The organism is Pseudoalteromonas sp. C8 (genome assembly GCF_011378685.1).
In the GTDB taxonomy this organism is placed as follows: domain Bacteria; phylum Pseudomonadota; class Gammaproteobacteria; order Enterobacterales; family Alteromonadaceae; genus Pseudoalteromonas; species Pseudoalteromonas arctica.
This window is the reverse complement of the sequence record NZ_WTKT01000001.1, coordinates 57,672-115,342: the sequence shown is the minus strand read 5'-3', so window position 1 is coordinate 115,342 and position 57,671 is coordinate 57,672. Positions and strand designations below refer to the sequence as shown.

General features: G+C 38.6%; 56 protein-coding genes and 1 riboswitch (2 of these 57 cut by a window edge). Of the genes, 36 read left to right on the top strand and 20 right to left on the bottom strand.

Annotation, left to right across the window (positions count from 1 at the left end):
- Nucleotides 1-292: the 5' portion of an acetylornithine deacetylase gene (gene argE / locus GQR39_RS00505; RefSeq protein ID WP_165734551.1), read on the bottom strand. It extends 869 nt beyond the left edge of the window; the window shows 292 of its 1,161 coding nt (coding positions 1-292); the start codon lies at nucleotides 290-292; its stop codon lies beyond the left edge, outside the window.
- A 224-nt stretch (nucleotides 293-516) separates the two neighbouring features.
- Here argE and argC point away from each other — a divergent pair, with 224 nt between their 5' ends.
- The 9 genes from argC to GQR39_RS00455 all read left to right on the top strand — a co-directional run bounded on the left by argC (nucleotide 517) and on the right by GQR39_RS00455 (nucleotide 9,491).
- Entirely contained in the window at nucleotides 517-1,527 is a 1,011-nt protein-coding gene (gene argC / locus GQR39_RS00500) for an N-acetyl-gamma-glutamyl-phosphate reductase (protein ID WP_165734550.1), read from the top strand.
- The gene (gene argB / locus GQR39_RS00495; protein ID WP_024590035.1) at nucleotides 1,528-2,295 is read left to right on the top strand and encodes an acetylglutamate kinase; all 768 of its coding nucleotides are present in this window, start codon (nucleotides 1,528-1,530) and stop codon (nucleotides 2,293-2,295) included.
- 7 nt (nucleotides 2,296-2,302) lie between these two features.
- Nucleotides 2,303-3,235 (top strand): ornithine carbamoyltransferase, encoded by a 933-nt coding sequence (locus GQR39_RS00490; protein WP_024592295.1) that lies wholly within the window; start codon nucleotides 2,303-2,305, stop codon nucleotides 3,233-3,235.
- Complete coding sequence (locus GQR39_RS00485; RefSeq protein ID WP_007581653.1) at nucleotides 3,232-4,434, top strand: argininosuccinate synthase; 1,203 nt, start codon at nucleotides 3,232-3,234, stop codon at nucleotides 4,432-4,434. Before GQR39_RS00490 ends, GQR39_RS00485 begins: the two co-directional genes overlap by 4 nt.
- Before the next feature lie 49 nt (nucleotides 4,435-4,483).
- Complete coding sequence (gene argH / locus GQR39_RS00480; RefSeq protein ID WP_007581654.1) at nucleotides 4,484-6,349, top strand: argininosuccinate lyase; 1,866 nt, start codon at nucleotides 4,484-4,486, stop codon at nucleotides 6,347-6,349.
- Between the two features lie 265 nt (nucleotides 6,350-6,614).
- Nucleotides 6,615-6,821 carry a hypothetical protein gene (locus GQR39_RS00475; protein WP_010553179.1) on the top strand — a complete coding sequence of 69 codons (207 nt, stop codon included), beginning with the start codon at nucleotides 6,615-6,617 and terminating at the stop codon, nucleotides 6,819-6,821.
- Nucleotides 6,822-6,836: 15 nt separating this feature from the next.
- Nucleotides 6,837-7,370 carry a hypothetical protein gene (locus GQR39_RS20165; protein ID WP_010553180.1) on the top strand — a complete coding sequence of 178 codons (534 nt, stop codon included), beginning with the start codon at nucleotides 6,837-6,839 and terminating at the stop codon, nucleotides 7,368-7,370.
- A 997-nt stretch (nucleotides 7,371-8,367) separates the two neighbouring features.
- Complete coding sequence (locus GQR39_RS00460) at nucleotides 8,368-8,880, top strand: hypothetical protein (RefSeq protein ID WP_165734549.1); 513 nt, start codon at nucleotides 8,368-8,370, stop codon at nucleotides 8,878-8,880.
- A 104-nt stretch (nucleotides 8,881-8,984) separates the two neighbouring features.
- Complete coding sequence (locus GQR39_RS00455) at nucleotides 8,985-9,491, top strand: hypothetical protein (RefSeq protein ID WP_121954216.1); 507 nt, start codon at nucleotides 8,985-8,987, stop codon at nucleotides 9,489-9,491.
- 35 nt (nucleotides 9,492-9,526) lie between these two features.
- Here GQR39_RS00455 and coaD read toward each other — a convergent pair whose 3' ends face one another.
- Nucleotides 9,527-10,018: a pantetheine-phosphate adenylyltransferase gene (gene coaD, locus GQR39_RS00450; RefSeq protein ID WP_010553185.1), complete on the bottom strand. Its 492-nt coding sequence runs from the start codon at nucleotides 10,016-10,018 to the stop codon at nucleotides 9,527-9,529.
- 198 nt (nucleotides 10,019-10,216) lie between these two features.
- Between coaD and GQR39_RS00445 the strand changes: the two genes are divergently transcribed.
- Nucleotides 10,217-10,909 carry a TetR/AcrR family transcriptional regulator gene (locus tag GQR39_RS00445; RefSeq protein WP_024592300.1) on the top strand — a complete coding sequence of 231 codons (693 nt, stop codon included), beginning with the start codon at nucleotides 10,217-10,219 and terminating at the stop codon, nucleotides 10,907-10,909.
- Nucleotides 10,910-11,233: 324 nt separating this feature from the next.
- A complete protein-coding gene (gene thiI / locus GQR39_RS00440; protein ID WP_101164302.1) occupies nucleotides 11,234-12,691 on the top strand; it encodes a tRNA uracil 4-sulfurtransferase ThiI in 1,458 nt (485 codons plus the stop codon).
- A gap of 40 nt (nucleotides 12,692-12,731) precedes the next feature.
- On the opposite strand, the gene GQR39_RS00435 is transcribed toward thiI, so the two are convergent.
- Both GQR39_RS00435 and GQR39_RS00430 read right to left on the bottom strand, forming a co-directional pair.
- Nucleotides 12,732-13,634 (bottom strand): 2-dehydropantoate 2-reductase, encoded by a 903-nt coding sequence (locus GQR39_RS00435; protein WP_101164301.1) that lies wholly within the window; start codon nucleotides 13,632-13,634, stop codon nucleotides 12,732-12,734.
- Complete coding sequence (locus GQR39_RS00430) at nucleotides 13,627-13,980, bottom strand: VanZ family protein (protein WP_007581666.1); 354 nt, start codon at nucleotides 13,978-13,980, stop codon at nucleotides 13,627-13,629. The genes GQR39_RS00435 and GQR39_RS00430 overlap by 8 nt, the downstream gene beginning before the upstream one ends.
- Nucleotides 13,981-14,132: 152 nt before the next feature.
- On the opposite strand from GQR39_RS00430, the gene GQR39_RS00425 reads away from it, so the two are divergent.
- The 3 genes from GQR39_RS00425 (at nucleotide 14,133) to GQR39_RS00415 (ending at nucleotide 17,979) form a co-directional block, all read left to right on the top strand.
- A complete protein-coding gene (locus tag GQR39_RS00425; protein ID WP_007377833.1) occupies nucleotides 14,133-14,615 on the top strand; it encodes a YajQ family cyclic di-GMP-binding protein in 483 nt (160 codons plus the stop codon).
- Nucleotides 14,616-15,082: 467 nt separating this feature from the next.
- Nucleotides 15,083-15,868, top strand: a complete 786-nt coding sequence (locus tag GQR39_RS00420) for an ABC transporter substrate-binding protein (protein ID WP_165734548.1) — start codon at nucleotides 15,083-15,085, stop codon at nucleotides 15,866-15,868.
- Between the two features lie 63 nt (nucleotides 15,869-15,931).
- Nucleotides 15,932-16,116, top strand: a riboswitch (cobalamin riboswitch).
- A gap of 36 nt (nucleotides 16,117-16,152) precedes the next feature.
- Nucleotides 16,153-17,979, top strand: a complete 1,827-nt coding sequence (locus GQR39_RS00415; RefSeq protein WP_165734547.1) for a TonB-dependent receptor — start codon at nucleotides 16,153-16,155, stop codon at nucleotides 17,977-17,979.
- A gap of 90 nt (nucleotides 17,980-18,069) precedes the next feature.
- Here the strand turns inward: GQR39_RS00415 and msrA are convergent, their stop codons facing one another.
- From msrA to GQR39_RS00400, 3 genes are all read right to left on the bottom strand, one after another.
- The gene (msrA, locus tag GQR39_RS00410) at nucleotides 18,070-18,606 is read right to left on the bottom strand and encodes a peptide-methionine (S)-S-oxide reductase MsrA (RefSeq protein ID WP_165734546.1); all 537 of its coding nucleotides are present in this window, start codon (nucleotides 18,604-18,606) and stop codon (nucleotides 18,070-18,072) included.
- A gap of 85 nt (nucleotides 18,607-18,691) precedes the next feature.
- Nucleotides 18,692-21,790, bottom strand: coding sequence for an efflux RND transporter permease subunit (locus GQR39_RS00405; protein WP_010553194.1), 3,099 nt, complete (start codon nucleotides 21,788-21,790; stop codon nucleotides 18,692-18,694).
- Between the two features lie 3 nt (nucleotides 21,791-21,793).
- Nucleotides 21,794-22,846 (bottom strand): efflux RND transporter periplasmic adaptor subunit, encoded by a 1,053-nt coding sequence (locus GQR39_RS00400; protein ID WP_024590017.1) that lies wholly within the window; start codon nucleotides 22,844-22,846, stop codon nucleotides 21,794-21,796.
- Nucleotides 22,847-23,092: 246 nt separating this feature from the next.
- On the opposite strand from GQR39_RS00400, the gene GQR39_RS00395 reads away from it, so the two are divergent.
- The 6 genes from GQR39_RS00395 to GQR39_RS00370 all read left to right on the top strand — a co-directional run bounded on the left by GQR39_RS00395 (nucleotide 23,093) and on the right by GQR39_RS00370 (nucleotide 28,525).
- Nucleotides 23,093-23,797 carry a DUF2982 domain-containing protein gene (locus GQR39_RS00395; RefSeq protein ID WP_024609010.1) on the top strand — a complete coding sequence of 235 codons (705 nt, stop codon included), beginning with the start codon at nucleotides 23,093-23,095 and terminating at the stop codon, nucleotides 23,795-23,797.
- A gap of 22 nt (nucleotides 23,798-23,819) precedes the next feature.
- Nucleotides 23,820-24,152: a hypothetical protein gene (locus tag GQR39_RS00390; protein ID WP_007581673.1), complete on the top strand. Its 333-nt coding sequence runs from the start codon at nucleotides 23,820-23,822 to the stop codon at nucleotides 24,150-24,152.
- 69 nt (nucleotides 24,153-24,221) lie between these two features.
- Nucleotides 24,222-25,865: a DUF1566 domain-containing protein gene (locus GQR39_RS00385; protein WP_165734545.1), complete on the top strand. Its 1,644-nt coding sequence runs from the start codon at nucleotides 24,222-24,224 to the stop codon at nucleotides 25,863-25,865.
- Between the two features lie 9 nt (nucleotides 25,866-25,874).
- Entirely contained in the window at nucleotides 25,875-26,393 is a 519-nt protein-coding gene (locus GQR39_RS00380) for a DUF1566 domain-containing protein (protein WP_024590014.1), read from the top strand.
- A gap of 165 nt (nucleotides 26,394-26,558) precedes the next feature.
- The gene (locus GQR39_RS00375; RefSeq protein WP_165734544.1) at nucleotides 26,559-27,476 is read left to right on the top strand and encodes an AAA family ATPase; all 918 of its coding nucleotides are present in this window, start codon (nucleotides 26,559-26,561) and stop codon (nucleotides 27,474-27,476) included.
- Nucleotides 27,477-27,487: 11 nt separating this feature from the next.
- On the top strand, nucleotides 27,488-28,525 hold the full coding sequence (locus tag GQR39_RS00370; protein ID WP_165734543.1) for a general secretion pathway protein GspB: 1,038 nt from the start codon (nucleotides 27,488-27,490) through the stop codon (nucleotides 28,523-28,525).
- Nucleotides 28,526-28,578: 53 nt separating this feature from the next.
- Here the strand turns inward: GQR39_RS00370 and GQR39_RS00365 are convergent, their stop codons facing one another.
- Nucleotides 28,579-29,772: an HD-GYP domain-containing protein gene (locus tag GQR39_RS00365; RefSeq protein WP_165721045.1), complete on the bottom strand. Its 1,194-nt coding sequence runs from the start codon at nucleotides 29,770-29,772 to the stop codon at nucleotides 28,579-28,581.
- A gap of 117 nt (nucleotides 29,773-29,889) precedes the next feature.
- Nucleotides 29,890-33,693, bottom strand: coding sequence for a bifunctional proline dehydrogenase/L-glutamate gamma-semialdehyde dehydrogenase PutA (gene putA / locus GQR39_RS00360; protein WP_010553201.1), 3,804 nt, complete (start codon nucleotides 33,691-33,693; stop codon nucleotides 29,890-29,892).
- A gap of 169 nt (nucleotides 33,694-33,862) precedes the next feature.
- Between putA and GQR39_RS00355 the strand changes: the two genes are divergently transcribed.
- On the top strand, nucleotides 33,863-34,345 hold the full coding sequence (locus GQR39_RS00355; protein WP_024590009.1) for a winged helix-turn-helix transcriptional regulator: 483 nt from the start codon (nucleotides 33,863-33,865) through the stop codon (nucleotides 34,343-34,345).
- A gap of 78 nt (nucleotides 34,346-34,423) precedes the next feature.
- Here GQR39_RS00355 and GQR39_RS00350 read toward each other — a convergent pair whose 3' ends face one another.
- The 7 genes from GQR39_RS00350 to GQR39_RS00320 form a co-directional block, all read right to left on the bottom strand.
- Nucleotides 34,424-35,413: a sensor domain-containing diguanylate cyclase gene (locus tag GQR39_RS00350; protein WP_121954206.1), complete on the bottom strand. Its 990-nt coding sequence runs from the start codon at nucleotides 35,411-35,413 to the stop codon at nucleotides 34,424-34,426.
- A gap of 183 nt (nucleotides 35,414-35,596) precedes the next feature.
- Nucleotides 35,597-35,977, bottom strand: coding sequence for a DP-EP family protein (locus GQR39_RS00345; RefSeq protein WP_165734542.1), 381 nt, complete (start codon nucleotides 35,975-35,977; stop codon nucleotides 35,597-35,599).
- 20 nt (nucleotides 35,978-35,997) lie between these two features.
- On the bottom strand, nucleotides 35,998-39,252 hold the full coding sequence (locus GQR39_RS00340) for a winged helix-turn-helix domain-containing protein (RefSeq protein WP_121954204.1): 3,255 nt from the start codon (nucleotides 39,250-39,252) through the stop codon (nucleotides 35,998-36,000).
- Nucleotides 39,253-39,420: 168 nt separating this feature from the next.
- The gene (locus tag GQR39_RS00335; protein WP_008167991.1) at nucleotides 39,421-40,251 is read right to left on the bottom strand and encodes a mechanosensitive ion channel family protein; all 831 of its coding nucleotides are present in this window, start codon (nucleotides 40,249-40,251) and stop codon (nucleotides 39,421-39,423) included.
- A gap of 38 nt (nucleotides 40,252-40,289) precedes the next feature.
- Nucleotides 40,290-41,033 carry an LrgB family protein gene (locus tag GQR39_RS00330; RefSeq protein WP_165734541.1) on the bottom strand — a complete coding sequence of 248 codons (744 nt, stop codon included), beginning with the start codon at nucleotides 41,031-41,033 and terminating at the stop codon, nucleotides 40,290-40,292.
- A complete protein-coding gene (locus GQR39_RS00325) occupies nucleotides 41,026-41,379 on the bottom strand; it encodes a CidA/LrgA family protein (protein ID WP_002958731.1) in 354 nt (117 codons plus the stop codon). The genes GQR39_RS00330 and GQR39_RS00325 overlap by 8 nt, the downstream gene beginning before the upstream one ends.
- 71 nt (nucleotides 41,380-41,450) lie before the next feature.
- Nucleotides 41,451-42,242, bottom strand: a complete 792-nt coding sequence (locus GQR39_RS00320; RefSeq protein ID WP_165734540.1) for a crotonase/enoyl-CoA hydratase family protein — start codon at nucleotides 42,240-42,242, stop codon at nucleotides 41,451-41,453.
- Nucleotides 42,243-42,608: 366 nt separating this feature from the next.
- On the opposite strand from GQR39_RS00320, the gene GQR39_RS00315 reads away from it, so the two are divergent.
- From GQR39_RS00315 to GQR39_RS00305, 3 genes are read left to right on the top strand one after another with little or no spacing between them, the layout of a single operon-like run.
- Nucleotides 42,609-42,929, top strand: coding sequence for an HI1450 family dsDNA-mimic protein (locus GQR39_RS00315; RefSeq protein ID WP_007581697.1), 321 nt, complete (start codon nucleotides 42,609-42,611; stop codon nucleotides 42,927-42,929).
- A 42-nt stretch (nucleotides 42,930-42,971) separates the two neighbouring features.
- Nucleotides 42,972-43,784 (top strand): DUF481 domain-containing protein, encoded by an 813-nt coding sequence (locus GQR39_RS00310; protein ID WP_007581700.1) that lies wholly within the window; start codon nucleotides 42,972-42,974, stop codon nucleotides 43,782-43,784.
- A gap of 25 nt (nucleotides 43,785-43,809) precedes the next feature.
- On the top strand, nucleotides 43,810-44,292 hold the full coding sequence (locus GQR39_RS00305; protein ID WP_165734539.1) for a hypothetical protein: 483 nt from the start codon (nucleotides 43,810-43,812) through the stop codon (nucleotides 44,290-44,292).
- 41 nt (nucleotides 44,293-44,333) lie between these two features.
- Here GQR39_RS00305 and GQR39_RS00300 read toward each other — a convergent pair whose 3' ends face one another.
- Together GQR39_RS00300 and GQR39_RS00295 are read right to left on the bottom strand one after the other, a co-directional pair.
- The gene (locus GQR39_RS00300) at nucleotides 44,334-44,819 is read right to left on the bottom strand and encodes a peptidylprolyl isomerase (protein WP_007581704.1); all 486 of its coding nucleotides are present in this window, start codon (nucleotides 44,817-44,819) and stop codon (nucleotides 44,334-44,336) included.
- A gap of 12 nt (nucleotides 44,820-44,831) precedes the next feature.
- Nucleotides 44,832-45,743 carry a folate-binding protein YgfZ gene (locus GQR39_RS00295; RefSeq protein WP_165734538.1) on the bottom strand — a complete coding sequence of 304 codons (912 nt, stop codon included), beginning with the start codon at nucleotides 45,741-45,743 and terminating at the stop codon, nucleotides 44,832-44,834.
- Nucleotides 45,744-45,907: 164 nt separating this feature from the next.
- Between GQR39_RS00295 and GQR39_RS00290 the strand changes: the two genes are divergently transcribed.
- Entirely contained in the window at nucleotides 45,908-46,159 is a 252-nt protein-coding gene (locus tag GQR39_RS00290) for a succinate dehydrogenase assembly factor 2 (protein ID WP_007581709.1), read from the top strand.
- Between the two features lie 55 nt (nucleotides 46,160-46,214).
- The gene (locus GQR39_RS20185) at nucleotides 46,215-46,571 is read left to right on the top strand and encodes a hypothetical protein (RefSeq protein ID WP_240918159.1); all 357 of its coding nucleotides are present in this window, start codon (nucleotides 46,215-46,217) and stop codon (nucleotides 46,569-46,571) included.
- Here the strand turns inward: GQR39_RS20185 and nadB are convergent.
- The gene (gene nadB / locus GQR39_RS00285; protein WP_165734537.1) at nucleotides 46,546-48,156 is read right to left on the bottom strand and encodes an L-aspartate oxidase; all 1,611 of its coding nucleotides are present in this window, start codon (nucleotides 48,154-48,156) and stop codon (nucleotides 46,546-46,548) included. The genes GQR39_RS20185 and nadB overlap by 26 nt on opposite strands.
- Nucleotides 48,157-48,402: 246 nt before the next feature.
- Here nadB and rpoE point away from each other — a divergent pair, with 246 nt between their 5' ends.
- The 10 genes from rpoE (at nucleotide 48,403) to pdxJ (ending at nucleotide 57,111) form a co-directional block, all read left to right on the top strand.
- Nucleotides 48,403-48,984, top strand: a complete 582-nt coding sequence (rpoE, locus tag GQR39_RS00280; RefSeq protein WP_165734679.1) for an RNA polymerase sigma factor RpoE — start codon at nucleotides 48,403-48,405, stop codon at nucleotides 48,982-48,984.
- Between the two features lies 1 nt (nucleotide 48,985).
- Nucleotides 48,986-49,603, top strand: a complete 618-nt coding sequence (locus GQR39_RS00275; RefSeq protein WP_165734536.1) for an RseA family anti-sigma factor — start codon at nucleotides 48,986-48,988, stop codon at nucleotides 49,601-49,603.
- Nucleotides 49,604-49,607: 4 nt separating this feature from the next.
- Nucleotides 49,608-50,558 carry a MucB/RseB C-terminal domain-containing protein gene (locus tag GQR39_RS00270; RefSeq protein ID WP_007581719.1) on the top strand — a complete coding sequence of 317 codons (951 nt, stop codon included), beginning with the start codon at nucleotides 49,608-49,610 and terminating at the stop codon, nucleotides 50,556-50,558.
- A 19-nt stretch (nucleotides 50,559-50,577) separates the two neighbouring features.
- Nucleotides 50,578-51,027 (top strand): SoxR reducing system RseC family protein, encoded by a 450-nt coding sequence (locus tag GQR39_RS00265; RefSeq protein ID WP_165734535.1) that lies wholly within the window; start codon nucleotides 50,578-50,580, stop codon nucleotides 51,025-51,027.
- Nucleotides 51,028-51,302: 275 nt separating this feature from the next.
- Entirely contained in the window at nucleotides 51,303-53,090 is a 1,788-nt protein-coding gene (gene lepA / locus GQR39_RS00260) for a translation elongation factor 4 (protein ID WP_007581724.1), read from the top strand.
- 16 nt (nucleotides 53,091-53,106) lie between these two features.
- Nucleotides 53,107-54,042 carry a signal peptidase I gene (gene lepB, locus GQR39_RS00255; protein ID WP_007581726.1) on the top strand — a complete coding sequence of 312 codons (936 nt, stop codon included), beginning with the start codon at nucleotides 53,107-53,109 and terminating at the stop codon, nucleotides 54,040-54,042.
- A 2-nt stretch (nucleotides 54,043-54,044) separates the two neighbouring features.
- Nucleotides 54,045-54,722, top strand: a complete 678-nt coding sequence (rnc, locus tag GQR39_RS00250) for a ribonuclease III (protein ID WP_007581728.1) — start codon at nucleotides 54,045-54,047, stop codon at nucleotides 54,720-54,722.
- Nucleotides 54,712-55,644 carry a GTPase Era gene (era, locus tag GQR39_RS00245; RefSeq protein WP_007581730.1) on the top strand — a complete coding sequence of 311 codons (933 nt, stop codon included), beginning with the start codon at nucleotides 54,712-54,714 and terminating at the stop codon, nucleotides 55,642-55,644. The genes rnc and era overlap by 11 nt, the downstream gene beginning before the upstream one ends.
- Before the next feature lie 20 nt (nucleotides 55,645-55,664).
- Nucleotides 55,665-56,357 carry a DNA repair protein RecO gene (gene recO, locus GQR39_RS00240; RefSeq protein WP_007581733.1) on the top strand — a complete coding sequence of 231 codons (693 nt, stop codon included), beginning with the start codon at nucleotides 55,665-55,667 and terminating at the stop codon, nucleotides 56,355-56,357.
- Between the two features lie 22 nt (nucleotides 56,358-56,379).
- A complete protein-coding gene (gene pdxJ / locus GQR39_RS00235; protein ID WP_007581734.1) occupies nucleotides 56,380-57,111 on the top strand; it encodes a pyridoxine 5'-phosphate synthase in 732 nt (243 codons plus the stop codon).
- Nucleotides 57,112-57,193: 82 nt separating this feature from the next.
- Here pdxJ and barA read toward each other — a convergent pair whose 3' ends face one another.
- On the bottom strand, nucleotides 57,194-57,671 hold the final stretch of the coding sequence (gene barA / locus GQR39_RS00230) for a two-component sensor histidine kinase BarA (RefSeq protein WP_165734534.1). The gene runs 2,297 nt beyond the window's last position; 478 of the gene's 2,775 nt are visible here — the last part of the coding sequence; its start codon lies beyond the right edge, outside the window; it ends in the stop codon at nucleotides 57,194-57,196.

Genomic DNA, 57,671 nt, shown 5'->3' with positions numbered 1-57,671 from the left:
CAGTAAGTTTAAACGGATTGTGGTTCCAGCGGCTGTCATCAAAAGGCACTGTATCAGTGTGGCCCGCAAGCATTAACCCGCCATCACCTTTTCCACGCTTTGCTAATAAATTAAAGCGGCCTTTACCTCCTTCTAATTCAATAATTTCACACGTAAAACCGAGTGTTTCGCACCACCTCGCAAGGAGTTCAATTACGTTTTTATTGCTCATACACAAGCTGTCTTCAATTGCACTAATAGAAGGGGCTGCAATCAATTGTTGATACATAGAAATAAACGAAGGCAAAGGCATAAAAAAATCCAAAATTATTATTCAATTTAATTGCATAACAATATAAAAGTATTTATGATGAATATCAATTCACTTTTTAAGCATAAATATATTAAAGTAAAGCTATGGAAATAATGCGACGATAATCTACAAATTCATTAAATTAAGTCTTAATTTAGCGTCTTAGCTAGTTTAAGCGAACAACATATATATTTAGCAGTAAATTTTAAAATAACGAGTAATCAATGAATGTAGTTATTATTGGCGCAAGCGGTTATAGCGGCGCAGAGTTAGCAAGCTTAGTTGCTAATCATCCAAACCTTACCTTAACAGGCTGTTATGTATCTGAGGGTAGCTTAGATAAAAATAAATTACTAAGTGATTTATATCCAGAGCACCTTGGCTTACTAGATTGTCCTTTACTTCCTCTTAGTGCATCAGCTTTTGATGACATTCAAAATGATGCTGACTATGTATGTTTATGTACCGATCACAAAGTAAGTGTTGATTTAGCGCCTCAATTTTTAGCTATGGGTAAAAAAGTATTTGATTTGTCTGGTGGTTATCGCCTAGCAAGTAATGATGATTACGTTACTTACTATGGTTTTGAGCATCAACACCCAGAGCTTTTAAATGAAGCGGCTTACGGTTTAGCAGAGTGGAACCATGATGCTATCGCTAACGCAAAGCTAATTGCTGTTGCAGGCTGTTACCCAACAGCGGCGCTCAATGCACTTAAACCGCTTAAACAAGCAGGCTTATTGAGCGATCAAAGTATTATTATTAATGCCGTTTCGGGTGTTACGGGTGCCGGGCGTAAAGCGAGTGTAGGAACACATTTTTGTGAGGTATCGCTTGCACCTTATGGTTTGTTTAACCATCGCCACGGTCCTGAAATTGAACAACACCTTGGCCACAAAGTATTATTTACACCGCATTTAGGTAGCTTTGCGCGCGGTATTTTAGAAACTATTTATGTACAACTTAAGCCTGGCGTTACCAAGGAAAACGTTGCATCTGCTTATCAAGTGCTTGCTAACGAGCCATTAATTCGTTTGTTAGGCAATAAAATACCTTCAATTAAAGGTGTTGCTAAGCAACCATTTGTTGATATTGGCTGGCAGCAACAAGGCACGCAGTTAATTGTAATGTCTGCCATTGATAACTTATTAAAAGGCGCTGCTGGACAAGCTTTGCAGTGTATCAATATTTCTATGAATTTAGATCACACTACGGGCTTAAAAGGAGCGTTTTAAATGAGTAAAAAAACGTGGGTTATTAAACTCGGTGGTGCAGTACTTAATACAGAAAATGCAGCAAAAGCGTTATTTGACGTGCTAAGCGAGCAAAAAGATGATGAGTTTGTCATTGTTCATGGCGGTGGTTCTTTAGTAGATACATGGCTAAAGCAAGCGGGTTTTGCTAGTGCTAAACACCAAGGTTTACGTATTAGTCCAGCAGAGCAAATGCCTTATATAGTGGGTGCGCTTGCAGGCTGCGCTAATAAACAATTAATGACTCAAGCTATAAGCGCAGGGCATAAGCCTGTCGGCTTAAGTCTTTTTGAGGCGGGTGTTACTGCAACTCAAAAATTAAAAGCGCTTTGCTTAGTAGGTAAATGCACAAGTAACGACGATTCTATCATCAATGATTTACTTAGAATTTCTCGTTTACCTATTGTTAGCTCTATCGGCTTTGATGAACAAGGCTTGTGGTACAACGTAAATGCAGATGAAGCTGCAGCGGCTATTGCCAGTAATTTAAATGCAGAACTAATTTTTATGACGGATGTAGAAGCGGTACTTGACGCAAATAAACAACCGTTACATCAACTTGACACAAAACACATTGATACTTTAATTACAGATGGAGTAATTGTGGGCGGGATGGAGGTCAAAGTTAAGACCAGCCTTCACGCTGCCCAACATTTACGACGCGGTGTGTATATTTCCAGCTGGCAAAAGCCAGAAAATTTAACTGCTCTGCTGCAAGGCGAGCATGTCGGAACAAAGATTACACCATAGGTTTATTATGTTTGAGAATTTTTTAACGGGTTTAGAATTAGACCAAGAAGGCGCACTTAATTTATTAAAGTTAGCGCAAGATATAAAAGCAAAGCCAGAAAAATACAGCCAAGTATTATCGGGTAAATCAATCGTAACATTGTTTGAAAAGCAAAGTTTACGTACACGTTTATCGTTTGATATAGGTATTAATCGCCTTGGTGGTCATGCTGTTTATTTAGATCAGCAAAATGGCGCTATGGGTGCACGTGAATCAATTAAAGATTTTGCACTTAATATTTCTACTTGGGCCGACGGTATTGTGGCGCGTGTAAATCAGCACAGCACATTAACCACGTTAGGCGAATATTCATCGGTACCTGTGGTAAATAGCTTGTGTGACTTGTACCACCCTTGCCAAGCACTTGCTGATTTTTTAACACTTCAAGAGGTACATGGCGATGTGAGTCAGCTTAAAGTAGCTTACTTAGGTGAGGGCAATAACGTGACTCATTCATTGATGTTACTTGCCGCAACGCTAGGTACTGACTTTGTTGCTGTAACACCAAAAGGGTGTTCGCCAGATTCACAAATACTTAAAAAAGCAGAGCAAATTGCAGCAATGAATGGCGCATCAGTCATGGTGAGCGATAGAGTTGAAGCTGCGGTTGGTGCAAACGTTGTATACGCAGATACATGGGTATCAATGGGTGATACAACGCCGCTTGAGCAAGTAAAAGAAAAATACATGCCTTATCAATTAAACCAGGCATTGCTAGATCAAACAGGTGCGACTACGGTATTACATTGCCAACCGGCACACCGTGAATTTGAAATTACCTCTGAGGTAATGGATGGTCCAGCATCAAAAATCATTCAACAAGCAGAGAATCGCATGCATGCGCAAAATGCTCTGCTAGTTACATTACTAAATCCAAATTTTGTTAAGGAACACCTATGAGTTCAATTAAAAAAGTCGTTTTAGCCTATTCTGGTGGTCTTGATACGTCGGCTATCGTGCCATGGTTAAAAGAAAACTACGGCTGTGAAGTAATCGCGTTTGTTGCCGATGTAGGTCAAGGCGCTGAAGAACTTGAAGGCGTAGAAGCTAAAGCAATTGCCTCTGGTGCATCTGAATGTTACGTAGTTGACTTAAAAGATGAAATGGTAAGTGATTACATTTACCCAACGCTTAAAACGGGCTCAATTTACGAAGGTACTTATTTATTAGGTACTTCTATGGCGCGCCCAATTATTGCTAAAGCACAAGTTGAAATTGCACGTAAAGTAGGTGCTGATGCACTTTCTCATGGTTGTACTGGTAAAGGTAATGACCAAGTTCGTTTTGAATCATGTTTTGCAGCACTAGCCCCTGATTTAAAAGTAATTGCGCCATGGCGTGAGTGGGACTTATCGAGCCGTGAATCATTACTTGATTACTTAGCAGAGCGTGACATTCCGTGTTCAGCATCTGCTACAAAAATTTATAGCCGTGATGCTAACGCATGGCATATTTCGCACGAAGGTGGTGAGCTTGAAGACCCATGGTGTCAACCAACTGAGCAAGTATGGACTTGGACTAATTCTCCAGAGCAAGCTCCAGATAAATCAGAACTAGTAACATTAAAAGTTGTTGAAGGCGAAGTGGTTGCTGTAAATGGCGTAGAACTTAAACCTTACGATTGTTTAGTTAAATTAAACGATATTGCATCGCCTCATGGTGTTGGACGTGTTGATATTGTAGAAAACCGTTTAGTTGGCATGAAGTCACGCGGTTGTTATGAAACGCCAGGCGGCACAGTCATTATGGCAGCGCTTCAAGCCATTGACGAGCTAGTGCTTGATAAAGCAAGCCGTAAGTGGAAAGAAGTATTGGGTGGTGAGTTTTCACATTTAGTATACGACGGCCGTTGGTTTACGCCTCTTAAAGATTCTATTTTAGCCGGCGCAGAAGCACTTTCTAAAGTGGCAACAGGTGAAGTGGTACTTAAGCTATACAAAGGCCAAGTAACTGCAGTTCAAAAGCAGTCACCAAATAGCTTATACAGCGAAGCATTTGCTACATTTGGCGAAGATGATGTGTACGACCAGTCACACGCTGAAGGCTTTATTCGTTTATTCTCGCTTTCAAGCAGAATTTCAGCACTCGCTAAAAAGTAATTTATTACGCCCCTTATAAAAGGGGCACTACAGGGTTTGGAGAGATTTCATGGCATTATGGGGCGGACGTTTTTCTACGGGTCCAGATGAGGCGTTTAAGCAATTTAACGACTCTCTTCCCTTTGACTACCAGTTAGCAGAGCAAGATATTATTGGCTCTGTGGCATGGGCTGGTGCACTTGAACAGGTAAGTGTACTTTCAAGTGACGAGCACACAAGATTAGTGGCTGCATTAAATGAGCTGCTTGAAGAAGTTAAAGCAGATCCACAAGCGGTAGCTACTTCAGGTGCAGAGGATATTCATTCACATGTTGAAGCAGCTCTAATTGAAAAAGTAGGTGATTTAGCTAAAAAATTACATACAGGCCGAAGCCGTAATGACCAAGTTGCCACCGATTTTAGATTATGGTGCCGTGATACGGCTGACCATTTACTAGATGCTATTGCACAGCTTAAAGGTGAATTTGTAGCGCTTGCAGAGCGAGAGCTTGGCACAATATTACCAGGTTACACGCACTTACAGCGCGCACAACCAGTATTGTTTAGCCACTGGTGTATGGCGTATGTAGAGATGCTAGAGCGTGATGAAAGCCGCCTGCAAGATGCTAAAGCGCGCATGAATTTTTGCCCATTAGGCAGTGGTGCATTAGCAGGTACAGCTTATCCGATTGATCGCCAAGCATTAGCACACGGATTAGGTTTTACAGCGGCTACAAAAAATAGCCTTGATGGTGTATCTGATCGTGATTTTGTTTTAGATCTTTTAAGTTGTGCGTCTATTTCGATGATTCACTTATCTCGTATGTCAGAGGATTTGATTTTTTATAATTCGGGTGAAGCCGGATTTATAGAGCTTGCTGATAACGTAACATCAGGCTCATCGCTCATGCCTCAGAAAAAAAATCCTGATGCACTCGAGCTTATTCGCGGTAAAACCGGACGTGTGTTTGGTGCATTTAGCGCTATGATGATGACGTTAAAAGCGCTGCCGCTTGCATACAATAAAGATATGCAAGAAGACAAAGAAGGCCTATTCGATGCTATGCCAACATGGCTTGCATGTATTCATATGGCGCAAGCATGTATTAAAGGCGTTAAAGTAAACGGTGATAAGACACTTGCTGCAGCAAAAGGAGGGCATGCAAACGCCACCGAACTTGCTGATTACTTAGTTGCTAAAGGTGTGCCATTTAGAGAAGGGCATCACATTGTAGGTGTACTTGTACAGCTTGCGATTAGCGAAGGTAAAACGCTTGAAGAGCTATCGCTTGAGCAGTACAAATCAGTAAACACTGTATTTGAAGACGATGTTTACCCAGTACTTGAAATTGATGCGTGTATAAAAGCACGTAAAGCCCTTGGTGGGACGTCTATTGAACAAGTAACTAATGCTGTTAAAGAAGCCAAAAAAAAACAGCAAATAACGGTACGTGATGCAAATTTAGATGATGTAGAAGCAATTGCCACACTTATACAGCATTGGGCAACGGTAGGTGAAAACCTGCCTCGTGCAAAAAGCGATATGGTGCACTCTATTAACGAGTTTGCAGTAACAGAAATAAATGGAAAAGTGTCGGGCTGTGCGTCGTTATACATTTACGATACCGGCCTTGCTGAAATACGCTCATTGGGTATAGACCCAAAAAGTAAAGTGTCGGGGCAGGGTAGACAGCTTGTAGATCATCTACTTACTAAAGCCAAAAAATTGGCACTTAACCGAGTTATTGTATTAACACGCGTACCAGATTTTTTTGAACAACAACGTTTTACTTTTTGTAGCAAAGACTCTTTGCCTGAAAAAGTAATGAAAGATTGTGAACTTTGCCTTCGTAAAGAAAATTGTGACGAAGTAGCAATGGAATATATTTTGAAGCTAAGTACACGTGCGGAGATCCCGTGTAAATACGTAGCTTAAACTCCCTGGATACAAAAAACGTACGGTTATCCCTGTGCGTTTTTTTATGTTTGTAGTAAACTGGTCGGAGCTGTTTGGTTTGATTATATAAGTATGTTTTGAGTGAGTTTTAAGGTGTCAAAAAAAGTTGGCACATTGGTTGCTTTGTATAAGGTAGATAGCAAAATAGCTATCACTACTTTAAACAGGTGATGCATTTATCTACATAATAATGTGGTTAAAAGTTGCACCAAATATAATTAAAACTTTTACAAGGATCAATCACATGCAAGTTTCAGCTAATAGCCAAGTACAAATGCAAGCATACAACAAAACACAACAATTAAAGCCTGCAATGGAACAAACTGCTAGCCCTAAAACCCTGCAATCTGATACAGTAAGCTTCTCTCAAGAGGCAATGACTGCTGCGAGTACTGATTTACAGCGTGGTGGTTCATTACTTTCTGGTGGGACTGGTTCTCGCCCAAAATAGTTATATAGGTATTCGATGTTTTTATTTGAGCTGTTTGGTCTTTTTTCACTATCAGCCCTGGTTATGTGGGCTTTTTTGATGGCATTCTTTTTTAACATTTTTGTTTATAGTTTAGGTGTTAAAAGAAATACGACTTTACTAATCAGCTCACTTATTATGATGGTTTCTTATTCTGCAACTGATTATCTTTATACCTGGATATCATATTACAATACAACTTATTTTGATTGGGCTATACATGATGCTATTACTATTGCTAGTTTAATAATTGCTTATAGTGTAGTAAAGCGTTCTAGTACTTCTCTCTTATATTTAGTTACAGGTCTTTCCATAAATATGATTCTTGTGTTATTTATGCATTTAGATGTTTATATTTATGGTAATCAAGAGCCTTGGATTCTATGGGATATTTATCTTTATAGTGTAAATGTAATAGACTTAACAATGGTTGTCGCATTAATTGTTGATAGAGACTTTCTCGGTCTTCATAAATTAAAAAATAAAACTCTCAACTACTTCAAGTCAAACGATACCCATAAAGTAACCTAACTTAAATGTACGTTACTGAAGCCCTGATGGATTATGTAGAAGCTTTCTCTCAATGGGGGTTTTTAATGGCCTTCTTATACTGTTTAGCTTCCAGTATAAATAAAGAAAATAAATCCTCGGTTTATTTATCTGCGCTTATGCTCTGCTCATATATTTCCAGTGGTTACATAAACTTATTAGAAAGTTTATATTTAAATTGGGCGCTCTACGATTTTATTACAATTTTAGTTTTGTTAATTTTAGAGTACTTTAAAGTACTTCACCGCTCTATAGCTTTTCACTTCATCATCTTTGCGTTAATAATAAATGCTGTGCTCACCTTAATATTGCATTACGATCTATACGTTTTATATAACTATGAGCCTTGGTGGTATTGGAGTGTTTATTCTATTGGCGTTAATATGTTCGATGTTTTAATGTTTCTTTCACTAGTATTCAATAAAAATACCATTTTTAAAAGAGGGGTTACATTGAACTTTAAAAAGTTGAAAAATATTGAATGAGCTTTTAATTAGCCCAACAGTTTCTCTGTACATAGGTGCATTTGTACAATGGGGATTTCTTATGGCTTTTTTGTACTCCCTTGCTCATTCGATTAATAAGCCTAATAAAGAAAGAGTGTATTTGTCTTTGGTTATGAGTGTTTCATATTCGTTTAGTATATTTACAAGTATGGATACGGTAACTTATCTAGATTTTTTGTTTTCCGATATTTTAACTCTCCTAGTTATCATTTCCCTTAGGCGGCTCTGGCATGATGGTATTACCTATCTATATATTATTACTGGTTTAGCTATAAACTCAACCCTGCATTTTCTCATGCATTACGACATCTATATATCAAATAATACAAGCTACTGGTGGCTTTGGAATGCTTACGCGATAGGGGTCAACGCTGCTGATTTTATAATGGTAGCTATATTTTTTATAAACAAAGATTTTTTATACTTGATGAAATTTAGAAATGGTTTGATTACTAGTTTGAAAAGGACAGTTGATGGCTGACCTACTCTGGAGTCTTGTCGATTTAGGCGATAATATAGGGCTATTATTTACTTGGTTCTTTTTAATTTCATTTTTATATAATCTATCAGCAAGTATAAATAAGGCAGATAAAAGCCTGCTACAGTTATCATTCATTATGCTGGTTTCTTATACTTCAAGTCTTTTTATGGATCCTCGAACTTCGACTCCTCACTTAAATTACTTTTATTTTGATTTTGCTACCATAGGTACTTTATTACTTTGGCGAGCTGTATGTAAAAATCCTGTCCCCATTGCTTTTGTCTATGTAATTGTTGGTCTATTTATTAATGCGTGTCTGTTCCTGGGTATGCATTACGACATTGTAATCGTTGGCACCCTTTACTATTGGTGGTTTTGGACCATTTACACATTCGGGATGTATTTTGTCGATTTTACCATGGCATTGGTATTAATCATCAATAAGGATTTTTTAGGCTTAAACAAGCTTTTAATATGTGTTAGAAAGTTAAGTTTAGATCGCTGAGGCAGTAAAGCTCAACTTAAAAGAAGAGTGATTTTGTGCCTTTATTTGATGTTGCCGTAATATGTAAAGCGGTATAATAATTTTTTATCTAGTGTTGGAGTAAAATGGTTGAGCTACTTTTAAATACAAATATCTCTTTTTATATAGGTATTTTTGTACAATGGGGCTTTTTGATGGCTTTTTTATATTCTTTAGCAAGTTCGATAAATAGCGCAGATAAAAGCATTGTTTGGCTATCTTTCATCATGGCACTTTCTTACTCTTCTAGTATGTTTATTGATATGGACGCGATTACTTACTTCGATTTTTTCTTATTCGATATTATTACTCTATTTGTTATTATTTTATCTGGTTTTTTTATAAAGATTAGCAGCGTATACATTTATTTATTATTTGGTTTAGGTATAAACACCTCACTATTTTTTGCAATGTATATAGATAATGATGTTATGCACCATTATGAATTTTGGTGGTTCTGGTGGGTGTACATAGTAGGTATAAATTTTACAGATTTGACCATGGTTTTAGTTTTCTTTATAGGTAAAGATATTTTAAAACTTGCTTGGTTAGAAGGAAAGCTAAATAAAGTGTTTAATAAAAGGGCCTATTAGTAATGGATTTCAGTGCTAACAGGCCTTATTTATTATTAACTGGCACCACAGCCCAATTTAGTTTTTAGCGCTTTAACAATTACAGGGTCTACAAACTCGCTTACATCACCATTGTGGCGAGCTACTTCTTTAACGAGTGTTGATGAAATAAATGAATTTCGCTCTGCGGGTGTTAAAAATACACTTTCTAAGTCGGGGTTCAGGCGGCGGTTCATGTTAGCTAATTGAAATTCATAGTCAAAATCAGATACAGCTCTAATACCGCGAATAAGTACATTAGCATTGTGCTCGCGCGCAAGGTCAGCCAATAAACCAGAAAAACCAATTACCTTAACATTATCTATGTGGCTTAAAATAGTATTTGCAAGCTCAACACGTTCTTCAAGGTTAAAGCAGGGTTTTTTACTTGGGTTATTAGCAACCGCAACTAATACAGTATCAAACATTTTAGCTGCACGTTGAATAAGGTCTGTGTGCCCATTAGTTAGTGGATCAAAGGTGCCAGGGTAAATTGCAATAACTTTCATAATGTTCACTATTTATTATTTTAGCGCTAGTTTAACAGTGTTTATGCCACAAAGCAGCCTAGCTAAAAAAGCATATAAACACTTACTTTCTTTAAACAGGTCAGTCCATGGTGGGAGTGTTTTAATGATTCATATTTGTTTATACTGTTTACCTCTTTTGAGTGTAATGTAGCCTATAGATAATTTGAGTATTAGCATATGAATACCAAGGATAAAATAATACACACCAGTATTTTGTTGTTTAACGAAAATGGTGAGCGTGCAATAACGACAAATCATATTGCATCAAACTTAGGGATGAGCCCGGGTAATCTTTATTATCATTTTAAAAATAAAGAAGACATTATCCGTCATATTTTTGCGCTGTATCGCGATCATTTAAATACTCACTTTAAACCTATTAATAAAGATGATGATGCATTTAATCATTTAACGGCTTACCTAGATTCGTTATTTGAGCTGATGTGGCGCTATCATTTTTTTTACGATAATCTCGGGGATATTCTCTCTAGAGATGCTGATTTAAAACAAGCTTATATTGATTTTCAGTTAGAGTTGTTAGAGCAAGTTCGTAAAATTATTTTAGGACTTCGCGACAGTGAAATGATTGCTATTGATGAGCAAGATGTCATTGATTTAGCACATACATTAAAGTTAACGGTTAGTTTTTGGACGCCTTATATTAAAGCCCGTAGGCCAAGTGGTACGCTTGCTGAGCAAGATATATATCATGGCATTTTAAAAGTACTTACATTATTTAGAGCGTACAGTACCGATAAAAGCATTGATAAAATGAACCTGCTACGTGAAAAATATACTGAACTAGCGCAACAAGCCTTAGGGCCTGTTGACCTTTCAGGATTAAAATTTGTTCAATCTAGGGGCGATTAAATCGCGACGCGAGGTTTGTAACCTAGTGGGCTAAGTAAAAACCGAGCAACAAAGAGTTAATCGCCCCTAGGCTGAACCCTTTGGGCAGCGCTTGTTTGGTATTTATGCTACGTTATCGCCTATTTATGGGGAATAACCACACTACATAGGCTCTGCCTTGCCTAAATACCAAACACACTGCTGCAAATTTAACCTCGAAAGATAAACAGGCCCTAGCTGTAGTTTAATCGATAGTAATAGGCTGTTTCCTAGGCGCTGAATTTTTTGCTATAATCCCGCGCCAAATGCCTGGGAGCGCGAATTCCCGAAGTCTAAGAGTGAACTATGCTTAAATTTATCGTCAAACTACATCCTGAAATAGCCATTAAAAGCCGTTCAGTCCGTAAACGCTTTACTAAAGTGTTAGAAAATAACATTAAAATTGTATTGCGCCGTGTTGACGAAAAAGTACAAGTAAGAAATAACTGGGATAACATTTCAGTTGTTACAAAGCTTGAAGACGCGCAAGTTCGCCTTGATTTTATCGATAGCCTTAAACGCATCCCTGGCATTGTTCAATTTATTGAAGTAACCGAAACACAATTCGAAACTCTTGATGATATTTATCAAAAAACCATCGCTTTAGTTGGTCATACTATTGTAGGTAAAACCTTTTGTGTTCGTGCTAAGCGCATAGGGCAACACGATTTTACCTCAACTGATTTAGAGCGTTATGTTGGTGGTGGATTAAATCAACATATTGAAGGCGCAAGCGTAAAGCTTAGCCGCCCAGAAGTAACAATACGCCTAGAAGTAAAAGACGATAAAGCTTACATTGTTTCTCATACACATTTTGGTATGGCTGGTTTTCCTCTGCCAACTCAAGAAGATGTGCTTTCGCTTATGTCTGGTGGTTTTGACTCTGGCGTAGCAAGTTACCAAATGATTCGTAAAGGCGCACGAACACACTTTTTATTCTTTAATCTAGGTGGCGCAGCGCACGAAATTGGCGTTAAGCAAGCAAGCTACTACTTATGGAAAAAATACAGCTCTACACATAAAGTTAAATTTGTAACGGTTGATTTTGAACCTGTTGTTGCTGAAATTTTAGAAAACGTTGAAAACAGCCAAATGGGTGTTGTACTTAAACGTATGATGATGCGCGCAGGGAGTGTGGTTGCGCAAAAGTTAAACATTCAAGCACTTGTCACTGGCGAAAGTATTGGCCAAGTATCTAGTCAAACATTAGCGAATTTAAGCGTGATTGACCGTGTTACTGAAACGCTTATTTTACGCCCGCTTATTCAACACGATAAGCAAGAAATTATTAATATTGCTCGTCAAATTGGTACGGCCGAAATGGCAGAAACAATGCCTGAATACTGTGGTGTTATTTCTAAAAAGCCAACGGTTAAAGCCAAAATAGACGTTATTCTTGGTGAAGAAGAAAAGTTCGACTTTGATGTACTTGATACCGTTGTAAACAACGCACGTATAATGGACGTGCGTGATATTGACGTAGAAGCCAAACAAGAACTTAAAGAAGCTGAATCGGTTGCTGATTTGCCTGTAGGCTCTGTGGTAGTTGATATTCGCTCACCAGAGGAAGAAGAAGCTGCACCGCTTGCAATCGATGGTGTTGAAGTGGTGCATTTGCCGTTCTTCCGTTTAGCTACTAAGTTTGGTGATTTACCAAAAGACACCGACTACTATTTATATTGTGATAGAGGCGTAATGAGCCAACTACAGGCACTTATGCTGCACGAACAAGGCTTTGAAACTGTAAAAGTTTACCGCCCATAAGGTTTGTCGTCTTAAAGTTAAGAATTTATATAAGCGTGGTTTATACCACGCTTTTTTTTGCCTGAATTTTGACAAACAACTCATCGTTGTAAGGTGTAGGAATACCGTGAAGTTTGCCTTGTTGGCTAATATAGCCACATATAGCTGATATTTCAGTTTCTCTGCAATGCGCGACGTCTTGCTGCATTGAGGAGTAATTGTCAGACGTTAATTCCATTATTTTATAAGCGGTATTAAGTGCTTTAATCAATGGGATATTAAGCCCTTGTACGTTTGCTATATTGCATGCTTCAGTGAGTGCATTAAAAATTATAGCGTTGTACTTAGGTGCGCGTAACTCACCATTTTTTACATTACTTAAAGCGCTTAATGGGTTAATGGCAATATTTACGAGTAGTTTTTCAAAACGAAGCTGCTGAATGTTATTAGTAAACTTGAGGCTGGGTATTACTTTAAAAATATCAGCTATTGGCGCGCTATTTTGAAAAGCTAATTCATTACAAGCACCAATAACACTTTGTCCCTCACCAGTGTGCTGCACAATGTATTGGTTTGATTTAAAGCCCGCTATGCTTGTCGTTAAAAAGTAGAGTGCTTGGTGAGTGCTTAGCTGGCTATTTACCTCATCAACATTACCCATTCCGTTATGCGAAAGTACAACAGAGCAATGATTTGGTAAAAATGGCTTTATTTGCGTAAATGCATCAAGTACTTGAAAGGCTTTAACGGTAAATAAAACAACATCAAATTCAGCCGCTTTATTTAGCTGATTTAATGAAATAAATTGTGCGTCAATTTTTTTAGATGCACCCTTACCTCGACTATAAAAGCGGGTATTTGTTGGGCTTTTGCGAGTTAAAACACTGACATTATGCGACGCACTTAGAAAATGACTAAGTAACAAGCCAATAGCACCATCGCCGACAATTAAAATATTAGCCATATGGGTTCTTTTTTCGAGGTGTAAAAATTACTCTAAGTAAAAAGTAGCTTGCGGCACCTGCAAAATCAGCAAAAAAATCACCGAGTGATGCTTGCCTATATGGAAGTGCGTCTTGCATTATTTCTATAGAGGCGCCATAACCTGCCAATAAAAGTATTTGCGCATATAAAGGAAGCTTAAACGCTTTATCCATTATTATGGCTAGTATAAAAAAAATCCCAAAATGGGCGACTTTATCAACATGAGGAAATAAATTTACAACGCCACCTTTTATTTCTTTGGCAAATAAAAAGGTAAAAGCTACTATGCTGATTAAAAAAATTGCTTGATAAACACGCCTTGTCACGACAAATCCTAAAATCGCTTAAAAAAGAGGCGCAAGTATATCAAACTAATTTAATATCGCACCTGAACAAGATGCAGAAAAATGTAAAGATTTATAATTTTAGCGTTATAATTGCCACATAAAATTAAGATTAAATAGTTAGGAGCAAACCAATGCCTTCATTTGATATTGTATCTGAAGTAGAAATGAACGAAGCTAAAAACGCAGTTGATAATGCAAATCGTGAGCTAGAGACTCGCTTTGACTTTAGAGGCGTTGATGCATCTATTGAGCTAAATGACAAAACAATTAAGCTTAAAGCTGAAGCAGACTCTCAGGTTATGCAATTATTTGATATTTTAGCTAACAAAATATCTAAGCGTGGTATGGATGTATCAAGCTTAGAGCTTCAAGATATTACCCGTGCAGGTAAAAATGTATTTCGTAACGTTGGCTTAAAGCAAGGTATCGAAAAGGACATGGCTAAAAAAGTAGTTAAAGCCATTAAAGACTCTAAAGTTAAAGTTCAAGCTGCTATCCAAGGCGAAGAAGTACGTGTAACGGGTAAAAAACGTGACGATCTTCAAGAGGCTATGCAAGTAGTGCGCAGTGCTGAGCTAGGTCAGCCTTTTCAGTTTAAAAATTTCCGCGATTAATTAATAAATAGTTTTAAATTAAGCATGCTTTAATCTGTTTATACTTACAGACAGATTGAAGCTACTTACTCTTTTTAAATATCTCACTATTATCCCTCTTTATTGCCTAGATACTCCCGTATGTATTAATCTCCTTTTTGATATTTAAGCTATTATATTTAATCACATGCAATTAAGTACTTCACACTAGGGCGTGTTGATCTTTGGTGGGTGAATTTGCAGCAGTATGTTTGGTTTTTAGGCAAGGCGGAGCCTATGTAGTGTGGTTATTCCCCATGAATAGGCGATAACGCAGCATAAATACCAAACATGCGCTGCCCTTTGGGTTCTTTCTAGGGACGATTAACTCTTTGTTGCTCGGTTTTTACTTAGCCCACTAGGTTACAAACCTCGCGCCGCGATTTAATCGCCCCTAGATTGAACAAATTTCAATCCACAAAGATCAACACGCCCTAGAAGGTATTAAAATGAAACGTCATCAATTATTTTTGTTATTTGTTTTGCTTACATTTACCAAACCAAGCTTATCAAAAACAGTTGATATTGATGTACTGGTTGAAGATGGCTACTTTCCCATTATTATTAATGCGCAAAAAAAACAGGGTTTTGCTCCTGAGTTTATTAAGATTTTAAACGGCGCACAGCAGGAGTTTAACTTCGTACTTGAGTCTCTACCTGTAAAAAGGCTTGCTTTGTCAGTTGAAAAAAATAATTTTGATGTTTTATTTTTAATGGCACTGCAATGGATCCCACAATCAGCGCAAGAGAATATTAAAAAAACCGAATTTTATACCATTACCAAAAATGAGCTTTATACGCTTAAAGAAAATACAAATGAGCAAGCTTACTTTGACGACATTACGTCATTAACAAAGGTTGGGGTATTGGGGTACTCGTATCAATTTGCTGGATTTAATACCGATGCCGAATTTTTAAGTGAGGAACATCAGGTAAGTTTAACCATCGATGAATTCAATGTGGTTAAAATGCTGCTATTAAAGCGCGCGGAAGTAGGTGTTTTAAATAATATTGCTTACCAATATATTAAAAATCAAAATACTTTTAATATGGATTTACTCTATAAAAGTAACGTACCAGATGCCGTTTATAAAACGCACTTTTTAGTTAACTCTAAATCAAATAAGATCACTAGTAATAAAATGGATGAAATACTAAGCTTACCTACTGCACAAATACAACTTCAGAAGCTACTTGATAAATATGGAGTTTCTTCAAACTATACTAGCCCCTAACTGCATTTTAAAGGTTTTTAGCTGTATAGACGTCCATTGACATTTGTAAACAAAATACTCACAATAGCGACATATTTTCAAGGTGCTTGCTAGCCACTTCATGTAATGATTTTTTTAGCAGGATAATCGGGAAGTTGGTGCGTTTTCATGATGACTACAAGCCCAACACTGCCCCCGCAACGGTAAAGTATTGCATATTTTGATGTGCTTACTGAGTCCGGAGACCGGCCTTGATGCAATCTTACTTACTTAAATCTTTGCGGTGGGCAAAGGTAGGGGACATCATGTTAAACAAAACAACTTTAGGCGTTGCTATTTCTGCTGCGCTTTCATTTTCTGTGTCTGGCGCAGAGCAATCAATTGAAAAAATAACCGTTACAGCTAATAAATTTGAGCAATCAATCAATGACGTTTTAGCAAGTGTAAATGTTATTGAGCGTGCAGAAATAGAAGCAAGCAACGTACGCGATTTACCAACCTTATTAAGCACGCGAGTTGGTTTTCAGGTTAATCCAAACGGTGGTTTTGGCCAAAATACAGGTGTGTCACTTCGTGGTACTGGCTCTGGCGATACGCTAATTTTGATTGACGGTGTACGTACAGGCTCAGCAACACTTGGTCAAAAAGCATTAAATAATGTCCCTTTAAATAGTATTGAACGCATTGAAATTATTAAGGGTTCTCGCGCGGCTGTTTACGGCTCTGATGCACTTGCTGGCGTAATTAACATTATAACGCGTGAATCAGATAACTTATCTGTGAGTGCTACGTTTGGTTCTGATTCTTACCAAAATTATCAAGTGGCAGGCTCTGTAAAATCAGGCGATATAACAACAGCATTTAATGCAGGCTTTGAAAAAACAGATAACTTTGATGTACTGCAAGGCGTAGCACCAGATGAAGATGGCTATGAAAATAAAAATCTTGGTTTTAAAGTAAATTATACTGATGCACACTACGGCGACTTTAAGTTATTAGGTCAATACAGTGAAGGTTTCGCAGATTACGACAGCCGCTTTAGCCCAGCCGACAGTACGATTGAACGAGATGATTTTAAAAACTATCAGCTTTCTGCAGGTTGGAGTAAAAACTACACTAACCAAACGCACAGTATTGATTTAGCGCTAGCAACGGATGATTCAGACAATACATATGTTGATTTTTCAGTTGGACCAACAACAAGTACTTTTATAACTAAACGCACACAAATTGATTATAACGGCCAATACCTATTATCTGATGAGCTTAACATTAGTGGTGGTATCAATTGGTACAACGATGATGTATCTCATAGTTCGCAACTATTTGTTGAAGACAGCCGAGGTGTACTTGCTGTGTTTGTAGGTGCTTACTACGATGCAGATAAAGTATTAGCTAATTTAACTGTTCGCCAAGATGACGACGAGCAATTTGGCGACGAAACAACGTATACAGCCGCTGCGGGTTATCATTTATCTGAAAATGCAACATTTCGTATAAGCCAAAGTACTGGCTTTAAAGCCCCTACATTTAACGATTTATATTTCCCACTTTATGGTAACCCTGATTTACAGCCTGAAAAATCAGTAAACCGTGAGTTAGGTTTGAGTGTGGACTTTGATATTGCGCAAGTTGATGTTGCAATTTTTAGAAACGATATAGAAGATAAAATTGATTACGATGCAAACTTTGCATTAGCTAATATTGATGAAGCACGTTATGAAGGGGTTGAATTTAGCTTATCTCAGCAGTTTTTTGGTTTTGATAGCAACCTTAACTTTGCTTATTTAAGTGCAGAAGACGAAGAAACGGGCGCAGAGTTACGCAATGTTGCTAAACGTACATTTAATTGGGAACTTGCAAAACAGTTTGGTGCGTTTGATGCGAGCTTAGACATGCAATACCGTAGCGACCGACAAGGTGCTGTGACGCGTTTAGGGTCATACACGCTTTGGAACTTAGCGGGTAATTATCAAGTAAATGAGCATATTGAAGTTTCGCTTCGTGTAGAAAACTTATTTGATAAAGAGTATAACGCTGTTGATTCAAATACAGATTTTACAACGGGTCAAGTGTATTACTACAACACTCCAGAGCGTCGCTTTTTTGCAGGCGCAAGCTACCAGTTTTAACGGTATTTATTAATATTAAAAAGCCCGACTTATGTCGGGCTTTTTAATGTGTAGCTAAGTTTAACTAATCAATTTAACTGCTCAAATTAGCTAGTCAACTAAGAACTCTTTAAATACGGTTTCAAATTTATGTAATTTAGGTGCTATTAAAATACTACAGTAACCCTGCTGTGGGTTTTCGTTATAGTAATCTTGATGATAATGCTCTGCTGGATAATACGTGGTGGCAGGGCTGACTTCTGTCACAATGGGCTCACTCACATGGCTTTGCAGTTGAGCTATCATTTCATTGGTTTGCTTTAGTTGAGCTTCATCGTGATAGTAAACAACGCTTCTGTACTGTGTGCCTATATCGTTACCTTGGCGATTCAATTGTGTTGCATCATGCAAAGTGAAAAACATTGCTAAAAGTGTTTCAAAGCTAACTACAGTAGTATCAAATTCAATTTTAACAACCTCAGCGTGCCCAGTTGTGCCAGAGCATACAGAATTATAGGTTGGGATGTCGGTTTCGCCACCGGTATAGCCAGAACTCACATCTAATACGCCATTTACACGTCTAAATGCTGCATCTATACACCAAAAACAGCCGCCACCAAATGTTGCTACTTGCGTTGTTGAGCTCATAAGTATTCCTAAAATGTATATGGAGTTTAAAGGCGAGCATAAATTGTATGCGCCGCAACAACAAGGTTACGGCGCAATAAAGAGATTAGATCTCTTCGAAAGGCTTTTCAGCAGCTTGTTTATTCAGCTTTTGTTGTAAAAACTCAGGTGATTGTGTATTTTTCGATAGAGCATAATACGCAGCAGGTACAACAAAAAGAGTCAGCAGGGTAGATACAATAACCCCTGTAAACACAACTACACCAATTACCATACGGCTTTCAGCGCCGGGGCCTGAAGCAAAAACCAAGGGAACAGAGCTCATAACGGTTGTAAGTGAGGTCATTATTATTGGGCGAAGGCGCTGGGTAGCCGCTTGTAGTATTGCTTCACTAAACTCAACGCCTTTGTCGCGTAATTGGTTAGTAAATTCTACAATCAAAATACCATTTTTAGCACTTAAGCCTATGAGCATGACAATACCTATTTGGCTGTAAATATTTAAGGTAAGCCCTGTAGCCCAAAGCCCAAACATAGCGCCCATTAAACCAAGCGGTACGGTAAGCATAATTACAAATGGGTGCATAAAGCTTTCAAACTGTGCAGCAAGTACCAAGAAGGTAACGGTGAGTGCAAGTATAAATACGTAGGTCATCGCGGATGCGCCTTCGTAATAAAGCTGCGATTCACCTTTGTAATCTACTGCGCCATCTATATCGTTTTCTTGCGCGGCTACTTCGTTTAAAAAGTTAAGCGCTTGCTCAAGTGTATAGCCATCAGCTAAGTTGGCGCTTAATGTAATTGCGCGCATACGGTTGTAACGGTTTAAGCGCGATGCTGTTGCTTCTTCTTTTAAGCTGATAAGGCTATCAAGTGGAACTAGTTCACCGCTTCGTGATTTAAGGTATATATTTGAAATATCAGTAGGATTGGTAAAATCTTCTTTTGTTCCTTTTAAAATCACATCGTATTCTTCACCGCGGTCAATAAAGGTCGTAACACGGCGCTGGCCAAGCATTGTTTCTAGTGTACGGCCTACATCAGATACCGAAACGCCTAAATCGGCAGCTTTGTTTTTATCTATGCTAACTAAAAACTGTGGGAAGGTTTCTTTGTAATCATGATCGATTCTTACTAAACCAGGGTTTTGCTCAGCACGCTTTATTATACGGTCACGCCAATCGGCAAGTTGTGCGTAATCATTACCTTGCAGTACAAACTCAATTGGGCGAGATGAGCCACCACCACCAATACCACGGCGCATAATGGCAAATGCACGAACATCGGTAACTTCTTGCATTTTACCGCTTATTTCGTCCATTACTTCCCAGGTTGAGCGTTTGCGTTTATCCCAATCGGCCATACCAACAATCGCAACACCGCCGCTGCCACCCCAGCCAGGCACTCGAACAAGTACACGACTTAGCTCACCCGCTTGCGAGTAAGGCATTAAGCGCTCTTCAATTTTAGCCATATTAGCGGCGTTATTTTCGTAACTTGCGCCTTCTGGGCCGCTCATCATAATAAAGAACGTGCCACGGTCTTCTTTTGGCGTTAGCTCAGAAGGAACTTGTAAAAACAACGAGTAACTAACAAAGCCAGCTAATAATAAGCTCACCATTAAACCCCATTTACGGGTTATGTTGGTGGAGAGTGAATTACGGTAACTTACTTCAATTTTAGTAAACTGGCGATCCATCCATTGGCTAAATTTATTTGGTTTGTCTGATACTTTAAGTACTTTAGAGCATAAGGCTGGTGCGAGAGTAAGTGCTGTAACACTTGAGAAAAATACGGCAGCACTTACCGCCATAGCAAACTCAGTAAATAATGCACCTATACGGCCATCCATAAATACTAATGGCACAAACACAGATATAAGTACAAGCGTGGTTGCTACTATAGCAAAACCTACTTCACGCGCGCCTCTAAATGCAGCTAGTAACGGCGGCTCACCCAGTTCAATACGACGGTGAATGTTTTCAAGCATTACAATGGCATCATCTACTACTAAACCAATGGCCAGTACTAAGGCAAGTAAAGTGAGTAAGTTAATTGAGTAGCCCATTGCCAATAAAAACATAAAGCTACCAACAAGTGCGACCGGTACGGTGACCGCAGGGATAAGCGTTGCTCGTATATTGCCTAAAAACAAAAATATAACGAGTACGACTAAACCCATAGAGATGGCAAGTGTGCTGTAAACTTCATTAATAGACTCTTTAATAAATACAGACGAATCGTAGCTGTCTTGAATTGTAGTGCCTTCAGGTAGATTACGTTTGATTTTTTCAAGTTCACTGCGCGCGTTATCTACTACGGTAAGTGTGTTTGCTTTAGCTTGTTTTACAATACCTAAGCCAATCATATTACGCCCGTTACCGCGAAATAAGCTTTCGTCATCGGCAGCTTCTAAACGTACATCGGCAACTTCACCTAAACGTACTAAGTAACCTTCATCACCACGCTTAATTACCAGGTTTTTAAAATCGCGCTGATCTTTATAACTACGGGCAGTACGCACGGTAAAGTCACGATCTATAGATTCTATTTCGCCGGCGGGTAGTTCAACGTTTTCTGTACGCAGTGTATTTTCAATATCGCTTGAGGTAATACCCCGTGCGGCCATTGCTTGGCGGTTAAGCCAAATTTTCATGGCGTATTGGCGCTCACCACCAATACGTACGTTAGATACACCATCTACTACGGCTAAGCGGTCAACAATAAAACGCTGCGCGTAATCAGAGAGCTGTAACGAGTCCATTGTTTCGCTGTTTAATACAAACCAGGCGATTGGGCTTTCATCACTATTTGATTTAGATACTTCTGGCGGGCGTACCTGATCGGGCAAACTATCAAGTGCACGTGCTACACGTTCGCGTACATCGTTAGATGCTGCATCTATGTCGCGGTTAATATCAAACTCAATGGTAATGTTTGAACGTCCATTACGACTCGATGAGTTAATACTTTTAATACCTTCAATACCTGAAATTCGATTTTCTATTATTTGCGTTATTTTGGTTTCTATAATTTCGGCAGAAGCACCTGTGTATTCAGTGCTGATATTTACAATCGGCGTTTCAATATCCGGGTATTCACGAAGTGGCAGCATAGTAAACGCAACCAGTCCAAAAGTAAGAAGCAGTAAATTAATTACAATGGCAAAAACGGGGCGCTTGACGCTAGTATCTGTAATTTTCACGTATTACCCCTTTACGCTTACTTTACTTCCAGAGCGAATTTTTATTAGCCCCTCAGTAACAATTTGCTCGCCATCAGTTAGGCCTTCGTCGATAGCAACCCAGCCATTATTTCTGCTAGCAACATGCACTTCAATTTTATTAGCTATCCCATCTTGAATTTGAAAAACAAAGTGTTTGTCTTGCAAAGGTATAACCGCTTTTTCTGGCACCATTAAAGCTTGGTTGCTGCTTAGCTCAAGTGCTGTATTTAGTAACATACCAGGGCGAAGTAATCCTGATTTATTGGCAAAACTTGCTGTTACTTCAACACTGCGAGTAACCGAATCAATACGCGAGCTAATATGCGTTACCTTGCCGTTAAATGTTTGTCCTGGGTAGGCATCGTTTTGCGTAAGCACTTTCATGCCCATATTTAATTGTGCTAAATATTTTTCAGGTACTTTAAAGTCAACTTTAATAATACTAATATCATCAAGTGTTGTGATTATTGTTGTATTACTTACGTAAGCACCTATTGATATTTCACGCTTACCTAACAGGCCTGAAAAGGGCGCACTAATAGTCATTTCGTTTAATTTAGTTTTAGCGCTTTCTAGTTGGGCCTCTGTTGCATCAACACGAGATAACTGCTCTTCAAGTAACGACTTTGCCGTTGATTGCGAGCGTGAAAGTTCGGTTAGGCGATCTAACTGACGTTGTTCTTCTCGTAAGTTAATGCCAAGCTCTTTAACGGCAAGCTGTTCTTGTTGGCTCTGTAACTGTACTAACTTTTGTCCTTTACTGACTAAGTCGCCGTCTTTAAAATATATATCTGTGACATAATCGTTTTGCGCACTTTTTATATAGATTGCTTGGTTTGCACGCGCGCTACCGATCGCTTCTATCATCACTGCGTTTTCCTGAGAAGTAACAGTATGAGCTGTTACTTGAGTAGACATTTGTGATAAATCGGCCTGTTCGCCGTGGCTAGCGGGTAGATATAAATAAACGCTAAATATTAAAAGTAACGTAATAATAAATGGAAAAAGTGCTTTACCTGATTGTCTTGAGTACATTGATTTCATACCTGAAAATGAATTGTAAGTATTGTACGAAATAAGACCGGGAAAAGACGGTTATGTGTCTCATAAATTTGTGCGTTAAGCGTAAAAGTAAATAAGATTTATTCATTGTTCCTATTTTGTTGAGGAAAAAGCGGTAATGTATGAAATTTAAAACCACCTGTAACTTATGTATAACAACAAGAAAGGTCATAATTTGGGCTGTTATTATGCTTGTTTTTTATATGGTGTTTTACCAATATGGATAAATCTAACAATGCCATTAAGTTTCGGGCACAAGGTGCGCGAAACGCAATTGAAGTGCTTGTTGCAGGTGCAATTGGTTTAGTTTTTATTATGTTGTTTAATTTACTGAGGCCGGGTGAGATTAGCATACTTGAAATATTTTTAGTGAGCTTGTGTATTGCCGCTATTTTTATTGGATATTTAAAAACTCAAGAGCCATATCATAGCCTTATATTAAATGAGTCTGAGCTCGTTTATTGCCATAAATACGGAGCTTGGTATATGCCTCATAGTAACTTTCATCACAGTGGTATACCCAAAGTAGAAAATGGCTTTGATTACTTAGAATTAAATGCGGTTGGTATAAAGGTAAACGACATAGATGACTTTTTAACAAGCATAGCGCCTCGAATTGCAGGGAAATTATTAATAGAGCAGCGTAATTTATTTATGCAAGTTGTTCAAAAACATTGCAAAAATGGCAATTGCCCATCAGAATGGCTAATAGAAGATACACATTACACATCTCATAAAGGGATAAGCTATACTGGTCTTATAGCTATGTTTGCTAACAGGACTAAGCACCTTCAACTGTTAACCGGTTACGATTTATTATTACCAGCCAGTGTGTTAGATAGAGATATTTGGGCATTTAGTGCTAACTTAAATAAGTGGAAGCGCGAGCCTAGTCAGTTTATAGCGTCGCAAATTAATAATTAAGCTGCGACTGTAGGAAAGAAAAATGAGTCAAGAGAGAGCCTTTTTAAAAAGTGGTCGAAACACCATAATACATAAAGATAAAAAGCATGATTTAGTGATTGTAAACTCTGAAATTCATCCTAAAATTAAAGTGACTCAACATGGCTTAGAGCCATTTAAAGAAGAGTTACCTAAAAACCGCCGTGATGCAAAAGATCGCTATTTAGAAATAGTCTATGTTGGAAGCCCTGATGTATTTGGCGAAGAAAAACAATTACTATTTATTCAAGCTTTAGATGGGCGTGAATACAAAGTAGATTACAGTAAAATCGGTACGAAGTTGTTTGTACGCATTCATCAAGATACATATATGTAGTACTTTAATGGCATCTTTATTGCTAGTAATTACACTATAGTAATTATTTGACATAATAAGGTGCTGCGTATGAAAGCGTTTGCTTTAATCCCCCTCATTTCTTGCGGTTTGCTGAGTGCGTGTGGAGGCGGTGATAGCGATAATACAGTTGTAGAAACATCTGTTAATGCTGGAACCGATTTACAAATTATCGAAAAAACTGAATTTACCATCACAGCACAAGGTTCTCCCGCTGATGGTACGTTTTCATGGCAACAAGTTAGCGGCCCAAGCTTAGAAGGTTTTCCGCTTGAAGGCGCTGAGCAAACATTGACAGCCCCTGACGTAAAAACTGATAGTGAAATAATCTTAAGAGTAAGCTATCAAAGCACCGGTAGTAGCGCTGTTAGTGACGACATTTCTATTTCAGTGAGCTCTAATAATCAACTTCCTCTTGCTGTTGTTACCCAAACATCTCCTGAAACACTTCCTTCTGTATACAAAGATACAGTGACTTTGAGCGCCCTTGAGTCGAGCGATCCTGATGATAATGGCCAAATTGATAGTTATTTGTGGCAACTGCTATCAGGTCCTGATTTAGATATTGCTAGCTTTAATGAGTCAACTCTTAGCTTTTCTCATCCTTTACTAGAAAGTAACGTAAATTTGTCTTGGCAGCTAACAGTCACTGATGATGAAGGCGGTGAGGCGAGTACTCAATATTCAATGACGCTTAATAAAACAAATGAACTAGTGGATGCAAATGCAGGCGCTGATCAAAATGTCGAAGAGTTTGAAGAAGTAACGCTTGATGCAACGAATAGCGAAACTGTCACCGATACCTATCAGTGTAAGTGGCAACAACTTACCGGTAATAGCGAAACATTAAGTAATAGCGACCAATGTACAACGACATTTTTTGCCTCTGATGTAGATACTGAATCCACGTTGAGCTTTGAAGTAACGGTAACCGACTCAAAAGGACGCACCGATACAGATTCTTTATTTGTTGATGTATCACCAAAAGCGCTTGGGCTTATAAACGATAGTGGTGTTGGTGAGTGCTATAACAACACCCAACGCATTAACTGTGAAAGCGATGACTTTCCAGCGCAAGATGCTGAACTTGGACGCGATAGCTATGCAAACCGTTTAGATAAGGTTGGTAAAGGTAATTTAGCGTTTGATTACACTAAACTTAATCAGTTTGCTGATGAAGTTGGTGATAATAGTAGTGACTTTACCTGTATACGCGATAATGTTACTGGACTTGTATGGGAAGTAAAAAGTGAATCCTCAGGAGTATTGCCAAATACAAGCTTGCGTGAGGGGCAAAATCATTACTTTTGGGATTTAGGCGACACTACTTTTACCGATACTAGTACAGCCAATTCAACTTGTCCGGATGATACGAGTTGTGGAGTACAAAGTTATATAAACGAAGTGAATAACTTAGATTTTTGTGGTGGTACAAATTGGCGGTTACCTACTTATACAGAGCTTTTAGGTTTAATTGATTATGGTAAACAAGGGCAAAGCATATTAATTGATGAGGTGTTTTTCCCCAATATGCCAAGTGAAAGTGCATTAAGTCACTTACGTTATTGGACTTCACAAACTGCAGCCGATGGTACAAGTTTATCGCAAGCGTACATTATTGATATGAGTGATGGTAACGATCTTGCATATCCAAAAGAAAATACTGCGTATGTTCGTTTAGTTAGAAGCCGTTAGGAGAAAATAATGAGATTAAAATTACTCTATGCACTAGCAACTATAAGCTTGAGCTTTAATATTGCAGCGGCGCAAACGTGCTACGACGGTGCAGATACCACAACGCCGACAGATAGATTTACCATAAATACAGATGGCACAGTGTCTGATACCGAAACAGGCCTTATGTGGCAACGTTGTAGTTATGGGCAAATTTATAATACAGAGACGCAGCTTTGCGAAGGCTCTACACCTTCTCTTACTTGGCAAGAAGCACTACGCGGTGCTAAAAATGATACAACCGCAGATTACGATGATTGGCAAATGCCTAACATTAAAGAGTTGGCGAGTATTTTAGAGCACAGTTGCACCGAGCCGAGCATTAATGAAGAGGTGTTTTTTGGTACTAAGCTTCAAAACTATTGGTCAAATACATCGGGTGTGAGCACGATGAGCTCTGCATGGGTTTATCAATTTGATAGTGGGCTGAATAGCTTGCACGCCAAAACTAGTAATGTGTATTTACGGTTAGTTCGCTACGAAGAATAAAGTACTTACTAAGATTAGACAGATGAAAGTGCAGCCTTAAAACCGCTGCATTTTTTTGTTTTACATAAATTTACGTTATTTCAATAATAAAGCGCTTACAACGTTGTCACTTAGTGCGTTTTTTTGCCATTATAGGCCGTGATTTAATTACGAAGGAACATCACGGTGTATTTAAGCTATTTTGGCCTGAATGAAAAACCTTTTTCAATTTCGCCCAACCCTCATTACTTATTTTTAAGTGAACGACATAAAGAAGCCTTAGCACACCTTACCTATGGATTAGGTGAAGACGGTGGTTTTGTATTATTAACAGGCGAAGTGGGTACTGGTAAAACTACAATTACCCGCAGTATGTTAGAGCAGTTACCTGAAAACACGCAAGTAGCGATGATCCATAACCCAGCACTTTCAGAGCTAGAGTTATTGGCTAGTATTTGTGATGAGCTCAACATTAGTTACGATGCTAATAATGCGACGCTTAAAAGTCTTACCGATATTATAAAAAAGCACTTAGAGACCAATAATAAATCGGGCGGGCACACCATACTTATAATTGATGAAGCGCAGTTACTTGCCCCTAATGTGCTTGAACAATTACGCTTGCTGACAAATATAGAAACCGATCATAAAAAATTATTACAAATAGTATTGGTTGGTCAACCTGAGCTACAAGAGCTTTTAAAGCGCAATGAATTAAGGCAACTCGCCCAGAGAATAACAGCTCGTTACCATTTATTACCACTTACACAAGGCCAAACAGTTGCTTACATAAAGCATCGGTTACATGTTGCAGGATGTGATAAAGGAATTTTTTCGATGGATGCCATGCAAGCTGTTCATCAATTAACCGGTGGTGTGCCACGATTAATGAACTTGGTATGTGAGCGAGCTTTGGTAGGCACTTTTGCAAAGCAGCAGTTGATAGTTGATAGCGATATAATAAAAAAATCAGCACATGAGTCATTACCCATGGATTTTGTAGCGCCAGTTAATGAGTCCAACAAAGCAACGTCATTTGTACCATATAGCCTTGCATTCGCTGCTTTATTTGCCGTAGGCATTGGGCTTTCATTTATTTTATAGTTAGGTAAGTTATGTCTTATTTATTAGATGCGCTAAAGCAGTCGCAGCAATCAGATATGAGTGCTGAGCAATACGACTTACAATCAGAGCAGTTAAAGCAACAGCAAGCACTAAAGCGTTATAGACGATTAGCGTTAGTATTTGGTACAAGCTTAGCTGCTTTTATTGCTGTAGCTGGTGGGTTTACTACTGGTAAGTGGTTTCAAGGTACTACTTTATTAAACACATCGGACCCCGCTGTAATTAAGGTGGTTGAAAGCGAAAAATCGTCACCTAAAGAACAAGTTAAAGAGGTAGATGCCGCAGTTGAAAAACAGCAAATAGCTAAGTTAGAACCCGCTAAAGTAGCTCCAACAAATACTGCAACGATTGAAGGGCAACTTGTACATGTGCAAACACCTAATGGTGTACAGCAAATGTTATTGACGCCTAATGGGCAATATATTCCTATGCCATCGAGTCAGGTCACGAGCGCAACGGGTTATAATCAGCAGAACGTGCAACAAGTAATGCCAGTTCAAAATTATAATCAGCCAGTATTTAATCCACAAAATAATTACAATCCAAATAATACACAGAACGCTTCGGTATTTGGGCAAAGTCAAAATACAGCATCAGCTCAACTAGATATGAGTAAATATAAAGTACTAGGTAAGCCAATTAATGGTAACAACCAATCTCAACAGATGAGCGATCCTGAGCTTGATGAGGTGCCTACAACACTTAAAAATGCGTTTGCGCAAGCTATACAAGACGTCGAAAAAAATCAGGATTATGAAGTTACCCATGCATCAAAAACGTCATCACGTGTTGAGCCTGTAGAATTACTACCAGATGGTTTGCAATCAATGTTGCCTAGTATTAAATATCAAGCGCATATTTATTCATCGAGTGCTGACAAGCGTTGGATCAAGCTAAATGGCCGAGAGTTACATGAAGGAGAGAGCATAGGCGCTTTAACTGTAAGAGAGATTACACCTGAGCAAAGTGTACTTGATTTTGATGGTTATGAGTTTAGCTTAAAGGCTTTGCAAGACTGGCCGCAGTAAACGTTTAGCTATTATGTTGAGAGCTCGGTAGAATGTTGAGCTCTCAATATTGCTTAGGGTAATATTGAGTTTTTATAAAAGCGTTCTAAATCAATATTATATTCTTTAGGTTTCACCGCTGATTCAAGGGTATCTAAGGTTTTTTTATTAGATAAATCGATATCTTTTATCTCTGTATAGCGACTATGTTTGGCGCTGTAAAATGTTTTAACGATAGGCTTTAGTGGTGTACTGGGATTACTCTCGGTCACTAAACCAACTTTTTGACTCGATAATCTAACGAGCGTTCCTACCGGATGAATACCAATACATTGAATAAACTTATTAAGCAGCACGGGATCGAAGCTATCTGGGCATCCGTCTTTTAGTATTTTAAAGGCTTTTATTGGCTCCATGCCTGTTTTGTAAACACGTTCTGCGGTAAGTGCATCGTACACATCTACAATTGATGCCATACGTACGTACTGACTTATTTCGTCGCCCTTTTTACCAAACGGGTAGCCTTTACCATCAAGCCTTTCATGATGCATACCTGCAATATCAACCGCGATCCCCGTTAAGCCAGACTCTTCTAATATTTCTTTACTGAAAAGCGAGTGCATTTTCATTATTTTAAATTCATCATCGGTAAAGCGACCCGGCTTATTGAGTATTTCATCAGGGATTTTTATCTTACCAATGTCGTGTAAAAGTGCGCCGGTAGTCAGTTCAACGATAATGTTTTTTTCTATACCTAAATGCTTCGCGAAAATCCCCATTAATATCGATACATTAATAGAGTGCTCAAGTAGGTAAGCATCTTTTTGGCGCATTTGGGTAAGGCAGGCTAAGGCATCTTGGTTTCTAAAAACAGAGTCCATAAAGCCACTTGCCAGCTCTTTGAACGGTGCAATATCTATATCGCGGCCTGCTTTAATATCTTTAAATGCTTTTATTTGCAGTGTTTTAGCTTCGTCATACAGTTTTTTTGCCTTTCCCATTTCTTGTTCGGCACTGTGTGTTTTTTGCCAAGGGTCACGCTTTATTTTTGTTGCAGGTACAGCAATAGGAGCTTTTTCAGGGACTGATTCAATGAGGGTTTTATCAGGGTCGATTTCTACTTCTAAAATACCTGCTTTTATTAGGTTATTAATACCAGCCTGAGTTTTAACCCAGCCTTGATTTTTAATTTTAATACTGCCAGTTTGTCTAGTAACGCTTTGCACAAACATACCAGGCAGTAACTGACCTACAGGAATTATTTTCAAATTTATTACTTCTATTGTTAATCTTTCATTAAGCTAACAAATATATACGTTACTACCTAATAAAAAAGGCACTTTTCAGTGCCTTTTTTATTTTTTAGTTAAAAAGCATTAGCTTAATTATTCATCATCTTCAACAAGCGTCATTAGTGATGTGTTACCACCTGATGCTGTTGTATCAATACTGATTGTTTTTTCAGTAATAAGACGTTTGATTAATGTATCGTAATACTCAGAGCTAATTACCGGTAAAATAGCACCTTTACGCTGTGCAAGCTGTTGGCTAAAGTAGCCCAAGCGAGACGAGCGAGCAGCAACTACCGCACCGGCTAAATGAGGGTGCGCCAAAATAGCTTGTAACTGGTTAGGTTTAGCTACTTGGAAAACACCTTCTGCAACACCTGTAGAGATAAATTTATCTTTAAAGGCAACGGCTTCATCATAAAACAGCTCAGACGCTACAGTAATTACCGTATTACCTGCGGCAATAGCAGTAATGATAGACAATGCCCAGAAGTTAAATGATGTGCTCTTATCTGCATAACACACTACACAACCACGTGCTTCTAGATGAAGTGTATTAGACTCACCCGTTGGCCCAGGCAGGGTAGTAAACTTACGCATGTGCTTTTCAAGGCGGTTAAGCTGTGCACGTGCTTCTGATAATGTTAATGCTAAGTCGTCTGCTAAATCGTCGATAATTTCTACCGTCGCGATTTTAGCAAGCAACTGACGTACAGCCGAAACACGGTCGTTTAGTGGTGTTGCACGCCAGATTTTTTCATCGCGCATTGAGTTGGCCATTAGCTTTTTAACTTGCTCATTCGCACCGCTGTAGTGGTGTAAATCAAGTTCGTCAGGCGTTAGGTTAGTCATTTGTACGTTATCTGGTGATGCTTTTTCTTTTACTAAACGTTGTAGGTAGTTAGGGCCACCGGCTTTAGGGCCAGTACCTGATAAACCACGGCCACCAAACGGTTGCACACCAACAATGGCACCAATCATGTTTCGGTTAATGTAAACATTACCCGCACGTGACATTTTAGCAAGGTACTCACAGCGCTCTTCGATACGTGAGTGAACACCCATTGTCAGACCATAGCCTGTGTTATTTATTTGATCCATCACATCATCAAGTTCATTCGATTTAAAGCGAACAATATGAACACATGGGCCAAATACTTCACGTTTAAGTACTGATAAGTCTTTAATTTCGTATAAACGAGGAGCAAAAAAGTATGCGCCATTTTGAGTGTTATCAGGAATTTTACATTCGTAATGAAGTATAGAATTACCTTTTAAGTACTCAACGTGCTCGTTTAAGTTTTTAAGTGCTTTTTCATCAATTACAGGGCCAACATCAGTTGATAGTAACGATGGATCGCCAATGTGTAACTCAGCTAGAGCGCCTTTAAGCATTTCGATAATGCCATCAGCTACGTCATCTTGAATGAATAAAACACGAAGAGCAGAACAACGTTGGCCAGCACTTTGAAAACCAGAACTGATCACATCGTCAACTACTTGCTCAGGAAGCGCCGTTGAGTCAACAATCATACAGTTTTGGCCACCTGTTTCTGCAATTAACGGTACTTGAATATCGTTACGTGCAGCAAGTGTTTGAGAAATTAATGTGCCTGTTTCAGTAGAACCTGTAAACATAACCGCTTGAATGCGCTCATCTGGAACAATTGTTTTACCTACTTCTGAGCCGCGAGCGATAACCGGTTGAACAACGTGCTCAGGTAAACCAACAGATAGCATTAGTTCAATGGCACGAAGGGCGATTAAACTTGTTTGCTCAGCAGGCTTGGCAATTACAGTGTTACCTGTAACAATCGCAGCAGCAACTTGACCTAAGAATATTGCAAGCGGGAAGTTCCACGGGCTAATACATAAAATAACGCCACGGGCTTCGAAACGCTCATCTTTAGATAACTCTTCAGCGCGCGCTGCGTAGTAACGACAAAAATCAACCGCTTCACGTACTTCATCAATACCATCTTGCGCTACTTTACCCGCTTCTTTAATACAGATAGCGACTAGTTCGTCGTGATGACGTTCTAAAATGTCAGCAACGCGGCGCAGTAAATTAGCGCGCTCTTTTACTGGTGTTTGTGACCATGATTCAAGTGCCGCTTCAGCGTTAGCCAGTAATACTTTCATCTCTTCGCCAGTTTGTAACTTAACGTGGCCGATGATTTCTTTGTGATTTGCTGGGTTTTTAACAGCCAATGAGCCTTCTGGTACTTGGCTTTGCTCAATTAAGTGCTCGTTAAACCATGTTTCAAGATTCTCTTTGAAAGGGGTAATAACATTAATATCGGTTAAATCCATGCCTTTAGAGTTAGCACGTTCTTCACCGTATAAATCAATTGGCATTTTTATTTGCGTATTGTACTTATTACGCAAGCCTTGCAGTGTTTCTACAGGGTCTGGTAGTAATGATTCAACAGGTTTTGTTGTATCTACAATCGCGTTTACAAATGATGAGTTAGCACCATTTTCTAACAAACGACGAACAAGGTAAGCAAGTAGGTCTTCGTGTTGACCAACCGGTGCATATACACGGCATTGAATTTTTTCTTCGTTAACGATTTGGTCGAATAATGATTCACCCATACCGTGCAAACGTTGAAATTCAAAACCGGTGTTGTCGCCTTTCGCTACTTCTAAAATAGTCGCGGCAGTGTAAGCGTTGTGTGTTGCAAACTGCGGATAAAGTACGTCGCGCGCTTCAAGCATTTTAATAGCACATGCTTTGTAAGAAACATCGGTTGTTGCTTTACGGGTAAATACAGGGAAATGCTCTAAACCATCTTGTTGTGTGGTTTTGATTTCAGTATCCCAGTACGCGCCTTTAACTAAACGTACCATCATTTTACGACCAACACGGGTTGCAAGGTCTGTTAGCCATTCAATTACAAAAATAGCGCGTTTTTGATACGCTTGAACCGCTAAGCCAAATCCTTGCCAATCACCAAGATCTTCATCACTAAATACCGCTTCAATCACATCAAGAGAAATATCTAAACGGTCAGCTTCTTCAGCATCAACGGTAAAGCCGATATCGTATTTCTTAGCGGCAAGCGCAAGCTCTTTTAACTTTGGTACAATTTCTTCCATCACACGGTCTTTATGAGTGAACTCATAACGTGGATGAATAGCAGAAAGCTTAACTGAAATACCAGGGCTCTTAATTGGACCACGACCATTTGCCGCTTTACCAATCGAGTGTATAGCATTCATGTAGCTGTCAAAGTAACGCTTCGCATCTTTCATTGTGCGCGCGCCTTCGCCTAGCATATCGTAAGAGTATACATAACCTTTTTGCTCTGTATCGGCAGCACGTTCAATTGCTTCGTCAATGGTACGACCCATAACGAATTGCTTACCCATAATTTTCATAGCAAAATTTACAGACTTACGAATAACTGGCTCACCTAAACGACCAATGGTCTTTTTAAGCATGCCGAACTGTTGTTCTTTCGTTTTGTCTGTGTAGTTAACCATTTTACCGGTAACTAATAATCCCCAAGAAGACGCGTTTACGAATAAAGAATCGCTGCTGCCCAAATGAGAGCTCCAATCACCTTTCGCTAACTTGTCACGAATCAGTACATCTTGAGTTGCTTTGTCTGGTACGCGAAGCAGCGCTTCGGCCAAACACATTAATACAACGCCTTCTTCACTAGAGAGTGAAAATTCATTTAAAAGCGCATCAACACCGCCTTGCCCATCTTGCTCTTTACGAATGTTTAAAACAATCTGGCGGGCTCTTTCCCAGGCACGACTTCGTGCTTTTACGCCTACTTCTGCAAGCGGTAAAATATGATCAATAACCGCATTTTCATCTATGCGGTAGAAGTCACGGATTCTTTGTCTAATAGGACAAATCGTTGTTAAATCGCCGTTGAATAACATAAGCAACCCTCAGGAGTGTTAAGAATTAAAGTAAAATTAATTACCAATAAATTACCAGTGATATTGTGAGTGCATTCTAATTAAATTTCAGCAGAATATGCTGGTTAAATTTCGCGTTTTACGATAATTTACAGGGCATAAATTTAACTTATCCGCATAAAATTCTGTTATGACAATTCCAAATAGATTACGCATGCTAGATCGTATTGATTTAGCCATACTAGACGTTCTACAAAAGAACGGCAGAATTTCAAATGTTAACCTCGCAAAACAGGTTAATTTGAGTGCAAGCCCGTGCCTAGATCGTGTAAAACGATTAGAGCAAGAAGGCTATATCGAAGGCTACTACGCTAAGCTTAGCGAAGCAAAGCTTAATCAAAGCTTAGTAGCACATGTTCAAGTGTCGCTTGTTGCTTCAAATACAGCAGTATTTAAGGTATTTAGAGAGCATATACTAAGAATACAACAAGTCGTTGAATGCGACATGGTGGCAGGCGGTTATGATTATTTATTAAAAATCCGCGTTTCTAATATGGAAGAATATAGACAAGTTCTTGGCGACTTAGTCGATATTCCCGGCGTGGGCACTCATCATACTTATATGGTGATCGAAAAGATTAAAAAAGACGAAGGGCTGCTAATCGACATTTAAGCTTTTCTCAAGTAATAAAAAACCGCAATTGCGGTTTTTTATTTTAGTAGATAAAGGCTATACCAAATAGTTAGTACATCACCTTATACATAATTTATTACGACCTTCCGACTTCGCTCTATATAAAGCCGTATCAGCCGCGCATATTAATGCCTCAGATGTTCTGTACTGATTATCGTATTCACACGCTAAACCCTGGCTTACACTTATCTTTACATTCGCTGGCAAACCAATATCTCTAAAATTAATGTTGAGTATTTTTTCTTGAATACGTTTTGCGATCATTTCTGCATTTGAGACATGTGAGCGGGGTAATACAACAGCAAACTCCTCACCACCATAGCGTGCTACTAAACTATCTTTTGAGGGGAGGCAGTCTTCAATTGTTTGAGCTACTTTTTGCAAACATTTATCACCCTTTACATGACCAAAATTATCATTAAACAGTTTAAAAAAATCAATATCGATCAAGATAAAACTCAAAGGCTGTTTGTCTACTATGCATTCTTGCCAATTTTTAATAATTGCCTTCTCTAAAGTGCAGCGATTAGCGACGCCTGTAAGGTGATCTATTTTGGCTATGTTTTCGAGTACTTTATACTTTTTAACATGCCTAGAAATATCATGCATAATACAAATAAATAGAGGAGTATTGTTTGTGGTTGATGCGGGTATACAAGAAATTGAGAGCTCTATATCTAAACAGTTACCATTGTTTTTTATTATTTTAACTTCTTTTGGGCCATGATTGAGTGGTGTTTGATAGTTGTTTTTCCAACTTTCAAACATATATTGATAGTCATCGCGATACTGTTCTTGTAAACAATCTTGCCATTTTTTACCTATTAATGAGTCAGACGTAACATTAAAAAAACGAGCTGCAACGGGATTTACTGATTCAAACACTCCATCTGCATTAACAATAAAAATAGCATCGGCCATGACATTAGTGACATTAATAATTGCGCTTATTTTTTCATTGTTAACGGTATTAGAAATGCTGCTGATTAATGCAGATACAGCGTTGTCGGTGTTGTTTGCTCTGCTATTTTCATTATTGTTAGACATGGTGTTGCTCATTTTTATTGTTAATGAAACTTTATGTCTAGGAGTTTATTTAATTTATGGGTTTTAAACCTTTCGGTAACCTTCTGATTTAAGTTATTGTTATTTAATGTTTATTTAGGGGCGTTTTTAAAAAATTGCACCGCAATTAATAGGCCAGTGCAATTTAAAAAGAAGCGTTGCTAATTAGAGTTCTTTTTCATTCTTAACTTGAGGATCGGCGCTTTCATATTTTTTGCCATTACACTCAACGTTAAAGATTAAGCATACAGATCCATTATTTTCGTCTGTGTCGGTAATGATAATTGTGTGGCTGTTATCACTTACTTTATAGCTGAAGTCTTGGGCGCATGGTTTTTGTGTGTCGATATCGGTGATAGTAGCGCCAGTAAATACGAAACCATTTTGAATTGTGGCGTCGTCTAAATTGTAGTTGCCAGCGGTTTCGGTTCTTACAACACCACCGCCAGTAGCGGGTTCGCCATTTTTTGTATAACTAAAAATAGCTTCACCGTTGTTAAGTTTAATATTTACTTGAAAGTCGACATTTTCTAGGGTGTTATTCATATCATTTCCTTTATGAGTAATTATAGTTGGAAGTTCGTAATGCCTAATTTAACTAGGCTTGTTTTTATTTCTGATATCTCGTCTTCTCTGTTTAAACAGGTATAAGCTTGTACTAGTGGGTATGTTATTTTTACGCTCTGACTTGTTTTTGCTGCTTCAGAAATAGTTTTGATAGCACTTAAGCAAAATTGCTCTCGCTGTTTATTAGTTGTAGCTAAGTTCGCTTTGATTAAGTTTATTCTTGTATGTACTAAGTAATCACCAGTTCTAGTTAGGTTGGCTAATTGATGTGTGTAGTTTTCATTATTCTCAAGCTCAGTTAATAACTCCTGTGCTTTGAGTGGTGATTGTCTATTTATAAAATATTGAATCAGTGTAATTTGTGTATTGATAGTGCTGGTATTTTTAAAATTTTGAGATTTTAAAAAATTAATTATTTTTTCAATTGTTGAGTCAGTACTTTCATCAGTAGATAGCATTAGTGAATGTGCTAAAGAGCGATAATACATAAGCTGAAATTTATTGTTTTTTGGATCTTGTACTAAAGCTTCATTGATAACTTGATTAGCCAAGCTGGCTTTTTTATGAGCCATCCGTTTATCACTCAAATAGCTCAGTAAATAACTTTGTTGCATATATATGTTTGCTGACGTGTAAAAAAGGCTTGCATCACTAGGGTAGTTAGCAGTCAATTTTGTGATTACCTCAACTGCACCTTCCAATATATTAACTGCTTCATTAAAGTTACTTAGCTTCTCTTCTGTTTTTGCAAGCCAACTAATCGTATCTGATTTATCTCGAAGTAAATTTTTGTTATTCGGTTTTAGTTCAAGTGCTTTATTTTTAAGTAAAAGCGACTCTGTAAAGTTCTTTTTTGCAGCGCTGTAGTCAGACTTTTCTATGTATAAAGAACCTAAAGAATTAGATGAATACGACAATTCCATAATGGAGTTAAAATCATTGGCTGCCAGCGCATACATTTTTTTACTGTAAGCGTGGTATTTTTTAAACATTTGCTCAGTAGCTTGATGATCATTTTGATCATAAGCTAATTGACCAAGCCAAAAGGCATTGGCACCTGCAAGCGTGAGTAGCTCTAAGTTGTTAGGCTGTATTTTTAATAATGCCTCAAGGCGGGTGCGGGCGTTTTCAAAGGCGGTAAAGGCTTCATCGGTTTTACCTCGGGAATAAGCTACTTCACCCATTGCTTCGAGGGTTTGTGCGTACTGAAAACGGTTGTTAAATTGTGCTTTATTATCGCTAAAGCTAAAGAGAGAACTTGAATCGTCAGTTTGCTCAGTAAAATACTCAAGTGCTTTATTACTAATACCATCAAGTAAGTCCATACGTTCAACGCTACGTAATTTATCGGCAAAGTCACCCACCATAAACCCTAGTAAGCTTTCGGCCTCAAGCTGTTTCTTTTGCGCATGTTGTTGGGCCTTAAAACTAGTAAAGCTCATTAATAACGCGGTAAATGTAAGTAAGCACAATAAAGCAACGGTCACTCGTTTTACTCTTATTTTTGTTTTTGTTTTTTTAATAGAGCTTTTGATAAGAGTGTGCTCGTTATCATCTAATTTAAACAGTTTGTCGTTTAGTAATAGCTGCGCTTCTTGTAGCGGTTTACCTGGCGCTAGGAGGTAAGCACTACTTTTACCTTCATCTATCCAATTTTGCGCTTGGTGTTGTAAACGACTTTTTATTGCTAAGGCATCTTTATGGTCATTAATCCATTGTTTTGCGCGCGGCCATTGACGTAATAATGCCTCGTGAGCAAGGCTAAAGCAGGCTTCTTGGTTTTGTAAATGCGATACAAATAAACGGCTATCGACCATGGCTTGCACAAGCTCTTTTTGGCTTGTGTTCGTTAATGTTTGCCAGCGGGCAGCGCGGCTCGTAATGGTTTTACCATCTGGATTTAAAGTGATCAGCTGTGATAACACGCTTTTTAGTTGCTGTTGTTGCTCGTTACTAAGGTCAATAAATATATCTTCTGCTTTTTTGCCTATGGCGCCCTCAATACCACCGAGTTTTGTGTAAACACTGTGCAGTAGCTCGTTATTATCACTGCGCTGTAAGTACAGCTCTTGCAATGTGTATTGTAGCATGGGCAGTGCATCGGGGTTATTGGCTGTATCGGCGCACAATATTTCATCCAGTGGTGTTTGGGTTTGTGGGTCATTGGAGAACGTTAAATTAGCGGTTAGCGCTGGCAGGCGAATAATTTGTTGGAGCTCTTGGCGGTTTGGCGGTGTTAAATCGTAGTGGGCGCCATGAGCTTTGCCTGCCATTAGACTTGGTTGTTCAACGACTAAAGGGTAAAAGTCGTTACGACACGCACTAAATACAATCACAGTTTTAGAGGTTGCTAAGCGCTCAATAACCGATAAAAAATGGCTGCGCGTTTCGCTACTAAATATAGGAGAAGAAAGCAGTACTTCTAAGCGGTCAATAAATAAAAATAACTGTGGTGTTTTAAGTTGTGTAGAGGCTTTGCTAAGTGCAATTTGTATGGCGTTGATTACGCCATCGATTGTCAATTCTAGTTGCTCTGCCAGTGTTTGCGCGCTTAATCCTTCAAACACAGGCTGGGCGTTTATATCCCAATCAAGTAATGCAGAAGCTAAATCTAAAAAAAGTCTATTTTTATGAACATCTGCAAAGTCGAGTTGGCTATAAGAAATAACCCCAATGCCGTTATAGCCTCGCTCATCTAGCAGTTTTGGTAAAATCCCAGCATTAACAAGCGAAGATTTACCCGTACCGCTAGGGCCAAGTATTAAGCAAAAAGCACGACCAAATTTAACTTGGCTCGATATTCTATTGAGTAACGTTTCTATAGATTGATTGCGGCCAAAAAATAGGTGTGTATCGCTTGGGTTGTAGGCGCTTAATCCTAAAAAAGGAGAGCCACCTTGCCATGTGTTTTCACTTTTTTTTATATCTTCAGCCAGAGGAAACTCAAGTTTTGCAATAACGCGGTAACCACGTTTGCGAATAGTTTCTATGTAGGTGGGTTCACTTGCTTTATCACCGAGGGCTTTTCGTAACTGGGTAATTGTTTTATGCAGCGGGTTATCGCCGACCTCAACATTTTTCCAGCATTGATCTAATAGCTCGTCAGTAGTAACAATTTCGCCTTTTTGGAAGCAAAGATGAACTAACACATCCATGGCTTTTGGTTCTAACTGTTTATTTTTTTCTGCACGCTGAAGAGTATTTGACTGGGGATTGACTTGCCAATCACCTAAATAAAAAGGGCTGCGATTCATAATGGCTCATTATTGTTATTATGTAATTAAAGCGAGTGATTAGCCGACTTTTTTAACCAAGTCTTTATATTACAGATAAAATAACAAACAGATAAGGAGTTTTTACGCAGTAAAAGAAGTTTATTGATGTGGGTAATTCAATATTGAATTACCCACTGGATTTTATGACTATATATCGCTTTTATTTATAGTAATGACGCGTTGAGGGAATGGGATTTCAATATCAGCGTTATTAATTGCTTTATAAACACCGCCATTAATAGCCAGCTTGGTTTCGATAATTTTAGTAGTAGGTACCCAATATCGGTAGCTTATTGTAACACCGCTATCGGCAAAGCGTTCAATACCCACTTGTGATAACGGATTTTGTGCGACTAATTCGTGTGCTTTAAGTACGTCTTCAATAAGGCTAATCGCATTATCAGAGCAAGCACTATAGGCTATATCTATTTCACCTTTGACCAATGAGTAACTAAATGAGTTATGAAGTATTTCACCTACTATATGCTTATTTGGAATGGTGATTTCTACTTTTTCTTCATTGATTAAAATAGTGTAGCCAAGCTCAATTGTTTTAACTTGGCCGCTTACATTTTTAACTTCAATAGTATCACCAACAACAAAAGGTCGAGTGGCTATAATGGCAAGGCCCGCACCATAGTTAGAAAGCATTCCTTGCAGCGCTAAACCAGCACCTAAAGATGCAGCACCAATGGCTGCTACAAATGGCGTAACGCTGATACCTATTTTGCCAAGTGCAATAATTATAACCATTACAATTAGCAGTACTTTTACCACGCTACTGACAAAGTTAGTAAGCGTAATGTCAACGTTATGACGGGTCATTAACGCGGCTACAAATTTGGCAAGCTTTTGTGCTATCCACAAACCAATGAGGACGATAAAAATAGCGCCAACAATTTGCATACTGTAGGTAACCATATACTCAGTAAGCATGGTGTAATATTTTTCAAACTGTTCGATTTCAGAACTGATCATAAAGCGCTCTATATTAGGGCTATGTTGTATTTTTCCAACTATAGCAAAATGTTGACTAAAAATGGATATAACAGCGGCACTATAATTGCTGTTAATAAAGCACTTAGCGCCATTGCAACTGAGGAGTAAGCGCCTACTTTTGGATGCTCAGCAATAGCAGCAGCGGTCCCAATTGCATGACAAGCTGTGCCCATTGCAACACCTTGAGATTCGTGATTAAAAATATTAATGAGTTTAAAAAGCATAAAGCCAAATAAAGCGCCTAGTAGACCAATAAAAATAACTAAAGCCGCAGCAAGAGAGCTAATCCCCCCTAATGAGTCAGTAACAATTAAAGATATTGGGGTTGTGACACTGAGTGCGGCAACAGATGCACTTAGCTGCGCAGGCGCATTAAATAATATGCTTAGCAAAAATGCCACAACGGTTGCGTTAACAATACCTAAGCTACATGTTGCGACTATGAGTAATAGATTTTTTCGTACGTGTGTAAACTGCTGATATAAAGGAAGTGCTAAAGCTACAATCGCGGGCTCTAATAACCAGCTTAGTAATTTGCTGTGCGAGGCAAATAGCGTATAAGGCAAATTTAGGTTAATTAGTAATAAAGCGATAATACTAATACTTAAAAATACGGGGTTAGTGAGCGATTTAAATACGCTGTTTTTTATACTTTGGTTTACGGCCCTTAGTGCTAAAAACAATACAATAATAAAAGGAATACTTAGCCACCATAAATTAGGCTGTAGCTCTGAAATAGCGGAAAAAGTAAAATCAGTCATTATTTTCTCTTCCCTTAAAGTACGCAATTACACTGCTAACAAGCAACAAGGTAGTTATAGGGACTAGCACCACAACTGAGGCTAAAAATGCCCAGTGCGATTTTATAAGGCCGAGATGTTCAATAAATCCCACACCCGCAGGAATGAAAAAGATAGGCATAATATTTAAAATAGGGGAGGCGCATGGTTTTATATGTTGCTCTTTTACAATACCCGATAAGAGTAAAACTAATAAAATAACCATAGCGAGTAACGGTGCAGGAAAGCTTCCACCAATAAAGTGCATAATGAGTTTAGCGCAGGCTAAACATAGTAAAATAATAGCGCTACTGAGCAGATATTTCATCAAAGTGGCTCACAGAAAAGATAAGAGCTTAACTTTAACAAATCAAACTCTTTTATGCATTGTGCAATAGTCTACCAGTGCTTTGTATTTGCGTAGGTTATATTCGCTTTTCCTTTTGCTTTAGCAATTGCTTTTTTAGTGTTTGGGTTTAACAATAAGCGAATTTGGCTGAAGGTTTCTTTAGCGAGTATTTTTCGTTGGTTTGGTTTATAGCTAAGTTGTGTAATGCGTTTAATTGCAGCGAGCGTATCTGGTGAACGCTCAAGTAATGTATCGAGCATGTTTTGCGTTGCTTGGTGAGTATCATCGGTAAGTTTAGTAACCAAACCTAGCTCATTTGCTTGTTGTGCAGTGATTGGGTTTGCGTGGCTTGCAAGCCAAAGTGCTTGGTCGCGCTTAACTAAACCGCTCATCATTACATTTGCGCCCATATCGGGGCACAATCCCCAACGCGCTTCCATAATGGCAAGTTTGGCATCAATATGAACAACTCTGTAATCTGCCCCCAAAGCTATTTGCAAACCACCCCCTAAACAGTTGCCATCAATTTGTGCAATAACGGGCACACTAAGTGACTGCCAGCCTAATACTACTTTTTGCGCTAAATTTTGATTGCCTGGTAACCATTTAAGCAATAATTTCACTATGTTCATTGGTGTAGCCATTACTGCAGATATATCAAGGCCTGCACAAAAATGCTCGCCATCACCTTTTATTACCACAGCACGAATACTACGATCTCTTTTTATATTTTTAATGGCTTTGTTTAGCTCTACAAACATTTCAAAGCTTAATGCATTTTGTTTTTTTGCTCTGCTAAGCGTGACGGTTGCAATGCCATTTTGTTTTTCTAGTTTTATCATTACACACTCCTCTGACCTGTTGCTTGAGCTTATGTTGTTATAGGAATTAAGTAAAGTGACGGTATTTTTTAAATAAATGGAATTTATTGCTAAAGCCGTAGTCTTAAAGGATTGGTTTTAGATGAGAAAAAGCTAAACAATTCGGACCTAAGATAATAAAAATATTTTACGTTGTTATTTTAACTAAAATAATAAAAGTAATCTTTATATTCAATAGTTTAGGTGAATTGTTATTTATCGATTTAGTTGTATGCTGAATAAAGCATGACTCGGTTACAAAAAAGTCAGTGTTTTACGTTTTTTTTTATCAAAATGATGATGAGATTTGATAATATAGCGCAACTTAAAAGCTTAAGGTAAGCACATATGTCGGGTCCACGTTTATATACGGTAGAAGAAGCTACTCACCAAGCTTATGATATTTTTTTAGAGTTAGCGCCAAATAACTTGAGTGAAAAAGATGTTGAAGACTTTAATGAGTTTAGAGAAGACCTAGGCTTTATTGAAGAAGACGAGCCAGATGACCAGTGGCAAGACTTTGTAGCCCTTGAAATAGAGCCAGAGCACTTTATTCAGGTGTTGGTTGGTTTAGAATTTGAAAATGATGATGTTTTGTTTGCTAAAATTTTGATTAGTCGTGATAAAGATGCTCCGTTTTGTCATATTTTATGGAAAGAAACTGAATAAGCAATACTGCTTATTTTTATAATTGTGTGCAGAGAGAGTATTGTGCGTAAGTATTTATTTTTAATTTTTTTAATAATTAGCAGCCCAAGTTGGGCCGTTGATCCATTTGAAGATTTTCATGAATATGGCAAGCTCTCTGATGAAGAAATTCATGAGTTACACAAAGGTGACATGTTCTACGGTGATACTGAATTTGGCTTTATTCTAAGTAAAGGTAACACCAATTCGACCAGTTTTAAGCTCAAAGGTAATTTATACCAAGACTTTGAAAAGTGGCGTAACCAATTTAAAATAGACTCTCTTTATAAGCGTGATGAGAACGATGAAAGCGGTGGCACTGATGTTACAGCTAATCGTGTTTTTGTATCAGCGCAAGGTAACTATAAAGTAGGTGTTAAAAACTCCTCATTTTTTATTTACGGTGATTACGAAGAAGATGAGTTTAGTGGACTTGATTTTAAAAGTACGGTGGCGACAGGCTATGGTGCACGTGTATATCAAGGCTCTAAAAACAAAGTAGATATTGATATAGGACCTGGTTTATACCGTTCAGTAGCGGATGAAGATTCGGATGTGAGCGAAGATGAAATTAATAAAACCGGTTATTTAGTACGTGTTGCAATGCAGTGGGAACGTTTGGTTTCTAAGCGTACTCGTTTTAATCAAGATGTGAGTATAGAGCAGTCGCTCTCAGGTCTTAATTCTCGCTTAAAATCGGAAACCGCACTAATAAGCCAAGTGATTGGTGCGGTATCACTCAAATTTACCTACATGTATCGTTATAATTCAAAACCCGAAGATGATAAACTCAAGTTTGACTCAGAGCTGAGTGCTACATTGGTGTACAGCTTTTAAGTATTTATTTAATTTAGAGAATATTATGTATCAGCATAAACAGTATGCGGTGTTTATCTTTTTTGTATTAGCGTGGATAGGCGGTTTTGTAGCGCTTGCATGGAACTTGTTAGGCGCTGATGGACCTTTAATGATATTTGCTGGGATTTTAGTGCTGGTGGGCTTTTTGTTCCATGGTCTAACAGTAAAAGTAGATGATAAGAATATTAGCTGGGCGTTTGGCCCAGGCGTTGCAGGGCAAAGCATTGAGCTTGACGAAGTAGTAGAAGCTAAGGCAGTTCAAAACTCTTACAGACACGGTATTGGTATGCGAATTACTCACGATGGTTGGGTGTATACAGTATCTGGCTTTAGTGCAATACAGCTAACGCTTAAAGATGGCACTTTGTATCGAGTTGGCACAAACGATCAAAAAGGTTTACTAGCCGCTCTAAAAGAAAAGAATGTATCAATCGCGCTGCCTAGTAAGGCAAAAACTGAAACGGTTAAGCGCAACAATATGATATAAAAAAAGCGCCCTAGGCGCTTTTTTCTTGGTTTAACAGTGTATTAGTGGTCGTGACCACACCCACCTTCACCATGTACATGACCATGAGTGAGTTCTTCTTCGGTTGCATCACGTACTTCTAGTATCTCTACATCAAAGTTAAGTGTTATGCCTGCAAGTGGGTTATTACCATCTACAATAACTTCTTCATCTTGGATATCGATGATCATTACTGATTGGTCACCATCATCTGTTGATGCACGAAATTGCATGCCGACTTCAATTTCCATACCTTCAAACATCGACTTAGGTACAGCTTGCATTAGGTTATCGTGGCGTTCGCCATAACCTTCATCAGGTTCAACTTTTACGCTAAGTGTGTCGCCTGGTTGTTTGCCTTGCAAAGCATTTTCTAGGCCTGAAATTAAGTAGCCTGTGCCAATGATAAAGTGTAGTGGCTCACCACCGAACGAGTTATCAATGCTATTGCCATCATTATCCATTACCGAATAATGCATTTTTACCACTTTGTTTGCCGCAACGATCATAGTCATTCCTATTTATTCATCTTCAAGAGAGTAGGGTAGAGGCAGAATGCTTAGCTCCACCTGAGGTGTGTGTTTTGCACGAAGTACCTGAGTTACATCAGTATCGTTTGGCAACACAACGAGGCCTGTTAATTTATTTGTTTGTTCATTAAAGCTTTGTGCAATAAGTTTACCCGCACGGCGCCAATATTCGCCTAATTGGGTTTCTAAATCGGGCTCTGAAAGTATCCCTTCGCTTTGACCTGAAACTATATACATTGCACGCTTATTTTTACCTAGGTACTTCATGCGAGCCACAGTTTCTTGACCGGTATAACACCCTTTTTTAAAGCTTATACCGCCAATAGCATGTAGGTTTACCATTTGAGGAACATACTCGCCAATTGCATCTGCACTTAACTGAGGTTCACCTGCAAGCATAGATGCTTGTTGCCAAGGAGCTTCGTTATCAAGTGTAGATACGTCATCAGGCATACTAAACTGGCTATCGACCATCAATAAAACACGGTTATCAGCTAATTTTAGTGCTTTACCGCTTTCAAAGTCACACGCGCTCGCATCACCTTCAAAGTTAATATCAAGTTGTGCGAGTACACCCGATAAATCATCACCAATGAGACCAATTAATCGCTTTGAACATGCACTAATGTCAACTTTTGCAAATACGGCATACTTTTTTAGCTCAGCTAACGATTTTTCTACTTCGTTTTCGCTGCCTGTAAGGTAGTAGCTGTCTTGATAAGAAAATAATTTAAATACGCCCCAAAGTTTACCTTTAGCGCTGCAATGGCCAGCCCACAAATAATTACTGCTGGTTAATTTATTTAGATCTTGAGAGATTTGCCCGTGTAAATAAGATAATTTATCAGCACCGCAGAGGCTAATAAGTTGATGAGATAACGGACATGCATAAACGCTCGACATAAAAACCTTCTTTGCAATATAAATGAAGTGACATAATAACGCAGTTGTTACGTATGGTACAGACAAGCGCTTATTGGTGCGGGTTTATTCTTTAATGAGAGATTAATAGCTGCTAAATAGGCTTGTGTTTGTTAAACTCGAGTCAATTAAGTATGAGGTTTAAAATGGTTGAAATTCATAGTAAAGCACGTATTCGTTGGGCTTGCCGTCGTGGCATGTTAGAGCTTGATGTTTTGTTTATGCCGTTTGTTGAAGAAGCATACGACTCTTTAAGCGCAGAGCAACAGGCTATTTTTCAGCGTTTGCTAACAGAAGAAGACCCTGACTTATTTGCATGGTTTATGGGTCATCAAGAATGTAAAGATGAGCAGTTAAACGGTATGGTTTCGCTGATCTTAGACCGAGTTCGTGTATAGGTTTACAGTTACTAATAATAACGCTGACCACAAACCTATTGTGGTCTTTTTTTGCATGCTCAGTTTAATATTATGTTTATTTTTAGATTCGCTACTAGCTATGCTTTTTTGTTTGATAATTAATATATTTGCTGGCTTTTTGGTGTGGCAAAAAGTGTTGGCAATTCATCCAAACCATGGCGTTATAATTCTAGAACCCAAGTTATTTAGGTTTGAGGGTGAAGGTTTAAAAATTCAGGGTGAAATTAGTAAAAAAAGCCGTTTTTATGGCAATAATATATGGCTACATATTAAAGGTTTTAGTAACAACCATTGGCTTATAATTTCAGCCAATGGTATTAATGAACAAAGCTATGCGCGTCTAAAACGCGCTACTTTAAGCGCGGTTAATTGCGTTTTGGAGTCAAAATAGTCGGTGTTGGATTTTTATTTTGTTCGGGGTAATCAATAGTATAATGTAGGCCTCTGCTTTCTTTTCGCTCCATTGCACTTCTAATAATGAGTTCTGACACTTGTACTAAGTTACGAAGCTCAAGCAAGTTATTACTTACTCTAAAGTTTGCATAATAATCGTGTATTTCTTGCTGCAGCAACTCAACCCTATGCAGTGCACGTTCTAAGCGTTTAGTAGAGCGTACAATACCTACATAATCCCACATAAATAAACGTAGTTCATGCCAGTTATGGGTAATAACAATTTCTTCATCAGAGTTACTAACACGGCTTTCATCCCAATGAGGTAGAGCCATTGGCTCTGGTGCATGTTCAATTTTACTTAAAATATCTTTAGCTGCAGCGTGGGCAAATACAATACATTCCAATAATGAATTACTTGCCATACGGTTTGCACCATGTAGGCCTGTGTAAGCGACTTCGCCAACAGCATACAAGTTATCGAGATCTGTTTTACCGTTAAAGTCGGTCATTACGCCACCACAAGTGTAATGCGCAGCAGGTACAACTGGGATTGCTTCTTTTGTTATATCAAGCCCTACACTTAGGCATTTTGCGTAAATAGTAGGAAAGTGCTCAATAATAAAGTCTTTATCTTTGTGGCTAATATCTAAATAAACACAATTAGCACCTAAACGCTTCATTTCAAAATCGATTGCGCGTGCCACTATATCGCGTGGAGCAAGTTCTTCACGACTGTCAAAATCTTTCATAAAACGAGTGCCATCAGGTCGTTTTAAATAAGCCCCTTCACCGCGCATAGCTTCTGTAATTAAAAAGTTTTGTAGCTCTGGATGATAAAGGCTCGTTGGATGAAATTGATTAAATTCCATATTGGCAACTTTACAGCCTGCGCGCCATGCCATTGCAATGCCATCACCACTTGATACATCTGGATTAGATGTATACAAATACACTTTGCTTGCGCCACCAGTGGCAAGAGCAACAAATTTAGCTGAAATGGTTTCTACCTTTTTAGCTTTTTTGTTCCACACATACATACCTTCAATGTGTGAGCCTGTTTTTCCGGCGCTTTTATCTGTAATTAAATCAATAGCATTGTATTGCTCTAAGAGCGTTATATTCTTATGAATTTTAACTTGGCTAATAAGCGTGGTTTGCACAGCTTTGCCAGTAGCATCGGCTGCATGCAAAATACGACGATGGCTGTGACCGCCTTCACGTGTTAAATGAAAACGCTCTTTTCCTTTGCTATCAAACTCCATATCAAAGGGAACACCTTGGTCGATTAACCACTGTAGGCAATCGTGAGCATTGCTGGCAGTATAATGAACAGCGTCTCTGTCGCATAAACCGCCGCCCGCATCGAGTGTATCTTCAACATGAGATTCTATGCTGTCGTTTTGTTTATCAAATACAGCTGCTATACCACCTTGAGCATATAAAGTAGAACCTTCTGTAAGCGCTCCTTTACTGATCACGGTAACGTTACAATAATTAGCTAGAGATAATGCAAGTGATAAGCCTGCTGCGCCGCTACCTATAATAGCGACATCTGCAATGTGATGTTTATTTTGGTTCATGTCAGAGGTACTTTGCGGTTACAATGCTCGTATAGAGCAATATTTGTTTTTAATATCTGTAGTTGTACCATATTTGTCATACTACTACGTAGTGATTTTAAAGGCTTAGCGCCGTTATTTATCATCTATTTTATAAAAAAATAATATTAAGCAGAACTTTTTATTCATAAAGAGGTCAGAGTATTTGTGAACAATGACGACAATATGAATAACAAGCAAAAATCAGACATAGGAGTACCGGCTCGAATGAGCGAGCAGGAATTAGATTTAGTGCTAGTAAAAAGGGTCCAGCAAGGAGATAAAAACGCCTTCAACCTATTAGTAAAGAAGTATCAAAACAAAATTGCAGGTTTGATCTCACGTTATGTATCAAACCAAGGCGATATTGCTGATGTAGCACAAGAGGCTTTTATTAAAGCTTACCGTGCACTTCCAAACTTTAGAGGTGACAGCGCCTTTTACACGTGGTTATACCGTATTGCCGTTAATTGTGCTAAAAATCACTTAGTAGCCCAGGGGCGTAAGCCGCCAGCAAATGATATAGACGCTGAAGATGCCGAGTTTTATGATTGTGCAGATTCAATGCGATCTAATGCATCTCCTGAAAACCTACTTTTAAGCGAAGAAGTACGCGCTGTTATTTTTAATACGATTGATAGTTTGCCTGAAGATCTTAAAACCGCAATCACCCTTAGAGAAATCGAAGGGATGAGCTATGAAGAAATAGCAGTGGTAATGGATTGCCCGGTCGGGACTGTGCGTTCGCGTATATTTCGTGCCCGTGAAGCAATAGATAACAAATTAAACCCATTAATAGGCGAGTCTTAGTATGACAAAAGCACACCTTAACAAGTTAGATAACGAAGCGTTATCGGCATTACTTGATGGCGAGCAACATCTGACTGATGCAGAAATTGCAGAGCAAGATGTAACTACGTTTGGCCGTTATGCGTTAATTGGTGATGCGATGCGTGCTCAAAAAAATAATAACGACATACATATTGATATTAGCGATCGCGTTGCATTAGCACTAGAAAGCGAGCCTGTTTATGCTGACTTTAGTCAGTCAAAAACACAGCCTCAAGCAATCACTGAGACGGTACAAGATAATAAAGTAGTGGCTTTTAATTGGCGCAAGCCAGTTGCTCAACTAGCAATTGCAGCCAGTGTGGCAATGTTTGCTATTGTGGGCGTTAATACGCTTCCTCAAAGTAACAACGAGCAACAAAGCGAAATTCCATTACTACAAACCACACCGCTGACAGGTATGGCGTCGCCAGTAAGTTACTCATCTGAGCCTGCGCTTGAAAATGCAGAGCAAGGTTTACGTGAATTACAGCAACAACGTATTGGTGCATTAGTCCTTGAGCATCAACGCCAAGCACGAGTTGCGAATTCTTTAGAAACAGCGCAAACTAATACCAAAGCGTCTGAGGAAAAAAACTAATTAAATGAAAGTAATCACTTTTGTTCTGTCGTTGGTAGTAAGCTTTAATGCATTTGCCAACGACACAAATCCTGCCAAAGATTTATTACTAAAAATGGCTAATGCCGTTCACACCCGTAATTTTGACGCTTCGTTTGTGGTTGTCAAAGGTAAAACAATGGAACCCTACCGATGGGTGCATGCTTTACAAGGTGACACAGAACTTGAGCATTTAAGTTTACTTAACGGTGCTGGGCTTGAAATGGTCCGTATTGACAACCAAGTTACTTATTTTGAACCTCAGTCAGAACCATACTCCCTAAAAACAGATTCAATAGCGGGTCCAATTCCTGAAGTGCTTTTTAAAGATATAGATCGCTTAAGCGCGCACTATGATTTTGTATTAGGCGGGAAAGGTCGTATTGCAGGGCGTGCTGCTCAACTAGTTCGCATAGAATCTAAAGACGAGTATAAATATAATTATTGGATTTGGCTGGATATGGAATCGTCGTTATTACTAAAAGCCGCGTACGTTAACCATGAAGGTGAGGCCTTAGAGCAGTTACAGCTTACTCACATTAGTGTGACAGAGCAGCCAGCAGGTATGTTACTTGAAGTGCTCAATCGAAACTTTCCAACGCCTTTACCAAACGATGCACTTATAAACGAAGACAGTACAGCTACTAACTGGCAAATTAGTTGGTTACCGGATGGCTTTGAATTACTAAAATCAGACAGACATAAGCTCGATTTAAATAACGAATTAACAGACTATTACTTGTTCTCTGATGGTTTTGTTGAAATTTCGGTATTTATTCAGCGTCCATTACCGGGTAAGCGTTTAAGTGGTGCACTAACCTCTGGTGCAACGACAGTATATGTGCATAATGGCGGTAATTTTGATGTATCGGTTGTTGGTAATGTACCGAGTATGACCGCAAAAGCGATTGCTGAGTCAGTTACCCGCGCATTATAAACGATTCGTAAGGATTGTTATGATTGAACAAACCCTCACTGTTGTGGCCCTCGATGGCCACATTGCTCATTTAGAAGCACAACAAAAACAAGCTTGTAAAGGCTGCAATGGTCGTTGCGGCTCACAAGTGTTTGGTAAGCTGTTTGGCACTGCAAAAAAAACCTTCCCTTATAAATTTGAATCCTCTGTTGAAGTAGGACAAAAGGTAACCTTGTCACTTGATGATAGTCACGTCGTTAAGCATGCATTTGCGGTATACATGCTACCACTGCTTTTAAGTCTGGTTTTTGCACTGATTGCAGCGCAATTATTTATGTCTTCCGAAGGTTGGCAAATTTTAGCTGCAGCTTTAGGTGGTGTTACTGGTTTCTTTATAGCTAAAACTCGCGTGAAATCGCTAAAGCACGATATAAAAGTTATAAAAATTCACCCAATTAGTATCCCTTTAACTCAAATAGATGGTGATTGACGCCAATTAAATGTAAAATTGCCGTTTTATACCAAAGTAACTTGGAAATACAGGGAATAGTGGTTTTTTAAATTATTTTATCTAGCTGAATTATGTAAGTTAAATAAATTTAACTTATTGTTATTCAATAAATAAAATGGTTTTAATCAATATTAAAAAGCATTCGTGATGTTTGTAATTTACAAACTGAGCTTATGGCATCCTACAGCAAGTATTTTCAAGTCACTTAGGTATTCATATTTAGTCCATTAAAATAGAAGTATAGAATCCAGTTTATGAAGCATATCCGTAATTTTTCGATCATCGCCCATATTGACCATGGTAAATCGACCCTTTCAGATCGTTTGATCCAAGTTTGTGGCGGTTTAACCGACCGTGAAATGCAAAAACAAGTTTTGGATTCAATGGATATTGAGCGCGAACGTGGTATTACCATTAAAGCGCAAAGTGTAACGTTGAATTACAAAGCGAACGATGGCGAAACTTATCAACTTAATTTCATTGATACTCCAGGACACGTTGATTTTACATATGAAGTATCGCGTTCTTTAGCTGCATGTGAAGGTGCACTACTCGTTGTCGATGCAGGCCAAGGCGTTGAAGCACAAACATTAGCTAACTGTTACACCGCTATTGAAATGGAATTAGAAGTAATTCCAGTACTTAACAAAATCGATTTACCGCAAGCGGATCCTTTGCGCGTTGCAGAAGAAATTGAAGAAATTATTGGTATTGATGCCCTTGATGCAGTGCAATGTAGCGCTAAAACGGGTGTAGGTATTGCCGAAGTTCTTGAAATGATTGTTAGAGATGTTCCGCCGCCAGTAGGCGATACAGATGGACCTCTACAAGCACTTATTATCGATTCTTGGTTTGACCCATACCAAGGCGTTGTATCATTAGTGCGTATTAAGCACGGTGAATTACGCACTGGCGACAAAATAAAAATAATGTCGAATGAGCATATACATACTGCCGACCAAGTGGGTGTGTTTACACCTAAGCAAACTAACACCGGTATTTTAAGAACAGGTGAAGTAGGGTTTGTTATTGCTGGCATCAAAGAGATACATGGTGCGCCAGTAGGCGATACTATAACTCATCAAAAAAATGCGGCTCCACTTCGTTTACCTGGTTTTCAAAAAATTAAGCCTCAGGTTTATGCAGGTATGTTCCCAATTGCATCTGATGAGTATGAATCATTCCGTGATGCGCTTAATAAATTAAGCTTAAACGATGCGTCGTTATTCTTTGAACCAGAGAATTCAACTGCATTAGGTTTTGGTTTCCGCTGTGGCTTTTTAGGTATGCTACACATGGAAATCATTCAAGAGCGTTTAGAGCGTGAATACGATATTGATTTAATTACAACGGCACCTACGGTAATCTATGAGATAGTTACTAAAGAAGGTACATTCCAGATTGATAACCCGTCTGATTTACCTGCAGTAAACGATATTTTAGAAATTCGTGAGCCGATTGTTGAAGCTAATATTTTGGTACCACAAGAATACTTAGGTAATGTTATTACTTTGTGTATTGAAAAACGCGGTAGCCAAACAAAAATGACCTATCACGGAAAGCAAGTAGCTGTTACGTATGAGCTACCTATGGCTGAAGTGGTAATGGACTTTTTTGATAAATTAAAATCAACAAGCCGTGGTTTTGCATCGCTTGATTATAACTTTAAACACTTTCAAACATCAGATATGGTGCGTGTTGATATTTTAATCAATAGTGAGCGTGTTGACGCACTTGCGATTATTGTTCACCGTGATGGTGCTCAGTCTCGTGGTCGCCAATTAGCTGATGCATTAAAAGAGCTTATTCCTCGTCAAATGTTTGATATTGCGATTCAAGCAGCGATTGGACAACACGTTATTGCACGTACTACGGTAAAACAGTTACGTAAAAACGTAATTGCTAAGTGTTACGGTGGCGATGTGAGTCGTAAGAAAAAGCTACTTAAAAAGCAAAAAGATGGTAAAAAACGTATGAAGCAAGTAGGTAATGTTGAAGTGCCTCAAGAAGCGTTTTTAGCTATTTTAAAAGTTGGTAAATAAAAACAAAGGATTATAAATGGCTGGTTATTTTTCAGTTTTATTGGTGCTATTAACCTTAGGCTCAGGCTTAATATGGTTAATAGATCACTTAATGTATGCACCTAAAAGACAGGAACGCTTAGCGATAGCGCAAACGTCTGCTGGAGCTCCGTTAGATGAAGAAACTGCGGCATTAATTGCACCAGAACCAGTACTAACAGAAACAGCAAAGTCGATTTTCCCGATGATTGCAGCAATTACTATTTTTAGATCATTTATTTTTGAACCGTTTCAAATTCCATCTGGTTCAATGATGCCTACACTGTTAGTGGGTGACTTTATTTTAGTACAAAAGTATTCATATGGAATAAAAGACCCAGTTTGGCGCACTCAGTTAGTTGATATCGGTGAGCCTGAACGTGGTGATATTGTTGTTTTTAAATACCCTTTAGATGAAAGTGTTGACTATATTAAACGTACGATTGGTTTACCTGGCGATAAAATTGTTTATCGTGATAAACGTTTATATATTCAGCCAAACTGTAAAGAAGGCGAAACCCAACAGGGTGAGCTTTTATGTAATGAATTCAATAAAATTGATTTTAAACTAATTAATGATAACGAATTTAAACAAGGCCCAATGCCTCTAGCTCGTGTGAATGAAAATTTAACAACAGTTACGCATGATATATTAATCAACCCACAAGCGCCTGAAAGAAAAGGGCGTTACTATCAGCAACCGGGCACGCCTTCTGATGAATGGACTGTTCCTGCTGATCATTATTTTATGATGGGTGATAACCGCGACAACAGCCAAGATGGTCGCTTTTGGGGCTTTGTACCAAAAGAAAACTTGGTGGGTAAAGCTGTCTTTATATGGATGAGTTTTGAATTTGAGAATGGCCCTGATGATATTTTACCAGGATGGGTTCCAACTGGTGTTCGCTTTGAACGCCTAGGTAATATTCAGTAACGATGAAAAAAAATGTAACAGAATTATATAAAAAAATTGGCTATGAATTCGCTGATCAAGGTTTACTTGAACAAGCAATGACGCACCGCAGCCACAAAGGCCAACATAATGAGCGACTAGAATTTTTAGGCGACTCGATTTTAAGCTTTGTGATTGCCAATGCACTTTATGCCAAATTCCCTAAAGCGCGTGAAGGCGATTTAAGTCGCATGCGTTCAACACTTGTGCGTGGTCAAACACTTGCTGAGTTTGGTCTTGAATTTGGTCTAGGCGATTATTTACGCTTAGGGCCGGGCGAGCTTAAAAGTGGCGGTTTTCGTCGCGAGTCAACGCTTGCTGATGCAGTAGAAGCTATTATAGGCGCTGCATTTTTAGATTCAGGTATCGACAGTTGTGGCGATCTTATATTGGCGTGGTACCAATCACGTTTGGATGCTATTTCACCAGGGCTTAACCAGAAAGATCCTAAAACCCTGCTGCAAGAGTATTTACAAGCCCGTAAATTATCGTTACCGGGCTACACAGTGGTTGATACACAAGGCCAAGCACACAATCAAACATTCACGGTTGAATGTATTGTTGATGGAATGGATAGCATAATTTCTGTTGGTAGCTCGCGCCGTAAGGCCGAACAAAAAGCTGCTGAAAAAGCATTGAAGATACTTAAAAATGAACCTTGATACCTTAATACAGCCTCATGAACGTGATGTAGATACATTTTGTGGAATGGTGGCGATTGTCGGTCGACCAAACGTAGGTAAATCGACTTTGCTTAATGAAATCATTGAGCAAAAAGTGAGTATTACCTCACGTAAACCACAAACTACACGTCATCGTATTATGGGTATTCATACCGTAGATAAACACCAAGCGGTATACATAGATACACCGGGTCTACACGTTGAAGAAAAGCGTGCTATTAACCGTTTAATGAATCGAGCAGCGTCTAGTTCTATCGGCGATGTAGAGCTTATTATTTTTGTCGTTGAAGGCACTCATTGGAATGCAGATGACGATATGGTACTTAATAAAGTATCGCAAAGTGGTAAGCCTGTATTATTAGTTATTAATAAAATTGACCAAGTTAAAGACCGTGATCTTGTATTGCCTCATATGAAGTGGTTAAGTGACAAGTTTGATTTTGTTGGAATTATGCCAGTATCGGCAACGCAAGGTAAAAACGTTGATTTAATCAAAGCAGAGGTAACTAAACGCTTACCTCCTTGCGAATTTTACTTTCCTGAAGATTATGTAACTGACCGTTCAATGCGCTTTATGGCAGCTGAAGTTATTCGTGAAAAGCTAATGCGTTTTATGGGTGAAGAACTACCGTATTCTGTGACTGTTGAAATTGAGCAGTTTAAATGGCAAGACAACGGTATTTGGCACATCAATGGGTTAATTCTTGTTGAGCGCGAAACACAAAAACGCATGGTTATTGGTAATAAAGGCGAAAAGCTAAAAACCATTGGCCGTGAAGCTCGTAAAGACATAGAAGAAATGCTTGATAACAAAGTATTTTTAGAGCTTTGGGTTAAAGTTAAGTCGGGTTGGGCTGATGATGAACGTGCACTAAGAAGCTTAGGTTACAGTGAAGACTAAACCAAGCAGTAGCTTAGTGAATGGATAGCGACTTCTACACCGCGTATTTATTACATAGGCGTCCGTATAGTGACTCCCAGGTAATGTTAGATATGCTTGTAGAAGGCGTTGGTCAGTTAAGAATGCTGGCCCGAATTAGTGGTCGCCAGGCCACTAAACATAAAGCACAACTTCAGCCGTTCCAGGCACTCCTTGTTAATTACAGTGGCAAGTACGATTTAAAATATATCAATAAGTTTGAACTGCATGGTAACCCGCACTTTTTAAAAGGTGATGAGCTTTATTGTGGTTTTTATTTGAACGAACTGACTAACCGCATCGTTCCTGTTAATGAGCCAATTGAACAAGTATTTGAGCTATATAAATCCCACCTAGGAAACCTAAACAGCGGAGCCAATTTACAAGAAGTGCTTCGCTCGTACGAATTTCAATTATTGGAATTACTCGGTTATGGCGTGGATTTTAGTTTTGATGCCAGTGGTGAACCAATAGATGAAAAGCAGACGTATAGTTATTTCCCCGAACTTGGTTTTTTAGTACAAGAAGATACGCGTTCTGGATTTAGTGGCAAACAACTCAACGCCATAGCAAATCATGACTTTAGCCAAAGTGATGTGCTATATATGGCAAAGCAATTAAGTCGCTATTTATTAAAACCCTTATTAGGTAGTAAACCATTAAAAAGCCGTGAGCTATTTATGGCCTCTCAATAAACGTAATTTTACAGGTAAGAAAATGAAAGATATTCTTTTGGGTGTAAACGTAGATCATATTGCAACACTTCGTCAAGCGCGTGGAACAAGTTACCCAGATCCAGCGCATGCAGCCAGTGTAGCAGAGCATGCAGGCGCAGACGGTATTACGATTCACTTACGTGAAGACAGACGCCATATTCAAGATCGCGACGTTTATGTGATGGCTAAAACTATCCAAACTCGCATGAATCTTGAAACCGCTGTTACCGATGAAATGATACAGATAGCGCTTGAAGTAAAACCCGAGTACGTGTGTTTAGTACCTGAAAAGCGCGAAGAGTTAACCACCGAGGGCGGCTTAGATGTAGCGGGTAATATAGATAAAATTAAAGCCGCAACAAAAACGCTTACCGACGCGGGTATTAAAGTATCGCTATTTATTGATGCAGATAAAGCACAATTAGATGCAGCTAAAGAATGTGGTGCTCCTTATGTAGAAATACACACAGGCGCGTATGCTGATGCAACAAATGATACTGATTTACACAAAGAGTTAGAGCATATTCGTGAAGGTGTTAAATACGCAGCAAGCTTAGGTTTGATTGTTAACGCTGGCCATGGTCTTCATTACCATAACGTTAAACCCATTGCCGCGATGCCTGAGATTTATGAGCTAAATATTGGCCACGCTATTATTGCTCGTGCAGCGATAGATGGGCTCGATAAAGCCGTACGCGACATGAAACGATTAATGATTGAAGCAAGAATGTAATACGAATCTACATAAGTATTTAAAAAGCTTAATTAAAAAAACGCGGTTAATGCCGCGTTTTTTTGTATCTAAAATTCAAAGCTTATCTTTGTAGCTCAGTTACGCTTGCATCAGCAAGTAAGTTTTCAAGCTCGTCCTGTAACTCAAATAATTCAGGTTCAATATTCTCTAACAAGCATTTATTTTTAAGTGATGTTTCAATTGTTTCTGCGAGTGATTTAAGTTTTGGTACACCAGTGTAACAACATGCGCCATGAAACTTGTGGACAATACTTAGGACTTGCTGACAATCATTACTCTCTATCGCTTTAGCAAGCAATGTAAGAGTTTCAGGGACGCTTAGAAGTAGCATATTAAGCATCTCTAGCGCTAACTCGCTCTTTCCTCCAGCACGCTGCAGGGCTTGTGCCCAATCAATTCGACTACTTTGAAATGGAGCCGGGCTTTGTGGTGTATCTGTTTTAGCTTTATCGCGATTAACCGGGGTCTGTGGACTATGATCGCTAATAATTTGTTTAAGCATATCTTCATCAATAGGCTTAGTTAAATAGCCTTTAAAG

Bases quoted from the DNA above. Each gene is read 5' to 3' on its own strand.
- argC (WP_165734550.1), top strand. From the start codon at position 517: ATGAATGTAGTTATTATTGGCGCAAGCGGTTATAGCGGCGCAGAGTTA.
- argB (WP_024590035.1), top strand. From the start codon at position 1,528: ATGAGTAAAAAAACGTGGGTTATTAAACTCGGTGGTGCAGTACTTAAT.
- GQR39_RS00490 (WP_024592295.1), top strand. From the start codon at position 2,303: ATGTTTGAGAATTTTTTAACGGGTTTAGAATTAGACCAAGAAGGCGCA.
- GQR39_RS00485 (WP_007581653.1), top strand. From the start codon at position 3,232: ATGAGTTCAATTAAAAAAGTCGTTTTAGCCTATTCTGGTGGTCTTGAT.
- argH (WP_007581654.1), top strand. From the start codon at position 4,484: ATGGCATTATGGGGCGGACGTTTTTCTACGGGTCCAGATGAGGCGTTT.
- GQR39_RS00475 (WP_010553179.1), top strand. From the start codon at position 6,615: ATGCAAGTTTCAGCTAATAGCCAAGTACAAATGCAAGCATACAACAAA.
- GQR39_RS20165 (WP_010553180.1), top strand. From the start codon at position 6,837: ATGTTTTTATTTGAGCTGTTTGGTCTTTTTTCACTATCAGCCCTGGTT.
- GQR39_RS00460 (WP_165734549.1), top strand. From the start codon at position 8,368: ATGGCTGACCTACTCTGGAGTCTTGTCGATTTAGGCGATAATATAGGG.
- GQR39_RS00455 (WP_121954216.1), top strand. From the start codon at position 8,985: ATGGTTGAGCTACTTTTAAATACAAATATCTCTTTTTATATAGGTATT.
- coaD (WP_010553185.1), bottom strand. From the start codon at position 10,018: ATGAAAGTTATTGCAATTTACCCTGGCACCTTTGATCCACTAACTAAT.
- GQR39_RS00445 (WP_024592300.1), top strand. From the start codon at position 10,217: ATGAATACCAAGGATAAAATAATACACACCAGTATTTTGTTGTTTAAC.
- thiI (WP_101164302.1), top strand. From the start codon at position 11,234: ATGCTTAAATTTATCGTCAAACTACATCCTGAAATAGCCATTAAAAGC.
- GQR39_RS00435 (WP_101164301.1), bottom strand. From the start codon at position 13,634: ATGGCTAATATTTTAATTGTCGGCGATGGTGCTATTGGCTTGTTACTT.
- GQR39_RS00425 (WP_007377833.1), top strand. From the start codon at position 14,133: ATGCCTTCATTTGATATTGTATCTGAAGTAGAAATGAACGAAGCTAAA.
- GQR39_RS00420 (WP_165734548.1), top strand. From the start codon at position 15,083: ATGAAACGTCATCAATTATTTTTGTTATTTGTTTTGCTTACATTTACC.
- GQR39_RS00415 (WP_165734547.1), top strand. From the start codon at position 16,153: ATGTTAAACAAAACAACTTTAGGCGTTGCTATTTCTGCTGCGCTTTCA.
- msrA (WP_165734546.1), bottom strand. From the start codon at position 18,606: ATGAGCTCAACAACGCAAGTAGCAACATTTGGTGGCGGCTGTTTTTGG.
- GQR39_RS00400 (WP_024590017.1), bottom strand. From the start codon at position 22,846: ATGTACTCAAGACAATCAGGTAAAGCACTTTTTCCATTTATTATTACG.
- GQR39_RS00395 (WP_024609010.1), top strand. From the start codon at position 23,093: ATGGATAAATCTAACAATGCCATTAAGTTTCGGGCACAAGGTGCGCGA.
- GQR39_RS00390 (WP_007581673.1), top strand. From the start codon at position 23,820: ATGAGTCAAGAGAGAGCCTTTTTAAAAAGTGGTCGAAACACCATAATA.
- GQR39_RS00385 (WP_165734545.1), top strand. From the start codon at position 24,222: ATGAAAGCGTTTGCTTTAATCCCCCTCATTTCTTGCGGTTTGCTGAGT.
- GQR39_RS00380 (WP_024590014.1), top strand. From the start codon at position 25,875: ATGAGATTAAAATTACTCTATGCACTAGCAACTATAAGCTTGAGCTTT.
- GQR39_RS00370 (WP_165734543.1), top strand. From the start codon at position 27,488: ATGTCTTATTTATTAGATGCGCTAAAGCAGTCGCAGCAATCAGATATG.
- putA (WP_010553201.1), bottom strand. From the start codon at position 33,693: ATGTTATTCAACGGCGATTTAACAACGATTTGTCCTATTAGACAAAGA.
- GQR39_RS00355 (WP_024590009.1), top strand. From the start codon at position 33,863: ATGACAATTCCAAATAGATTACGCATGCTAGATCGTATTGATTTAGCC.
- GQR39_RS00350 (WP_121954206.1), bottom strand. From the start codon at position 35,413: ATGTCTAACAATAATGAAAATAGCAGAGCAAACAACACCGACAACGCT.
- GQR39_RS00345 (WP_165734542.1), bottom strand. From the start codon at position 35,977: ATGAATAACACCCTAGAAAATGTCGACTTTCAAGTAAATATTAAACTT.
- GQR39_RS00340 (WP_121954204.1), bottom strand. From the start codon at position 39,252: ATGAATCGCAGCCCTTTTTATTTAGGTGATTGGCAAGTCAATCCCCAG.
- GQR39_RS00335 (WP_008167991.1), bottom strand. From the start codon at position 40,251: ATGATCAGTTCTGAAATCGAACAGTTTGAAAAATATTACACCATGCTT.
- GQR39_RS00330 (WP_165734541.1), bottom strand. From the start codon at position 41,033: ATGACTGATTTTACTTTTTCCGCTATTTCAGAGCTACAGCCTAATTTA.
- GQR39_RS00325 (WP_002958731.1), bottom strand. From the start codon at position 41,379: ATGAAATATCTGCTCAGTAGCGCTATTATTTTACTATGTTTAGCCTGC.
- GQR39_RS00320 (WP_165734540.1), bottom strand. From the start codon at position 42,242: ATGATAAAACTAGAAAAACAAAATGGCATTGCAACCGTCACGCTTAGC.
- GQR39_RS00315 (WP_007581697.1), top strand. From the start codon at position 42,609: ATGTCGGGTCCACGTTTATATACGGTAGAAGAAGCTACTCACCAAGCT.
- GQR39_RS00305 (WP_165734539.1), top strand. From the start codon at position 43,810: ATGTATCAGCATAAACAGTATGCGGTGTTTATCTTTTTTGTATTAGCG.
- GQR39_RS00300 (WP_007581704.1), bottom strand. From the start codon at position 44,819: ATGATCGTTGCGGCAAACAAAGTGGTAAAAATGCATTATTCGGTAATG.
- GQR39_RS00295 (WP_165734538.1), bottom strand. From the start codon at position 45,743: ATGTCGAGCGTTTATGCATGTCCGTTATCTCATCAACTTATTAGCCTC.
- GQR39_RS00290 (WP_007581709.1), top strand. From the start codon at position 45,908: ATGGTTGAAATTCATAGTAAAGCACGTATTCGTTGGGCTTGCCGTCGT.
- GQR39_RS20185 (WP_240918159.1), top strand. From the start codon at position 46,215: ATGCTCAGTTTAATATTATGTTTATTTTTAGATTCGCTACTAGCTATG.
- nadB (WP_165734537.1), bottom strand. From the start codon at position 48,156: ATGAACCAAAATAAACATCACATTGCAGATGTCGCTATTATAGGTAGC.
- rpoE (WP_165734679.1), top strand. From the start codon at position 48,403: ATGAGCGAGCAGGAATTAGATTTAGTGCTAGTAAAAAGGGTCCAGCAA.
- GQR39_RS00275 (WP_165734536.1), top strand. From the start codon at position 48,986: ATGACAAAAGCACACCTTAACAAGTTAGATAACGAAGCGTTATCGGCA.
- GQR39_RS00270 (WP_007581719.1), top strand. From the start codon at position 49,608: ATGAAAGTAATCACTTTTGTTCTGTCGTTGGTAGTAAGCTTTAATGCA.
- GQR39_RS00265 (WP_165734535.1), top strand. From the start codon at position 50,578: ATGATTGAACAAACCCTCACTGTTGTGGCCCTCGATGGCCACATTGCT.
- lepA (WP_007581724.1), top strand. From the start codon at position 51,303: ATGAAGCATATCCGTAATTTTTCGATCATCGCCCATATTGACCATGGT.
- lepB (WP_007581726.1), top strand. From the start codon at position 53,107: ATGGCTGGTTATTTTTCAGTTTTATTGGTGCTATTAACCTTAGGCTCA.
- rnc (WP_007581728.1), top strand. From the start codon at position 54,045: ATGAAAAAAAATGTAACAGAATTATATAAAAAAATTGGCTATGAATTC.
- era (WP_007581730.1), top strand. From the start codon at position 54,712: ATGAACCTTGATACCTTAATACAGCCTCATGAACGTGATGTAGATACA.
- recO (WP_007581733.1), top strand. From the start codon at position 55,665: ATGGATAGCGACTTCTACACCGCGTATTTATTACATAGGCGTCCGTAT.
- pdxJ (WP_007581734.1), top strand. From the start codon at position 56,380: ATGAAAGATATTCTTTTGGGTGTAAACGTAGATCATATTGCAACACTT.